This window comes from Pontibacter sp. CAU 1760, from assembly GCF_054482735.1.
On record NZ_JBTLRL010000019.1, the window covers coordinates 1 to 57,671 of the forward strand.

Consider the following 57,671-nt stretch of genomic DNA (forward strand, 5'->3'; position numbering starts at 1 on the left):
ACTTAGTTTGCAAATCTTTTTTCAATCTTTTTTTCTTGCCTTTCAGCGAAGGCTTCCTTGTGAAGCGGGTTGCAAAGGTAAGAACCTTTTCCCTTTCCGCAAGCAACAAAGGAAAGTTTTTTTTTCGAAGCGAGCAGGGCCTGAACCCTGTGTTACGAAGCGGCCCCCTTTCGGAACCGGGTTGCAAAGGTAAGCACCTTTCCGTCCCGAACAAGCAGACAGGCGAAGTTTTTTTTCTGCCCTGAACCTGCCCTCATCCTCTCTTTCCCGACGTTCCTGCTGAACCGGGATGCAAAAGTAGGCAAAAAGAACTGCGATGCAATACCTCCGCCAGAAAAAAACAGCCAGAATCCCCCCCTCTTAGCTAACGCACTCTAAGCGAGCGGGAATAGTTTTGAAGCCTTTTTAGAAATGCCTAGCCTATGTTATGTTGGGTGCGCCGCTATACCCTTTGTAGTGCCTAGAAATATATGATAGAATACTCTATCGTGGTCTATGGATACATTTGGAGTATCATTCTATATCTCCACATTATCAATTATTAGAATTATTAATCCGTTCTCGTGTTAGATTGCTTCCTTCCTGGTTTTTTGGGCGCTGGCACTGTCGGCATATTCCTGCAGGTAACTGAAGCGGGGCATCAGTTTGCCGGCTTTGGCAATAGTGCCGCGTTCCAGCACGCCTTCGGCATCGCCATTAAACAAATGCGGGAAAACATGATCAATCAAATGGCGGCCAAAATCACGGGAGGCATTGCGCGGCAACTCACAGGGGAGGTTGTCTACGGCCATCACCGTAATATTGCCGGGGTTACTATAGGCAGGTTCTAGTTCTTCTGTTTTGGGATTGTAATCATACACTGGTTGCGGAATGGTGCTCGAACGCTTGGTGGTTGGTATGGAGCCGTTCACATCGCAGGTAATATCAGCGATGGTATTAATTTTAAAGTCAGGCTGGCGCGTATCCTCTTCTGTGAACAGCTTCGGAGCCCGTGGATCCCAGAAGGCGCAGGCGAGCAACAGGTCCGTTACGCGGGTGAACTTCCGGAAGGTACTCTTATATAAGTGTGGGTTGGCATAGAAGTCCGGTGAGTCCCATACCTCCACGTCGGGGCGGTTATTATAATCAGCAGAGCGCAGTTGTGCGTACACCGGCTCTGTGAATTGTTTGTACAGGTAATCGAACACGCTCACTTTCCGGATGCCCATCTTGTCGAGCACCTCCATGGCGCCCCCTGCCACGCGCCCTCCCCCGGTAACGGCGATCTTGATCGGGGGCAGCTTTACTTTAAAGTACTCCTCCTGCATGTCCTCCATCTCATGGCACAGGTAAGCCGGCTTAAGCTTGAACAGCTTCCATTTCTCGCCATAGGCCAGAATCCCGTTATAAGCTCCAACAATGCCGGCATACCTGCCAAAGGCGACTAAGCGTTGTCCTTGGGTATCGGTCAGCGTTTCGTAATCTATCAGCGTGATGTCTTTGTCGAGGATGGCACGGAGCAGTTTGGCGTTGTGCGGCTGCTTCTTGATGGTATGGGAAAAAAAGAAGTAGGTCTTACGCGGAATAAGCTGCTCCACCGGTACCTCCTTCACTCCCAGCAATATGTCGCAATGGCTCATATCCTCCTCCAGCGGGATGCCCAGCTCGGCGTACTCAGCGTCGGAGAAACTGCGGATAGTGCTGGGCTGCACGCAAATCTCCATCTCCGGAAATGCCTGAAGCGCCTCCACACATTTTTTTGGGGTAAGGGGTGCCCGTTTATCTACCGGTATCTTTCCTTCTTTAATGATACCCACTTTGATTGTGCTCATAGCAGTGTCCGCTTGAATTGTTAGCCTAACATCCTTGTTAACCTTAAGAGGTGAAATATGCCTTTACCGGATTTAAATACACATTGATACGGTTAAAGGCCGATGCATGAAAAAACTGAGGCCGAAAGCCTTAAGTATTTAGTTTTGATGCTTCAATATAATAAACAAATCCTAGTACTTTTGTATTAAATATACTGACGGGCAACCCCCGCAGTAAACGCTGTATTCTTAAAACTACTCATTTTCCCAATCTATAAATTTCCGTTATGATTTTTAAAACCAAGCCTGCAGATGTATTCAAGGAGCGCCACAACGGTCCGGACAAAGCGCAGATGCAGGACATGCTGAAGACTATCGGGGCTGACTCTCTGGACAAGCTGATTGAGGAGACCGTGCCAGCGGCCATCCGACTTAAAAAGCCGCTGAACTTACCCGCCGCGCTTTCTGAGAAGGACTTCCTGAACAAGTTTGGCCAGATCGCGAAGCAAAACAAAGTATACAAGTCCTACATCGGCCTGGGCTACAACGACACCATCCTGCCGCCGGTGATTCTCCGCAACATCATGGAGAACCCGGGCTGGTATACCGCCTATACCCCATACCAGGCTGAGATTGCGCAGGGCCGACTGGAGGCGCTGATCAACTACCAGACCATGGTGATGGACCTGACTGGTATGGAGATCGCAAACGCATCCTTGCTGGATGAGGGCACTGCCGCCGCTGAGGCCATGGGTATGTTCTTCGCGCAGCGCAAGGGCGCCCGCAAAAACGGCCATCGCTTCTTTGTATCGAACCAGGTATTGCCGCAGACCATCGACATCCTGGCTTCCCGCGCCACCCCGATCGGCATTGAGCTGGTGATCGGCGACCACCGCGAAGCAGACCTTACTGACGAAACCCTCTTTGGCGCCCTGGTGCAGTACCCTGCTGCCGACGGTGCCATTTTTGATTATACTGACTTTATAGCAAAAGCACACGAGCAGGGTATGCTGGTAGCTGTGGCTGCCGACATCCTTTCGCTTACCTTGCTAACCCCTCCGGGGGAGATGGGTGCCGATGCCGTGGTGGGTACCACCCAGCGTTTTGGCGTGCCGATGGGCTTTGGCGGTCCACATGCGGCCTACTTTGCCACAAAGGATGCCTTTAAGCGCGTAATCCCGGGCCGTATCATTGGTATTTCTGTGGATGCCGCCGGCGACAGAGCTTACCGTATGGCCCTGCAGACGCGTGAGCAGCATATTCGCCGCGAGAAAGCGACGTCCAATATCTGTACCGCGCAGGTACTGTTGGCCGTGATTGCCGGTATGTATGCCGTATACCACGGCCCGCGCCGCCTGAAGTACATCGGCCTGAACACCTTTGCCCTGGCCCAACAACTGGAGAAAGGCCTGAAGGCACTTGGCTTTGCGCAGCAGAACGAAGCTTACTTCGACACCCTGAATGTAGTGGCAGAAAGCGCCGACATGCAGCAGGCGATCCGCACGGAGGCCGAGGCAGCCGGTATGAACTTCCGCTATTTCGGGGAAAACAACATCGGTATCTCCCTCAACCAAAACACCGACCTGCTGGATGTGAAAGCCATTCTGGCCGTGTTTGCGAAAGTAGCGGGCAAGGATGCAGATGTATTAGGCATTGATACTTTGCCAGAAGAAACAGATGTCACCTGGGCGGATAGCCTGATCCGTAAGAGCAGCTATATGGAGCAGGAAGTATTTAACAAGCACCACTCTGAGAGTGAGATCCTGCGTTACATGAAGCACCTCGAGAACAAAGACATCTCGCTGGTACACTCCATGATTCCGCTAGGCTCTTGCACCATGAAACTGAACGCCACGGCCGAGATGATCCCGGTAACCTGGCCAGAGATCGGGCAGTTACACCCGTTCGCCCCAGCTGACCAGACAAAAGGGTATGAGCAGATTTTTGCTGACCTGGAGGCTTGGCTGTGCGAGGTAACGCAGTTCGACGCGGTTTCTTTGCAGCCAAACTCTGGCGCGCAGGGCGAGTACGCCGGTCTGATGGTGATTCGCGCTTACCACGAGTCGAAAGGCGACACGCACCGCAACATCGCCCTCATCCCGTCTTCGGCGCACGGCACCAACCCTGCCTCTGCCGTGATGGCGGGTATGAAAGTGGTGATCGTGAAGTGCGACGAGAGAGGAAACATTGATGTGGCCGACCTTCGCGCGAAGGCCGAGCAGCACAAAGAAAACCTGTCGTGCCTGATGGTAACCTACCCATCTACCCACGGGGTGTATGAGGAGAGCATCATCGAGATCTGCCAGATCATCCACGAAAACGGTGGCCGTGTGTATATGGACGGTGCCAACATGAACGCGCAGGTAGGACTGACTTCGCCAGCAACCATCGGTGCCGACGTTTGCCACCTCAACCTGCACAAGACTTTCTGCATCCCGCACGGTGGCGGTGGTCCGGGTATGGGCCCAATCGGTGTGGTGAAAGATCTGGCTCCTTTCCTGCCGGGCCACGCAGTTAGAAAGATAAACGGCGAAGAAGCCATCAACGCGGTATCGGCTGCACCATGGGGCTCTGCCTCTATCCTTCCAATCTCTTATGCCTACATCGCGATGATGGGCGGCGAAGGTCTGACAGAGGCGACGAAAGTAGCCATCCTGAACGCCAACTATATCAAGGCACGCCTGGAGCAGCATTACCCGGTGCTGTATGTGGGTAAGAACGGCCGTTGCGCACACGAGATGATCCTGGATTGCCGCGAGTTTAAGAAGTTCGGTGTGGAGGTAGAGGATATCGCAAAGCGTTTGATGGACTATGGCTTCCATGCGCCAACCGTTTCGTTCCCGGTAGCGGGCACGCTGATGGTGGAGCCGACGGAGTCGGAGGCTCAGGAAGAACTGGACCGCTTCTGCGATGCGATGATCTCGATCCGTGCGGAAATACGTGAGGTGGAGGAAGGCAAAGCCGACCAGAAGTACAACGTGCTGAAACACGCGCCGCATACCCTGAAAGTGGTGATGGTGGAAAACTGGGAGCGTCCGTACTCACGCGAGAAAGCCGTGTTCCCGATGCCTTCGCTGCGCGAGAACAAGGTATGGCCTACCGTTAGCCGCATCGACAGTGCCTACGGCGACCGTAACCTGGTTTGCTCCTGCGCCCCGATTGAGTCTTACAACGAGAATGGAAATGAGATGGTAGCTATTGGTTAACCACTAATGCACCTGTTCATAGAAAGCCCGGCTGTTATGGTCGGGCTTTCTGCTTTTAGAGGCTGGCGGTTAGAAAGATCTTGTTTGCCTGTCGTCATAACAGCCAAACGCCATCCCCCGTTACAGCAGGTAAGCCATATGTTATACCTCTATCTGATTGATATGCTAAAAGCGAGATCCATCTATAGCGCCGCCATCTTGTTTGTACTTTTCCTGGCCCTCAGCGGCTGTGCCCGGTATCCGTTTCCGGAAGTGGAATACTCTTTCGATCCGGAAATCAACTATAGAAAGTTCAGGACCTTTGGTTGGTATAAGGTGGAGGCCCCGACGCTGGGTGGCGGCCAGGACAATTTGGTTGATGACCGCGTGAAGAGCGCTATCGCCAGTGAACTGGTGAAAGAGGGTTTGAACCTGAAAATTGAAGGCATTCCTGATCTATACGTGGCCTACGACATTGCAGTAGACTCCGCTACGTATGCAGCGCGTGATGTGAACTTGCCTCCGGGGTATGGTTTTGCCTATTGGTATGGCTATCGCTACCGTTACCTCCACGCGGGACTGCCTAATTACATGGACATCGGCCGGTATGACATCGGCACATTAGTCATAGACCTGATTGACCCGACAACCAACCAACTGATCTGGCGTGGCACTGTGGATGCCGACATCAGCCCGGAAGCATTGGACAATTCGCGCATCACGGTTGTTGTAGCCAGAATCCTATCCCGGTTCCCGCCTACACCGGACATTACCCGTTAAGTGCTCCTCTTTATTGTATATCGCTTAAAAACAAGCGCCTTAACAGTTTCTTTATCATACGCAGGGCTCTCCCATAGTGGAGACAGCAGGGAGAGGCTTACTCTTTTACAATTTATAGTTCAGCCGAACTCCGCCATAAAAAGTCCGGTCAGTGGCGGGCTGGAAGTAGCGGCCACCGAAGGCGTTGAGGTCGTTGCCCAGGCTGTACTTTTTGTCTGTCAGGTTTTCGGCCCCGGCAAATACTTCTAACCCAAGTCGCTTCCCGAGGTTTCGCTTATACCCTGCCCGCGCCCCTAGTATAAAATAGGCGTCGGCGTATACCGTGTTCTCGTCGTTGAGCGGAATCTCATCCGTATAGTTGGCGGTGGCATATAAGTAAAGACCCGGCGTCGTCACGACATCTAACCCCGCTGTGGCCGAATGCGGCGCTACACCTGTCAGGTCGTTGCCCGAAAGCACTGTTTCGTTGCGCTGGTACTCCCGGAAACGGAAGTGGTTGTAGGTATAACTTCCCCATACCCTGAGCTTGCTTAACGTGAGTTGTGGATCATTCAGGATATCGTAGCCCAGCATGGTTTCGAGGCCTTTTTGAGAAGTAGAACCTACGTTGCGGAAAATCGCCACGCTGGAGGCATCCTGGCGGCTCACAATGGTTTCGCTGAGCCGGAAATAGAATCCCACAACATCAAAAGAAAGTCGGTTGTTGAATGTCGTCCCCCGGATACCGGTTTCATAGTTTATACCCTTTTCCGCCTCCAACTCAGTATTCAAACTGCCTTCTGAGGTTAGGATCTCCTCTTCCGTGGGCGGCGAGAACCCCGAGCTAACACTGGCATGTACCGCGATATTGCTTGTGAGCTTCTTCAAAAGTGCTACTCGCGGCGAAAGCACGGCATCAAAGTCACGCACGATACGCGGCTGACTGGCGCCTCCGGCCTGTGCCAACCGGGTAATATCGTACTGGGTATCGTTCAAGCTGAGCGCCACGGTAGCAATAATTTCTGCGGGCAGCTCCACCTCCGCCTGCGCAAAGGCAAACCCTGTTTTGGAGATCACCTCATCATCTGTCCGAAGCTTATCGGGGGTACCACCCACATTGTCGTAGGTGCGGGCCACTTCCAGGCCCCGCTGGTATTCTGCGCCAAACGTGTAGCGAGTGGCCAGGCTACCAAAGCGGCCTTTATACACGAAACTGGTGCGTCCGCCTAACTCCTGATAAGCGTTACGCTCGTAGTCGGTGTTGAAGGGGTTGTCTTTAAACCGGTGTGTGCCATAAAAGGAGGTTGTGTTCTGCCAGTTGTCGCTGAACCGGTATTCCTGCTTCAGGCCTATGTTCAGGTTTTGCTGATCGATGGAGGCGTTTTGTACCACACTCCCGAACCTGCCACCGCGCGCCTGCCGCGGCTTTTCATTGTACTGCTCCTGCGTGAGCCCGCCGGGCAACTCATAGTATAGATCCGAATAGATGATGTTGGCAGCTATCGTTTGCTTGTCGGATAGGTAAAACTCCGGGGAAATGAGCAACACCTGGCGGTCCATGGCGCTCTGCTCCCGGTAACCGTCATACTGCTGCCGGCTGTACTGCACCAGCAGGTTATAAGTATCTGTGCCGGATGTGGCCGTGGCCGTGTAGCGCCTCAGCCCGTAAGACCCGGCCGTTGCGCCTACCTCCAACTGCGTAGTGCCTGCCTCAGCGCGCTTTGGCTCGAGCAGGATGGTGCCCCCCGTGCCGGCACCGTATACGCTGGCCGCAGGTCCCTTCAAAACCTCGATCCGACCAAAGTTACCGGCATCCAGTAAGTTAAACTGGGTTACGCCGTTCGCTTCGGTAAACGGGATTCCATTGAAATACAGCTTAACGTTCCGGATACCATAGGGCGAGCGCAAGGAACTCCCCCGAATCGAAATGCGGTAACTGGCAGGGGCACGTTCCTCCATCCGCACACCCGGCAACGTACTTACAGCCCGCACCACCGAGCTCTCATCAAACCGCTGTACCAGCTCTGTCTCCACAATCCCTATCGCTCCCGCAGTTTCCAGCAAGGGGCGGTTGGTTTCATAGCCTGTTATCTCCACCTCGCGCAGGCTTGCGGCTACTGGTTGCAGCCATACCTGTAGGTTATCCTCTCCCGGACGAAGCGCCACGGTTTTGAAACCATACCCCAGGTAGCTGAATGTGAGGCTTCGGGCAGCCTCCGACACCGAGAGGCTAAAAGCGCCTTGTTCGTTGCTGATAGCCTGCTCACCGCCCGGAGCTGTTACGGTGACGCCTTCTAAGGGCAACTCACTTCGGGCATCTAGCACCTGCCCACTTACCAGCCGCTGGGCTAACAACACCTGGGGCAGGAGGAGCATTAAAAAAAGGACAACAGAAAAGCTTCTAGCTAAGGTTAATCTCATGGGTAGGTTCTAAAACAATTTTGCAAACGCAAGGCAGCCGACAAAGTTAGGCTTTAAAAACTGCCTGTACCGCTTTACAACAGAGGGACAAAGCGAAGGTTCTGCTTCCTTTTACGCTAACTGAACTTTCCTGAAATACCGGTTTTAACGCTGCCCTCCTTTATTAACGGCTGTAAATAGAAAAGGCCCGGCAATATTGCCGGGCCTTTTCTGCTGTAAAAAGTAGTGTGCTAGTTTTTCTTGATGGTGAATTCCGTGCGACGGTTCAGTTGGTGTTCTGCCTCAGAGCATTTCGCACCATCCGTGCAACCGTTCACCAATCGTGTTTTACCGTAGCCTTTGCCTGTCAGCCTGCTTCTGCTGATGCCTTTCGACACCAGGTAATCCACTGCAGACTGTGCTCTACGCTCTGACAGGCGCTGGTTGTAGTTCTTGCTTTCGCGGCTATCCGTGTGCGAGCTCAGTTCGATCTCAATTTTCGGGTTGCTTTGCAACAAGCCTACCAGTTTATCAAGCTCTTTCTTAGCATCCTCCCGAATCTCCCACTTGTCCAGGTCATAGTAGATATTCTCGAGCACAATGGCTTTCTCCAGCACGTTCTTATCAAACAAAAGAGCGACAGACACTGTATCCGGGGCGTTAGCGGGCACCTGGGCGGTGGCTTGCACCGTCAGGTAACCGTCTTTGGTGCCTGAGAAGTTATAGCTATAGCCTTTTCTGGCATCCAGGTAAAACTTACCCTGCGCATCTGTCAGCACCGTAGTAGAGTCCGCTTTTTCCTGCGCTACTAGTACATGCGTGGCTCCAAGAGGCTCCTGCACAGTGCGTTTCTTGTCGTTTTGCTTGCGCTCCAGAGTCGTGATAGCCAAAACAACCGGCTTGTTCAGGATCTTAAAAGAGTAGATGTCGTCGGTTCCGTTCTTCGAGTCGCGGTTAGAGGACAGCAAGCCCTGTTCACCTGGCTTCGTAAACAGGATGCCGTAGTCGTTCTTAGGCGAATTGACTGGGTAACCAAGGTTTCGGATAGCCTGCCAGTTGCCTGGTGTGCCCTCTGCCGAGAAAACATCCAGCCCGCCCAAACCCGGGTGGCCTTCAGAGGCAAAGTATAGTTTCCCTTCCGCATCCACGTACGGGAAGCCTTCGCGGCCAGGTGTATTTACCACGCTCCCTGCGTTTACAGGGGTACCCCAGCTACCGTCGGCCTGGCGCACTGTATAGTAAATGTCAGTGTCTCCCATACCTCCCGGCATATCAGAGGCGAAGTACATGGTGTTGCCATCTGGCGTCAGGGCTGGGTGGCTTACCGAGTACGCTGCTACTTTATTGTAAGCAAAAGGCTGGAGATTGCCCCAGGCACCATCCTTTTTCTCGGCACTGTAAATCTCCAAACGCTTCACATCAGCACTTCCATTGACATCTGCAGCGATGGCCGGCTTTTCCCAGCTCGTAGGGTCAATATTGACGCGCTCTTTCTGCGGAACGCCTTGGGTGCGGGTGAAGTAAATGATGTTGCCGGATGCGTCAGCGGTGGCAGTGGCGTTGTGGTAGTCTGCATTAATCACGCCGGGCAAGGCTGCCGGAGAGCTCCAGTTGCCTTGTCCGTCCTGCTCGGCTGTGAACAGCTGCAGGAACGGGCGACCCGTCCATCCGAAAATGGCGGTCTTCTCTTTCCCTACCTGCACGCCCCTGTCAGAGCTGAACAGGATGCCCTTGTCACCGAAATGCATCGGGCTAAAGTCAGAGAAGCCGGAAGTGTTCAGCTTCGAAAGCGGCTCTACAGTGGCCACGGCAGGTTGCTTTACCCACTTGCCTGCCATTTCGGTAGCCAGCATCAGTTCCTGCGCCTGCTCTGCCTTCTCGGGCATTTCCTCTCCCCAGGCCATGTACTGCTCGCGGGCTTCGGCATACTTGCCGTTGCTGCGTAGCGCCTCGGCGTAATAGTATAAATTCATCGGCTCGCGCCCTTCCATGGCCACCACTTTGCCATACCAGTTCTCGGCAGGCTGTGTTTGGCGCGTCAGGCGGTAGGCGTCTGCAATGCGTTTTGCAGTTTCCAGGTCCGGGGTACGCTTCGCTGCTGCTTTCTGGTATTGCTCCAGTGCCAGCGCATACTGGTAATTAGCGAAATGGTCGTTTGCCTTGCGCAACGAAGACTGGGCGCTTGCCGCGGGGGCCAAGCCGATCATCGCCGCTACAACAAGGTATAAGGGGGTATATCTGTAGTTCATAGGTGTAAGCGCTAAAAATTAAAAGTACTGTGGTGTCAGCATTTTGGTGTCTTTCTGCTTCTTGATGAAGTAGTAGCCGACCGATACTTCGTGGGTGTTGTAGCCCCCCAGCCCGTTCAGCATCTTATCGTAAGAGTAGCCCAGGCGCATGGCCTTCAGCACCTGCAGCTCGGCAATAAATGCCACCGCTGTACGCTTTTTGATATCGTCGCCCTCGGTGTCTCCGAAAAGGTTCATGCTGGTGCGGTAAGAGCTACCCAACCATAAACGGTCGCTGAGGAGCACAAAGGCGTTCAGGTCCACGTTGGCTGGCGCGTTGAAATCCTCTTTCACCAAAACGCTTGGCTTTACTTTCACAAACGGGCTTACGTCAAACACATAACCGGTTGTAAAGTAAAAGTGGGTCTCTGGCTCCACCTGGTTCATGTCTTCGAACTGCAGTAGGTCAGAGGCAGAAAGGCCGGCGTAAAAGCGGGAGGTATGGAAATAGGCTCCGAGTTTAATATCCGGTTTGATGGTGGTTTCTTTTCCTGTCGGAATAGACGGGTCGCCCTCGATGCCGAATTTAGAACCGTCCAGGGTGTGCTGCACCAAACCCGGCGCAATACCCAGGCTCATCACAGCATTGTCGCTCAGCGGTAATTTTACGGCGGCGTTGCCATACACACTGAACGTGCTCTGGGCCCCGATCTCGTCGCGGGTCATGTTCACGCCAAGGCCAAGTCGGTCGTTAGCCACTACCCCATCAACCAAAAGCGACTGTGTGTTAGGGGCACCGTCCATACCTGACCACTGCGAGCGATGAAACAGGTTCAGGTTCAGCGCGTTCTTGCTGCCGGTATACGCCGGGTTGATGGACATGCTGTTAAAAATGTATTGCGAGTACTGCGGGTTTTGCTGTGCGCTGGCTGCTGTTGTAAGCAGCAGCGCCAGCAATGTATAGAATATTTTCATTTTCATTTAAGTTTCAGATTTCACGACTACGGTTTAGCGGATAAGGGTCACATATCCAGTAAACTCTTTCACAACGCCACCACACACTGTTACCCTTACTTTATAGAAGTAAGTACCTTGCTCCAGATTGCTTCCTCTCCAATCGTTCTCGTAGTTATTCTTCTTGAATACCTCAGAACCCCATCGGTTGAAAATCGTCACTTCGTTCTGATCATACTTCGTCAGGTTCGAGATCACCCAAGTGTCGTTGATGCCGTCGCCGTTCGGGCTAAAGGCTTTCGGGAAGTTCATATTGCCGTTGGCAAGCGATGCATCGATGTTCGAGCTCGTAGTGGCACTGCTGCACGACCCGTTGAAAGCCGTTACGGTGATCAGGCCTCCTACTGCGTTGGCGTTGTCAGCTTTTACAGTGATGCTGGTTGTTCCCTGGCCCGACGTAATGGTGAAGCCCGCAGGCACTGTCCATACATAAGAGGTGGCACCAGTAGTGGCGGCGATGCTATAAGTAAGCCCATCGCATACATTGCTGTTATCCTGGATAGCGGTTGGGGTAACCGGCTTAGGCGTTACGCTTACAGCTTTAGAAATTTGCGGTGCCGAGGCACATGCGTTAGAAGCAACCACCGTGATGTCTCCTCCGGCAGTTCCGGCCTCCACAGTGATAGTGCCTGTGCCCTCTCCGGATACAATTCTCCAGCCAGAACCGGTTGGTACAGCCCAGGTATAAGTAACCCCGTCCTCAATGGTGGCAAGGGTATATGTCTGTTGCATGGCCTCGCATATGGTAGCCTCCCCTACAATCTGGTTCGTGGTGAGTGGCCCTGCAGCAGGCGCTACATTAAGGGTTGCGGTCTCGCTGGTGCCGCATGCATTAGCGATGCTCAGGCTTACCTGCCCTATACCTGTCCCTACTTCCACTACAATGCTGTTGGTGTTGCGTCCGCTCAGCAGCGTCCAGGTTTCCGGCACAGCCCAGTTATAAGCTGTGGTTCCTGCTACAGCCGGAGTGCTAAACGTCATGCTCGCGCCTACACAGCCACTGGCATCACCAGCAATAATTGGCATGTCAGGCACTGTGTTCACCTCTACGCCTAAACTCACCGCACTTGTGCTGCCGCAGATGTTAGAGGCTATCACGCTGATATCGCCTGACTGGCTTCCCACCTTCACACGGATTGAGCGCGTTCCCTCTCCGGAAACAATCTCCCAATCATCTGAAGGCAATCTCCAGGTATAGTTGTCGGCGCCAATCACAGTGCTTGTGCTATAAGTTACTTCCGTTCCGGCGCATACCTCGCTGCTGCCTGTAATAGAGGTTGGTCCGGCTAGCAAAGCAGAGGTAGTCGCGATTACCTGTGTGGCCCTTCCCGTTGTGAAGCAGCTGTTATTCGCTACCAAGGTCAGGGTACCGCCCGCAGCGCCAACGCTCAGCTGCACGGCTGGGGTGTTGTTGCCCGCTGTGATGCGCAGGTCGCCGGTTGTTTCCCAGGTATATGTCACGCCATCGCCATAGGCTGCTACAGAGTAGATATAGTCGGTGCCGTTCTGGCAAACCGTCGGCAAGCCCACAATCACGGGGTCAGCCAGTCTGTTTACAACAGACACCTCCTGGGTAGCTGTATACGTTTTACCGCACTGGTCCTGGGCAGATACGCTGACGGTGCCAGGCGTAGCGCCGCCGCTCACCGTAATGGTGTTCCCAGACTGTGACACCTGGGTTAAGCCGCCTGACAGCGTGAAGGTATAAGTAGCCCCCGGAATAGCTGAGGCCGTGTACACTACGTTGTCGCCTTCGCAAACAGAGGTGTTGCCCGTAATCGCGAGTGAATTCACCTGCTGACAACCTACTTCTATTACTTCTTCATCGGTGTCCCTGTCATCCTCCGGGTCAGTTTCGTTTGAGTCCGCTGCGGCGGTATTAACCACAGTTCCGGTGCCGGTAATCTTGAATGTCAGTTGGATCGTGCGTGTCTCGCCGAACTGCAATTCGCCAAGGGTCCAGGTCAGGGTGCTCGCATCAAAGGTGCCTTCTGTAAACACCGCCGAGCCCGTTACGTACTCCAGGCTTGCTGAAGGGAAATCCTGCACCACAACACCCGTTGCGATACCAGAGCCAGCATTGCGCACGGTGATGGTATAGGTAATCTCGTCGCCGATGACATAATTGCCGGCAGGGGCTGTTTTAGTGATTGTCAGGTTAGGCTCTACCAGCGTAGGCATGTACAGGTTGTTCTGGTTTAGCACCACCTTCCCGTTCAGGGAGATGGCACGGCCGGATACGACCACGCCTTTGTGCAGCACCACGTCCTGCTTCGCGATAAAAGTACCCTGTATACCCGCCAACTCGCCAAACTCCACGCCACCGCTTACAACCCAGTACACGTTCTTGGCCTGTGCGCCGTTCACCAATCGCACGCCAGCCGTGAGTGAGTTGGAGCTCATACTGCCATCCACGATGATGATGAAAACGGAATTGAGGTTGTTGAGGCCGTTCAGGGTCAAAACCCCTTGCAGGCTCAGGTTTCCGCTGATCTTGTAGGTGCCGGGAATCAGCTCGATCCCGCGGCCGATAACTGGCAGAAGAGGGATAGCAGGGCTGCTTGCCGCCAGGGAGTTGTAGGCTGCCAGTGCATCTGCCTGTGCCCCTGCGGCAATTTCAGTGCCTTTTTCGGCACGGCCCTTCTCAATGGTGATCCCGGCTTCATTCACGATGGTATTACCGGGGTACACCCCAATATTACCTGTAACGCCGGTTTCGCCGTTGTTGATAATTTCTGTGGCTGCCAGCACCGTAAAGGTACTCGCTCGCCCCATTGTTGGATCTGTCTGCGCGTAGCTAAGGGTGATGCTCGCAGTCAAAAAAAGACAGACTAAGAGTAAAGTTCGCATCATAGGGGTTTAAAATAAAAAACGGAAATAATTCATTTGGAAGCGTTCAGGCAGGATAGCGGCGGACCTGTAAATATAGATTTTCATCAATATTATACAATGCTCGATTACCTGAACAAAGGTATAGGATGTGTTATGGTTCTGTTTCTGTCTCATACTCAAATCAATGAAGAGAGCCAAAGGTCTGCCGGGGTATACACCGGCAAGTAAAAATAAATGTCAAAACGCAAGCATTTCGCTGCTTACAAAAGTACTGATATTTTTATATATAAAAATATAATTATTTAAGTTGAGTGACATTTTTTCAAGCGGAGTTGGGGCTAAATCTGCTTTTTTATCGATCAATACTTAGTTTCTAACTACAGAAACAAATATTACCCATTTAATTAGTACAAAAAAAAAGCTTTGTTGCGGCTGCAACAAAGCTTTTCTGAGCTAAAAATATTATTTGCCTACACGTTCACGTGGCGCTCGGCGTGGTACGAAGAGCGTACCAACGGGCCTGACTCTACGTATTTCAGGCCTCGCTTCAATCCTTCTTCACGATAATGGTCAAACAGATCCGGGTGGATAAACTCGGCCACCTCAAGGTGCATTTTAGTTGGCTGCAAGTACTGGCCCAACGTCAGGATGTCGCAACCGTTGGCTGCCAGGTCATCCATGGCCTGGTATACCTGCTCGCGCGTTTCGCCCAACCCCAGCATAATGCCGGTCTTGGTGCGCTGCCCATACTCCTTGGTGCGGCGGATTTGCTCCAACGAGCGGTCGTATTTGGCTTGCGGGCGCACGCGGCGGTAAAGCTCCTTCACCGTCTCCATGTTGTGCGACACCACTTCCTGGCCCGGCGAGATCATCGTGATCAGCGCATCCCAGGTGCCTTTCACATCCGGGATCAGGGTTTCGATGGTGGTGGTTGGCGACATGATTTTCACCTGCTTTACAGTGTCGTGCCAAACAGCGGCACCACGGTCCTTCAGCTCATCGCGGTTCACGGAGGTAATCACGGCGTGTTTCACACCCATTAGTTTGATGGCCTCTGACACACGGCGCGGCTCGTCTTCGTCATATTCGTTTGGTCGGCCGGTAGCCACAGCACAGAAAGAGCAGCTGCGGGTACACACGTTGCCTAAGATCATGAAAGTAGCCGTTCCCGCGCCCCAGCACTCGCCCATGTTCGGGCAGTTGCCGCTCTCGCAGATGGTGTGCAGTTTATATTCGTCTACGATGCTTCTTACTTTGGCGTACTCCTTCCCGACCGGCAATTTTACCCGCAGCCAGTTTGGCTTGCGTGGCTGGCCCAGCGCGTTAAGCCCCTCGGGCCTGGCATTGGGCTGTATAACCGGAAGTGTCATTAATTCATCCATGGTGCAAAGATAGGAAGTTATGCGTTAAGAGGTTAACCGACGGCCAAAAATGTGGCGGCCCGGGTTTTGCCTTCTCAACAAAGCACCACGGTAGTTTGTTCGCTAGGGATTGTTATTTACGGCTGCCGTAATAGAGGTTCAGGTATACTGACGTGAAGGTCTGGTTGTTGCTGGCATTGGGGATGATAATGGGCTTGCTGGCAAATGCCTCCACCATAAAGCCTACCTCTATTCCGGCGATGCTCTCGCGGTAACGCCCATACTCAAAGCTGAGGCCCGCCTTCAGATGCACACCGGGGCGCACCTTCATTTCGCCAAGTCCCCTGAACAGGTTATCGCTCCCCAGAATGTAGTCGCGGTCCAGGTGGCGGCTAGGGTCATACTGCTCGGTGCGGATGTTGGTTCCCTGCCCGCCGTAGTTGTAGTCGATGTAGTACGGAACCAGCAAACCCAGCGAAGGGCCTGCTGCCGCCAGTGCGTTTACCTGCACCCCCGACTCCGGTGCTTTTTTGAACAGCACCAGTTCGCGGCCATAGTGCGGGCGCACCACAAACAGGTAGTTCTGCTTGCCGTATACAAAGGCTTCCCCGGATATCGGGCTGAACTCGCGGCTCTCCTTGGGGTGTTTGATCTCTACAACCTCTATACCCCCGAACTGGTACATGCGCTCATTCATGTAATAGGAGGAGCGGACAAAGGCACCGCCAATCAGGCCACCGTTCGAGTTGAAGTTCACGCCGTAGCTCAGCTCGTTCTGGAAGCTCTCGTCTTCCTCGGACTGCGCTTGGGCAGGCGCTACCATGATCAGTGTAAAAGCAAACAGAAGTAGAAGGGATCGGACCAAGAATCTGTATAGTTTAGATTATCTAAAAGTACTTAACTTTACATTGAATTCAAAAAAACAAACTCGCACGTATGGCAACTATCACAAGCACTTATAACGGAAGCCTGCGCACCTCAGCGCAGCATATCGCTTCTGGCAACAGCATCATCACCGACGCCCCTGTGGATAACAACGGCAAAGGCGAGGCCTTCTCTCCTACCGACCTAGTATGCGCCGCACTGGGCTCTTGCATGATGACCATCATGGGCATCCTGGCGAACCGCTCCGACATCGACATTGACGGCATTACGCTGGAGACAACCAAGGTTATGGCTGCAGAGCCGCGCCGTATTGCCGAGGTAATCCTGAACTTTACGCTGCCTGTCGATAAAACGTATACCGACAAACAACGTGCGATGCTGGAGAATGCCGCCCGCACCTGCCCGGTGGCTCTTAGCCTGCACCCGGACGTAAAGCAGACGGTTACCTTCCAGCAATAGAATATACTCTAAGGGTTGCGGCGTGGCCTTTGGATGGGCTACGCCGCAATTTTTTTCTTCAAAGCGTCTATGCCGATGCTCATATGCGAGGCATCGTAGGTGCAAACGCCATCCTGCACCAACAGCAATTGCGGCGACTGGTGCTCCACATGCAACACTTCCGCCACTTCGTTAGAAACCGGTCGGTAACGCAGCAAATCCAGATAGTATGCCTTCACGTGGTCCAGCCCAGCGCCCTGCCATTGTCTTTCGATACGGCTTTTGGCTGTGGAGCTGATCGAGCAGGTTGTGCTGTGCTTGTAAATCACCACCGGCGTCTCTTTCGACTCGGCCAATAGCTCGTCTAGCTGCTCTGTGCTTGTAAGGGGGTGCCAATTCATATATGCGTATTCTCTTTTTTAAGTAAACGTTTGATTTTAGGTGTTTTGTGTTTCTTCTTCCTGAAAAGCGGGAACCGCCTGACCGGCTTGCCCTGTTCGTTGAACTGGTACGAAGCCCGCTTCTGCTGCTTCAGTCGCTTGCGGGCCGCTGCGCCTTTCCGGAAGGTATAGGCACTTGTATTCAGGTGCGTGTCTTTGTATGCCGGGTCTGCCCGCTCCGCCTCTTTCAGCGATTTGCGCATCTGCTGGCCATGCTGCTCCTGAAAGCTGATCTGCCCATAGCCGGGCACTGCCAACAGCAGCCAGAATAAGGCAACAACTCCTGCGCGCTTAAAATGTTTCTCCCTCGCTGCCTCCATACGCCTGCCATTTTCTAAGGGAGTATACTGCTCCTGAAAAAAGTAGTTTCTTTTGCCTACCATATCCGCCATCCCTTGCTTTTTTTCACCCGGCCGTCTTTGTCTGTCGGCACTCGAATCGCCTCCAGCCCCTGGCCGCCCTGCGTCGTCATTTTCACGCGGTTGCGCTTGCCGGTAGGTTTAGGGCATGGGATGCCCTTGCGCTGGCAGCCAGTGCCCAGCACCAGTGACAGGCTAAAAGCTGCTAGTATAAAGAGACGAAACACGCGCATAAAAAAAAACAATGGTAAAGCATTCTATTTGAGTTAATTAAGTTAGTCAGAAATCTTTAAACCTGAAAGCCCGCTTAATACTGCAGCATGGCCTCCACTTTCTGGCGAAGGCGTTGCTTTGGCAAGAACTCCTGCTCGAGTGGCGGCGCAAACGGCACGGCGGTATCCAGGCTGGCTACGCGGACAACCGGGGCATCCAACAGTTCAAAGCAATGCTCTCCGATCCAGGCAGCAATCTCGCCGCCGATGCCTCCGGTCAGAGTATCTTCGTGCAGCAGCAGCACGCGGCCTGTTTTGGCCACCGCCTCATGCACTGCTTCTTGATCCCATGGCAACAGCGAGCGCAGGTCCAGGATGTGCAGGCTTGCCTGCGTCATTTCCTGCTGTAGCTGCTGAGCCCAGTGCACGCCCATGCCATAGGTGATAATAGTTAAGTCGGTGCCCTCTGCTACCACCCTGGCTTTCCCGATTTCTACGGTATAGTAATCATCCGGAATCTCCTGTGCGATGGCACGGTACAGCAGCTTGTGCTCGAAAAACAGCACAGGGTTCGGGTCTTCGAAAGCGGCGTTTAGCAGGCCTTTGGCATCGTAGGGCGACGAAGGGTATACCACCTTCAGGCCGGGGGTATGGAAAAACCACGCCTCGTTGCTCTGCGAGTGAAATGGCCCTGCAGCGGCACCGGCCCCTGTTGGCATCCGCACCACCACATCGGCATTCTGGCCCCAGCGGTAGTGGCTTTTGGCCAGGTTGTTTATGATCTGGCTAAAACCCGCGCTCACAAAATCGGCAAACTGCATCTCCACCATGCTCTTCTGGCCACGCACTGCCAAGCCTAAGCCTATACCCAGTATGGCCGACTCACACAGCGGCGTATTGCGCACGCGTGCCTTGCCGAACTTCTCGACAAAACCTTCGGTTACCTTAAACACACCGCCGTATTCAGCAATGTCCTGCCCCATCAGCACCAGCTCCGGGTAGCGCTCCATGCTCTGGCGCAAACCATCGGAAATGGCATCCACAAAGCGGCGTTCGGTCTTGCCCTCTGCCATGGGCTGTATCACCTCCTGAGCGAAAGGCTGGTACATGTCCGCCAGTTCCTGCGCCTGGTTCGCTTCCGGCATGGGAGTAGCGAAGGCTGTCTGCAACCCCTGCTCAATCTCTTCCCGCAGTTCTGCTTTGATGGCCTCCATCGTCTTCTGCGTCAGGACCAGGTCTTCCAGCAAAAACTTCTCGAAGTTCTCTACCGGGTCTTTCTTCGCCCACTTCTCAAACAACTCCTGCGGCACGTACTTAGTACCACTGGCTTCCTCATGGCCCCGCATCCGGAACGTGATGGCCTCGATGAGCATCGGGCGCGGGTTCTTGCGGATGCTGGCCGCCGCCTGCTGCACGGTATGGTATACCTCGATGATGTTGTTGCCGTCCACCTGTAACGCGTCGATGCCGTAGGCCGGGCCTTTGTCTATAAAGTTGCGGAACTTGAACTGCTCGTTGCTCGGCGTGGAGAGGCCATACCCGTTGTTCTCGATCATGAAGATGACCGGCAAGCCCCATACCGCCGCTACGTTCAGTGCCTCATGGAAATCTCCTTCCGAGGCGCCGCCGTCGCCGCTGAACACCAGCGTTACTTTCTCTTTCTTCTCCAGCAGGTCGGCCAGGGCAATGCCATCGGCTACGGCCAACTGTGGCCCCAAATGTGAGATCATACCCACAATGTGGTGCTCGTTCGAGCCGAAGTGGAAAGAACGGTCGCGGCCTTTGGTGAAGCCGGTGGTCTTGCCCTGGAACTGCGCAAACAGGCGGTCCAGCGGTACCTCACGGCTCGTGAAAACACCCAGGTTGCGGTGAAGTGGCAATATATACTCGTCTTTGTCGAGGGCAAGGGCCGCCCCCACCGAGATGGCTTCCTGCCCGATGCCGGAGAACCATTTGCTCACTTTGCCCTGCCGGAGCAGCACCAGCATGCGCTCCTCGATCATGCGTGGCTTCAGGATAGCACGGTACAGGCTGACAAGCTCGTCGTCGGTATAGTCTTTGCGGTTGTAGTTCATCTCTAAAAAGAAAACCTTAGTATAGATTGGCAAGTTACTATATCAGCGGTTGCGCTGAAATTTCTGCCGCTAATTTTTAATTTTGCTTTATTAGACATAAGTATCAAGACGCAGGACACAAGATTTTAATTGACTATGCAAAAGGTACAGGAATAGTGGTCCTGTTGCAACCACTGCATTGGCTACAAACAAGAGGAAATGCCGCTGTAGTAGCAAAGTCTTGTGTCTTGCTACTTGTGTCTTGTATCCCTAAAAAATATGATAGATTTTAAAGAATTTACCCTTGACAACGGCCTCCGCGTGATTGTACACGAAGACCAGACCAGCCCGATGGCTGTGCTAAACATTCTGTATGACGTTGGCTCGCGGGATGAAGAGGAGGCCCATACCGGGTTTGCGCATCTATTCGAGCACCTCATGTTCAGTGGCTCTAAAAACATTCCGGTGTATGATGAGCCCCTGCAGCGGGTAGGCGGAGAGAATAATGCCTTCACCAGCCCCGACATCACCAATTATTACCTCTCGTTACCCGCTCAGAACATCGAAACAGGCTTTTGGCTGGAGTCGGACCGTATGCTGGAGCTGGCTTTCAGCGAGAACGGCCTGGAGGTGCAGCGCAAAGTGGTCGTGGAGGAGTTCAAGCAAAATTACCTGAACCAGCCTTATGGCGACATATGGCTGAAACTGCGCCCCCTGGCGTACAAAGAGCACCCGTACAAGTGGGCCACCATCGGCAAGGAGATTTCCCATATCGAGGAGGCGACCATGGACATCGTGAAAGCCTTTTTCCGGAAGCACTACTCGCCGAGCAACGCCATATTGGTAGTGGCCGGAAACGTGACGCTTGAGCGGGCGAAGGAGTTGACGGAGAAATGGTTTGGCCCCATACCTGCCGGCGAGAAGTATGTCCGCAACATTGGCAAAGAACCCAAGCAAACGGAGCCGCGTGTGCTGGAAGTTTCTGCCGACGTGCCCCTGGACGCCATTTACAAAGCCTACCACATGCCGTCGCGCACCGACAAGGATTACCACGCCGTTGACCTGATCAGCGACATTCTGGGCCGGGGCAAGTCGAGCAGACTCTACGACAGGCTGGTAAAAAAGCAAAAGCTGTTTAACTCCATTTCGGCCTCTGTATCCGGCTCGCTGGAGCAGGGCCTGCTCATGATTCAAGGCAAACTGAACGAAGGGGTAGACCTGCAGGAAGCCAATGCGGCCATCGAAGCGATTAACCAGGAGCTGATGGAGCAGTTGGTTGATGAGGAGGAACTGAACAAGGTAAAGAACCAGGCCGAAACCTCTATTGTGTTCTCTGAGATCGAGTTGCTGAACCGCGCCATGAACCTGGCTTACAGTAAGCTGATGGGCGATGCCAACCTGATCAACCAGGAAGGCGAGAAAGTGCAGGCCGTGACGCCGCAGGATATCCTGCGCTGCGCCAAAGAAGTGCTTGACCCGAATAACTGCTCTACCCTGCTGTATAAAGCTGAGAAAAAAGCAGTAGAAGCACCTGTAGAAGCCAAGGCCTAAAACCTTATCCCATACCTATATAAACACACAAAAGGCTGCCAGATTATTGGCAGCCTTTTGTGTGTTTATGGGTTAGTCAATTCCCTACTCTTTCATCGAAATAGAGGGCCAGTTCTCCTTGCCCCAGCTTATCTCTTTAATTCTCAGTTTTGGCTTGCCCTCGTCTTTTTTGTCGTAAGCATGGAAGACGAGGTAGTCCTTTCCGCCGAAGGTATAGGTGGCAGAGTGCCCTACAGCGGCCCATTCGTCATTACCCTGGGCTATCAGTGTTCCGCCGCCGTGTGCCAGGCTCTTGCCATCCTTATCGAGGTATGGCCCGGTGATGTCTTTGGAGCGGCCTACCAGTATTTTATAGGTGCTGTTGAGTCCCTGGCAGCAACGGTCCCAGGACACGAAGAGGTAGTAGTAGCCATTCTTCTTGAACAGGAAAGGTGCCTCTATCGACCCGTTCACCACGCTTTTGCTTTCCGCTAACAGCTCCGGGGTATAAATGGAGGCATAATCAAGTTCCGGGTTGGCTGCGTCGCCGGCATCGCGCTCATCCAGCAGCCAGTTGCGCTTTCGGGCGGCGATGGTATGCCACTCTTGCTCCGGGCCAATGGCCACTGAGGTCAGGTTGGGATTCAGCTTTACAAGTTTTATACCCTGCCAAAACGAACCGAATGTCATCCAGGGCGTTCCTTTGTCATCAAAAATTATATTGGCATCTATTGCGTTCCACATGTCGCGCCCTGGCACCGATCTCACCACAATGCCTTTGTCTTCCCACTTGAAGTTAGGGTCCTGCGGGTCCAGGGTTTTGTTGGTAGCCACCGCGATGGCCGAGTTGTTGCGGCCAAACGATGAGACAGAGTAATAAAGGTAATAGGTGCCGTTATGTTGGATGATGTCGGGTGCCCAGATGTTCCCGTCAAACTTGGGGATCATCTTTGTGACCCACTCCGGCGTGCTGGCGAAGACGGGCTTCTCTTCCTTCCAGTTCTTCATGTCTTTCGACGACTTGACGTGGATGCCATTTCCGGTATGGAAAACATAGTAGGTGTTTCCTTCTTTGATCATCACAGGGTCGTGCGCCACCACATCGCGGGACTGCGCTTGCAGGGAACTCATGCCCAAAATCAGGGCGGATAATAGGGAAAACAGGAGTTTCACATTCAAGTGCATGTTCATCAGCATTATTTTTAAGTACAGGTAGTCAGGTTCGGGAATACGTGCTTGTCGAGCGGTTGTCGATACTTTTATAAATGTAAAATATACATTTATAAAACACAAGCCCTTGCAGCAGTATTATCTACCTGACTTATACCCCCTCTGGGTTCCCTGTTTCCCGGCGGGTTACTTAACCGATTACCTGGCGGCCCTAAACCTGCTTGCAACCTTACACTGGCAATGTTTGTATATACAACTATTATAGGTAACTTTGCACGGAGCTTTCACGATGCGGATAGAAGACGAAATACACCAGAAGGAATTCAAAGACGATTACCGTCGTTTGCTGACAAACCTTTTGTTTACCAACAACTGGATCAACCAGCAGCTGATGCCCTTTTTTAAGGAGTTTGGTCTGACCTTACAACAGCACAACGTATTGGCGATCCTGCGGGGGCAGCACCCTACCCCAGTTTGTTTCGGCGATATCCAGACCCGCATGGTGGACCGCAACTCTAACGTAACGCGCCTGATAGACAAGCTGATCGACAAGGGCTACGTGACCCGCGACGTCTGCCAGGCGAACCGCCGCATGATTGAGGTGCGCCTGACGGAGCCAGGCATGCGGAAACTGGAGCAGGTGGATGAGCACTTCCCGCGCCTGTTCAGCAAGCTGCATAACCTCTCGAAAGAAGAAGCTGTTGTGGTGAGCGACATGTTAGACAAATTGCGCGGGTAAAAAAAAAAATTGGAATAATATTTGTACATACAACTAATGTACAGGCATTTAATCACCACTATGAAAAACATAAACGTCAAAAACGCAACGATACCGGCTTTGGGGTTGGGTACTTACCAATTGCAAGGCAACACTGCCCTGTCACTTGTGCAGGCAGCGTTGGGAGTAGGTTATCGACACATCGATACGGCCCAGATGTATAACAACGAAGAGGCTGTGGGCAAAGCTATCCAGCAAAGTGATGTGGCCCGCTCAGATATGTTCCTCACCACAAAAGTGCTTCCCTCTAACCTGGGAAAGAAAGACTTTATGCCATCCGTAGAAGAAAGCCTGCGGAAACTGAAAGTGGATGCAGTGGATCTGCTACTGGTTCATTGGCCAAACCCCGAAGTGCCCGTGGCGGAATACATGGGTGAACTGATGCGAGCGCAGGAAAAAGGCTACACCAAATATATTGGCGTTAGTAACCACATCACCGCCCTCCTGGACGAGGTGCTGGCCACAGGGGCTGACATCATTACCAACCAGGTGGAGTACCACCCCTTTCTGAACCAAAGCAAACTTTATAGTTACCTCCGTGATAAAGGGCTTACGCTGACGGCCTACAGCCCGATCGCCCATGGCAAAGTAGTCGGCGACAGCACCTTAAAGCAGCTGGGTGAGAAATATGGCAAGAATGAAGTGCAGATTACGCTGCGGTGGCTGATGCAGCAAGAAGGCGTACTGGCGATACCGAGAACCTCAAAGACACAGCGCCTGGAAGAGAACATCGCTGTTTTTGACTTTGAGCTGACACCAGCGGAAATGCAGCAGATAGACAAATTGACTCAGGAGAATAACCGTCTCATCGACCCATCGTTTGCCCCTGACTGGGACTGATGAATTTGGAGTACATGACTTCTGAATAACTAAATTCCGAATAATTAACCAATGGAATGGGTATGCCCGCCTATTTCAGCAATCAACCATAAACAATTAGCATTTAATAACATGGCGCAAGCACTTTTAAAACCGATAAAACTAAACGATTTAGAATTAAAGAACCGCGTGATCATGGCTCCCATGACGCGTAGCCGCGCTGCCAACGAGGGCAACGTGCCAAACGACCTGATGGTGACCTACTATACCCAGCGTGCCGGGGCCGGACTGATCATTTCAGAAGGTTCTCAGATTTCCTCACAGGCGGTCGGCTATGTAAACACGCCGGGAATTTATACTGCTGAGCAGGTAGAAGGCTGGAAGCGAGTAACAAAGGCCGTGCACGATGAAGGCGGAAAGATATTCCTGCAGTTATGGCACGTGGGCCGCATCTCGCACCCCGATTTCCATAATGGCGAACTGCCGGTGGCTCCTTCTCCTCTCAACCCGAACGACAAGGCCTATACCCCACAGGGCTTCAAGGAAACGGTAACCCCGCGCGAACTGACGGTAGAAGAAATCAAGCAGATTGTGCAGGACTTCAAGAACGCTGCCAAAAATGCTTGGGAGGCTGGCTTTGATGGCGTAGAGGTGCACGCCTCTAATGGCTACCTGTTGCACCAGTTCTTTGCCTCTACCTCTAACGTGCGCACCGATGCGTATGGCGGCACGATAGAGAACCGTGCCCGTATCCTGTTCGAGATTCTGGACGCGATCAAAGAAGTTGTGCCTGTGGAGCGGGTGGGAGTCCGCCTGAACCCAAGCTTGCACGGCATTTTCGGGATGACGCTGAACGAAGACACCATTCCGACATTTGATTACATTGTTGAGAACCTGAACAAGTATAACTTGGCGTACCTGCACCTTTCTGAGCCTTTCACGGATGTTAGTGACCTGGAACATGCCGAGCCGAACATTGCCGCGCGCTACCGCCCGATCTACAAAGGCAACCTGATCATTAACGCGGGCTTTACACAGGAGAAAGGCAACAAGGTGATCGCGGAAGGCGAAGCGGACATGGTAGCCTTTGGGGTACCGTTTATCGCCAACCCTGACCTGCCCGAGCGCTTTGCCCAGAATGCGGCGTTGCAGCAACCAGACAAAGATAAATTTTACACTCCTGGTGCCGACGGCTACATCGATTACCCTTCTCTAAAAGAAGTGGAGGCCTAAGCCGGAGCGCCTATCTATATATAACCCACAGTTTACAGCCCGTTGCCTTTTGGTAGCGGGCTGTTCTGTTTGCAGCCCTAGCCCGACCCGGCTGCCGGTGCAAAAATCAGTTGCACATGACCCAAATCAGCACAAATTGAATTACTTTTACTTTTGAAGCTCTTACCAAATCATGGCCTTGAGGGCACAAACGAACGATAGCACACATGAAACTGAAAATAAGAACCGGCTTTGGTTACGACGTGCACCAGTTGCAGGAGGGATTAGACTTTTGGCTGGGGGGTATAAAAGTGCCCCACACGCATGGAGCCTTAGGCCATTCTGACGCTGATGTGCTGATACATGTAATCTGCGACGCCCTGCTCGGGGCAGCCAACATGCGCGACATCGGCTTCCATTTCTCGGACAAGGACCCGCAGTACAAGGGCATTGATAGCAAGATCCTGCTGAAGGAAGTGGTGCACCTGCTAGCCATGGAAGGGTATGAGATCGGTAACATTGACTCAACTGTATGCCTCCAGGAGCCAAAGGTAAACCCGCACATCCCAGCCATGAAGACCTGTTTGGCCGAGGTGATGAATATACCCGAAAGCGACATTTCGATCAAAGCCACCACTACTGAGCACCTGGGCTTTGTAGGCAAAAAAGAGGGTGTGGCTGCTTTTGCTACCGTATTGATCGTCAAACAATAACACGTAAGCCGGAAGCCTTATCTCAAAACGCCATGGCCGGCATCCCTTTAAATAAAACAACCTACTACTTATACCCTAACACCGAAAAACTTATGCGACACCATGTTTATGGTTATTTGCTGCTAGCCGCCCTTGGGTTTGGCTGTGCCAAAACGCCAAGCGCCTCCTCCGCGGCCGACACCATCACTACACCGCTAACGGATGCAGCCAAGCTGAGCGAGGTTGCCCCGAAATATGCCAACACTATCACGGCAGCAGATTTATCCAAGCACCTGCACATCATCGCTTCTGATGAATACGAGGGACGCGACACAGGCACAAAGGGCCAGAAGATGGCAGCAGCGTACATCTCCCGCGAATTCCGTGAGGATGGCCTGACAGGTCCTGTGAAAGGCGGCAGCAACCCCTACTACCAAACCTTCGACCTGGAGAAGAGCCAGTGGGGCGACGGTCACATTTTGGTTGGCAAAGAGAAGTACCTGATGATGCAGGACTTCTTTGTGCTGGGCAGCTCGCCGTTCCAGACAGAGCAGGCAGCAGATGTGGTGTTTGCCGGCTACGGCATTGACACAGACGCCTACTCTGACTATGCGAACCTGGACGTGAAAGGCAAAACCGTTGTAGTATTGGCCGGAGAGCCGAAGAACAGCAGCGGCAACTTTCTGGTAAGCGGCACTTCTAAGGCCTCTGACTGGGGCAACGATTACCGCACCAAGCGCAAAGCCGCCACAGACCACGGCGCCAAAGCCGTGCTGATCGTGACTGGCACCAACGCCGGCGAATTCAACAGCCTGACGCAGCGTTACAAGTCCTATGCTACCCGTCCTTCTATCGGCATCAAGAGCAAGGCCGGCCAATCTACTGCCGCCACGATGTTTATCTCGCCGATAGCCGGCGCCACGCTTTTGGGCACCACGCCTGAGAAGTTGATTGGCTATAACAACGAGGTAACCAAAGCTGGAAAGCCGGTGGCTTCTACTTTTAAGATTGCCAAGGATGTGAAGATCCTGACGCAGCGCAACGCCTCGCCTTTGGCTACCGAAAACGTGTTGGGCTTTATTGAAGGCACAGACAAGAAAGACGAGGTAGTGGTGGTAACGGCGCATTATGACCACGTAGGCGTAGACTCCACCCGCCAGGGCGATCAGATTTACAACGGTGCCAACGACGATGGCTCGGGTACAGTGGCCGTTATTGAGTTGGCAGAGGCCTTTGCCCAAGCCAAAAAAGATGGTTTCGGACCGCGCCGCAGTGTGCTGTTCATGACCGTAACCGCCGAGGAGAAAGGCCTTTTGGGTTCAGAGTACTATTCTGAGAACCCGATATTCCCGCTTGAAAACACGGTAGCTGACGTGAACATTGACATGATCGGGCGTATGGACACGGAGCATGAGAAGTTAAACGACAGCAACTACATCTACTCCATCGGCGCTGACAAGCTGTCTTCGGAGCTGCACCAGATAAACGAGGCGATGAACGAGAAGTACGTGAACCTGAAGCTAGACTATACCTTCAACGATGAGAACGACCCGAACCGCTTCTACTACCGTTCTGACCACTACAACTTCGCCAAGCACGGCATTCCGATCGTGTTCTACTTCAATGGGGTGCACGCAGACTATCACCAGCCATCAGACGAGGTGGAGAAAATCAACTTCGAGAGTGCTGAGAAAGTAGCCCGCCTTGCCTTCTATGTAACCTGGGAACTGGCTAACCGCGACAAGCGCATCGTAGTAGACAGCAATAAAAAATAGTTCTGAGTTCCGGGTTACGAGTTCCGAGTTGTTAAAGGGGTATGATGCAGCACATAGTTTGAGACTCGAGTTTTGAGCATACTCCCTTTTCCCCTAACTCATAATCCGTAATTTTTACTTCTTTGTAGAACTCGAAACCCGTAACCCGGAACTCAGAACTCATTAGTTGCTTTCAGAAAAACACCCTAACTTTAAGGGTGTTTTTTCTTTTTAGCGCAAAACTTGTAGCTATCTAACAGAAAAGACCGTAGGGGGAGATTAGCATGAGTAAACTGAAACAGTTTCTGCTAGACGCAGAATCAAAAGCATTTGACCAGGGCCACCGCGCAACCATCAAGTTCAACATCGGGAAGTACAACTCCGCGGTGCAGCGTGGCCTTACCCAATATTCCGACCATGAGCTGGCCCGCGAGCGGGGTTCTTATATAAAGACAAACACCATCAATAACCTTGATAAGTACCTGATGGAGTTTGAGTCCAACTTCACGGCCCGTGGCGGTAAGGTGATCTGGGCCCGTGATGCGCAGGAGGCTTTAAAGGAGATCGGTGAGATCATGAAGCGCAAACGCGCCCGCTCCGTTGTGAAGTCCAAGTCGATGATCACGGAGGAGATTCACCTGAATGAGTTCCTGGAGAAGAACGGCATCGAGACGGTGGAAACCGACCTGGGCGAGTACATTGTGCAGCTTGCCGAGCAACGGCCCTACCATATCGTAACACCAGCCATGCACATGTCCAAAAAGGACATTGCAGACCTTTTTGTGCATAAACTGGGCATCGCACCGACCGAAAATGCCGAGGAACTTGTTGCTGTAGCCCGCAAACTGCTGCGCGATAAGTATACCTCCGCCGAGGTGGGTATAACCGGGGGAAATTTCCTGATAGCTGACGTGGGTGGCGTGGCCGTGACCGAGAACGAGGGCAATGCCCGCCTGTCTACCACCTTCCCTAAAACCCATATTGCCATAGTGGGCATCGAGAAGATGATTCCTTCTATCATGGACCTGGATTTGTTCTGGCCCCTGCTGAGCACCAGCGGAACAGGGCAGAATGTGACGATCTACAATACTGTGATGACGGGTCCGCGCCAGCCGAAAGAGAAAGATGGTCCGGAAGAAATGTATGTGATTTTGCTGGATAATGGCCGCACCGACTTGCTGGCCTTGCCCGAGAAGCGCGAGGCCCTGAACTGCATCCGTTGTGGGGCCTGCCTGAACGTGTGCCCGGTATATAAGAACATTGGTGGCCATACCTATGAGACTACTTACAGCGGCCCGATCGGCTCTGTTATCTCTCCGCACTATAACGGCATGGCTGAGCACAAGCACCTGAGCTTTGCCAGTTCGCTGTGCGGGGCCTGTACCTCTGTTTGCCCGGTTAAGATCAATATCCATAACCTGCTGCTGCTAAACCGTAAGCAAAGCGTGGAGCACGGGCTGGCCGACAAGCAGGAAACCACAGCGTTCAAGTTCTGGCTAAAAGCCATGAAGAGCCGTACCCTTCTGAACCTGGCCCCAGCCTTCGCCAAGAACTTTGTGCTGAAGCAGGTACTGAAAGACACTTGGAGCAAACGCCGCGAGCCGCTGCATGTGCCGCCCAAATCGTTTAACCAGCTTTGGAAAGAGCGTGCTAAATAAACCTAATCAAAATGCCCCTGCAACGAATGCTGCAGGGGCATTTTGATTAGCAGTGCCAGGCACGGTCCACGGTTGTACTGCAATGCCAAAAATCAGATTGATGCGCTTTGCAAATCAACTACCCCTCATGGAATTACGCTGGAAGGTGTAAAAGCCCCCCAAAAAAAATCGCCCCAAGTATATGTATAGCTGAGGGCGATTTATATATGCTAAAATATTTTAGCTATTAGATCAAAATTTGGCGGCTGATGCTTTCATCCAACGAAATGAGGGTCTCGGTGCGCTGCACACCTTCTACGGCCTGCAGTTTCTCGTTTAGCACTTCGCGCAGGTGTTTGGTGTCGCGGCAAATCAGTTTAGCAAACATGCTGTAGGTACCGGTGGTGTAGTGTAGTTCCACCACTTCCGGAATTGCACGAATCTGCTCTACTGCGTCTTTGTACTCAGAGCCTTTTTCCAAGAACACGCCAATGAAGGCACATACGTCAAAACCAACAGCCGATGGGTTCACCAACAGCTGAGCGCCTTTTACAACGCCCATCTCGTTCAGCTTTTTCATACGCACGTGTATGGTTCCCCCAGACACGTTGAGTTCTTTAGCGATATCTGTATAAGCTCGCGTTACATCCTGCATAAGTAGCCTTAATATCTGCTTATCCAGATTATCAATCTCATAATTCATATGCTTCTATGCTTTCTATCTTTAACAAAGTTTTAAATATACTCTTAATACCTTAAAAATATTTAAATTCAGTAAAATAAATTTATTGTATCCCCAAAAAATAACGATACACATTGTATTTATCTCGCGGGGCACCTCAACATATTACAAAAAAAGCAAAAAAAGCGCCTGTGAGCTCTTTATCTATTTATTAACCTCCGTAGCGTTTAAATGCCTTAATCCTCGTTTTTAAGCTGTTTGCCGTGTTACAACAGGTAGTAGCACTACTTAATTCCATTGCACAAATTTACAAACCGGAAGTAAATATAGTACTAATACAATATATTATCATGCTATTGTGTACCTTACTTTTAGAATGTAGATGCTCGTTAAATACATCCCAACCACTTGCTTAATTAAGCTCGTAAGTTATAGAAGTTATACATACCCAAACCTTTGCCTATGCTTACCGGACGCGTAAATGCCCCTGAGTTACACACTGAGCACGACTGGCTAAACACTACCCGCAAGTGGTCTATTAAAGACTTCCGGGGGAAGATCGTGCTGCTTGATTTTTGGACTTTTGGCTGTATCAACTGCCAGCATATTGTACCGGATTTAAAACAATTGGAAGAAGAGTATGCCGACGTGTTAGTGGTGATCGGGGTACATTCGGCTAAGTTTGACGCTGAGAAGCAGAACGCCACCATCTTGCAGGCTATCCGGAAGTTTGGCATAGCACACCCCGTTATAAACGACGCGAACTACCGCCTTTGGAACGAGTATGGCATCCGGGCGTGGCCCACTGTGGTGCTCATCGACCCGAACGGCAAGGTAGTGGGCCAGCATGCCGGCGAGAGCGTGTACAAAACCGTGCAGCCCTACATCCAGAAGATGACGGAGGAGTTTGCGCAGCGACTGAACCGCGAACCGATTGATTTTTATACCGCTGCAGCACCTGAGCAAAACGCCCTCTCCTTCCCCTCTAAGATGGCTGCCGACGACGAAGGCCATTTATACCTGGCTGACAGTAGCCACAACCGTATCCTGAAGCTGAACCAACAAGGCGTAGTGCTGGAGATGATTGGCAGCGGTACGCAGGGCTTTACAGACGGCAGCTATACCGAGGCTGCTTTCTACGAGCCGCACGGCATGGCCCTCCATCACGACAGTTTATACATCGCAGACACCAAGAACAACGCTATCCGGAAAGTGGACCTTGTGCAGCGGCACGTCAGCACGGTAACGGGCACCGGCGAACTGGCCTACTACTTCCTCGACCAGCAACTGGATGTGCCTGTGCTGCCCAACAGCCCTTGGGATTTACTAATTCTGGAAGGGTATTTATACATCGCCAACGCCGGCAACCACCAGATTCTGCGCTTAGATATTAACACCGGAGACGCTTATCGTTTTGCCGGCACTGGCCGCGAGGCGCTAACCGACGGCCCGCGGCAGGAGGCAGCCTTTAACCAACCCAGCGGCCTTTCGCACAACGGCCACGTGCTTTACATTGCCGATGCCGAGGCCAGCGCCATCCGCACGCTCAACCTGGAAACCAGCATGGTGCTCACGCCACTGGGCAGGGGCCTGTTTGATTTCGGGGATGAGGACGGGCACGTGGATGATGCGCTGCTACAGCACTGTGTGGGCCTGGAGGTGATTGGAAGCCAGGTATACATTGCCGATACCTACAACGGCAAAATCAAGGTGCTGAACATAGCGCAGCATCGTGTGCATACCTTAACGGATGGCTTGAGCGAGCCCAACGACGTGCTGTTTTTGGATGGCAAGTTGTGGGTAACCAGCACCAACAGCCACCAGCTTTTTAAAGTGGATTTGCATACCGGGGCGAAGGAAGAGGTGGTGGTGCGGTTCGTGGAAAGAGGTTAAGGCTGGCTTTTAAATGCGTTTACAAGCCGGGTCACCCCCCTGCCCCCTCAGAGCTACGTTCGTTAGTTTCGAACTCGCGTTCTCACTAATCCAAGGAGGGGAGTTTTAATTGCTATGTCTGGCGCAATTCTTTTGAATTGGGACTTGGGTATAAGGTCGAGTCTGTGACTCGACTGGGCTGGAGGGCCAACAAGAGCGGCTGCTTCAGGCATTCTCCTTTTCTTCCCTGCTTACCTTCTCGTATTTTACGGCGATGGGTTTAGGTACTACGTCGCGGCCGCGGCTATTGGCATAGGCTTTGGTTATTTCGGCGCCCAGCACAAACACAATAGAGGAATAGAACACCCAAAGCAACAGGGCTACCAATGAACCTGCCGTGGCATAGAGGCCCACAATCCGGATGCTGGCCAGGAAATAGTTGATGATTTCTTTGCCTATCAGGAAAAGCGCCGATGTGATAATACCGCCGGCAATGGCGTCTTTCCATTGTACTTTCGCGTCGGGCAGCACCTTATGGATGGTGGTAAAGAAGCCTAACACCACCCCTAAGTAGAAAGCGGTATTGATGGTGCGGATGGCTGGCGAGAAATGCTCCTCGAAAAGGCTGCGCAGCTGTGCATCGAACACCGTGATCAGCGTGTCGAGCATCAGGCTTAGGGAGAGCAGGAAGCCCAGGCCTACCACAATGGCCAGCGCTACCAGGCGGTACTTTATCACCCGAAGCACTTTTACGCCTGGCCGCAGCTTCACTTTCCAGACCGCATTCAGGGCCTTTTGCATCACAAATAGCATGATGGAGGAACTCTGCAGCACGACTATCACACCAAGCAGGACCTCCCAAAAGCCCAGTTCCAAAGCTGCAATGTTCTCTAGCAGCGAGCGCACTTCCGCCCCGGCCTTCCAACTGATCAGTTCGCTTACTTTGCGCACAATTTCAGCACGCACGGCATCCTCCGAAAAGAACAACGAGCCGATAAAGGTAATCACGACCAGCATGGCCGGCATCGAGAAGATCGTGAAAAATGCAATGGCAGCGCTAAACACAATCGGCTCATCTTCCCGGATATTGGCTTTGGTATGCTTTACTATCGCCCAGGTTTTCTTCAGGAAACGCTTGGTATAGCTCATCGGATGGCGGTGCGGGGAAGGCTAACTAAATTTGGCATGCTGTACTAACGTGCAATTGCGGCGGAGGTTGATGCCACCACCACTATGCCGGCCTGCTTTATACCCGCTACCCTGTGTTGGACGGCATCAGGCCTGCACCCGCTCCGGCTCCTTTTCTGAAAGCGTGATGCGTAGCTTCTGGAAAAACCGGAGCGTAACCTGGAATATGGGGCTAATAAGGAAGGTATAGAAGAACGTGACAATAAAAACCGGGCCGCCCAGCAGGTAGCCAATGCCCAGCACCATGCACTCTACTATAATGCGGGCGCGGCTCACCGACAGTTTGGTGCGCTCCGAGATCGACAGCATAAATCCGTCGCGCGGGCCGGCACCTACGCCGCCAGCCACATACAAACCACCACCAATCGCCACAATCACGATGGAGGTGGCCAGTTGCAGGTAATCCCAGGAGGTATGGGAGGCCTCTGGCAGAATGTTCAGCCACAGGAAAAAGTCCATGATGGGGCCGATGAGCAGGGCATTAAGGAAAGTGCCGATGTTGATGTATTTCTTGTTCATGAACCACGACACGGCCACCACAACCAAGCCCACCAGCACACTCCATACCCCTATCGTGAAACCGAATTTCTGGTACAGCGCCACGTTCAGCACCTCCCAGGGGTGCAGGCCGAGGTACTTCACCTTAATGGCGATGGCATTGCCAAACCCAAACAGGATCAGGCCCATAAAGAAGAATGTGTATTGTATTACCCGGTCGCGCATCGCAAGTGTGTGATTCTGTTTTCGCGACGCAAGAAAGCGATTTTTTGTGGAAGGATTTTGGAGCAGGCCAGGAGAGTTGCAGGCAGCGAGCCACACATGCCAATAGTAAGTGTTAAAAACAACCCACCCCTACCCCTCCAGGGAGGGGAATTTTAACTCGTGCTGAGATTCTCCTCCTCGGAGGGGCAGGGGTGGGTTAATTAATTAAAAAAACACCAGACTACACCGCTTCAGCAGATTCGGCATATGCCTCTAAAATATTATCAGACATAAATTTCAGTCTTTTATCTAATGCTAATTCCTCAATTGAGGTATAAGATAAAAACGTACAGGTATGTGCTAAAACATATCTAAAGACAGGCCTGGAAAGCTCCTGCATTACCTTTCCTTTTCTCTCCATAGGAGCAACAATGTGGGCTTTGATTCTGAGGTTCGGTTGCAGAGACATCAGGTCTGCCATTCTTAATATCCCTGAATAAATAGATGTAGTATGCTCAACCTCAAAAGCTCGGATAATAGAATGCCCTTTAATCCAGAGCACATCGATATTCTCAATAGTGCTTAGTGTGTCATAATCGTAATTCAGAGGCAAGTCTTTTAGAATTGGGAATTGATCTTCGCCCCAAATTTCCAAAATACGGCTCCTATCACTTTTGGGCAGCCAGATTTGATAATTCATACGTGCGCCAATCTCGGCAAGTATGGCTTGTATTCTGAAAGAATCACGGATTAAGGGTATGTCATCAACCACAGACTCATATACATCAATGGGTTCATTGGCAGTTGACACTATAGTTTTGTCCGCTATATCCGATGGAGGTGCAATATTATAAGGTATGAATTGGTCTACTTTATTACTCTCAAAACTTTGATTCAGCAATTCACGTGCAGCCTCATCTTTAATAGGCTTTGATCGTTGTACATAATTCATGCTCCAGTTTTTCCCACCAACTTCTGATAAAATATTTAGAGCAAAGGGGGTACAAAATTCTACATTTTTGATGCTCAAAGCGTGGACATACTTCTCGGCATCCGGCCATGGCTTTAAATCGGTTACTGCATCCAGAGTAAACCGTACCCCGCAAAATGTTTGCTTACCAACTTTTACTGCTAAATAAATTAAGTCACCAGGCTGAGGCCCTCGATGAGAGAACCCTGCAACATTTTGATCTGTACAGATATTATAATTCTCAACAGAAGTTGAGCAGTGCAGGATTCTTGTATTCATTAGCTTGGGTAGAAAATTTCAGTTGTATAGGATGAAGTTAATATATAGTTGCATATCATCCTAACACAATCTTATCCCCCTACCGCTTTACCTTAAACTCCTTAAACCCTTTCAGCTCGTCTAGCTCCTTTACCTCTACCTTCTCTACTTTGGCTTTGCGGGGGCCTACGTGTGCCCATTTCTCTAGCTGTTTTAGGGCGGCGGCGGGGCCTTCGGCTTCCATGTACACAGTGCCGTCCTTCACGTTTTCTACAAAGCCGGTCAGACCGAGTTCCTGTGCTTTCTCCTGCGTGCTGGCCCTAAAAAACACGCCGTGCACTTTGCCATATACCCGGATAGCGATATGCTTTGTGGTAGTACTCATCTTGCTCAGTTTAAATGCTTCTTTACAAAAACGAGCCAAGCCGCCGCGGGTTTCCAACGCAGCATACTCTCCCCTTCCCATTAAATTCATTATCCCCCACAAGTGCTTTAAAGCGGGTACGAGCCGGAATAAAGCGCGCTTGTGCCTTTGCGGTTTTCGCGGAACAGGCTAAAAGTTTATATTTGATGAATTAGTGCTTTAAAACCATCCCATTATGATCCTGAAACGACTCACCCTTTACCTGTCTTTCCTGTGCCTCGCTTTGGCTGCCGTGCCTGCCGCTTACGGGCAAAAGGCAAAAAAACCCGTAAAGCCCACCACGGTGCAACCGCCGTTTTTAAAGCAGGAAAACAGCAAAAAGTGGGTCGATTCTGTGTTTGCCACTCTCACACCGGACCAGCGCATCGGGCAGCTGATCATGCTGGCCGCCTACTCCAACCGCGACCGCGCCTTCGAGGACACGCTGGCGCAGCAGATACTTCGGTATAACATCGGCGGACTGGTGTTTTTTCAGGGAGGGCCGGCACGGCAGGCGCACCTCACCAACCGCTATCAGAAACTTGCTAAAGTGCCTTTGCTGCTGGCCATGGACGCCGAGTGGGGCATCGGCATGCGCCTCGACAGCGTGCTGAAGTTCCCGTTCCAGATGACGCTGGGGGCGGTGCAAAGCGACACGCTGATTTATGACATGGGTGTGGAAGTGGCACGCCAGTTCAAGCGCCTCGGCATGCACGTGAATTTTGCGCCGGTGGTAGACGTGAACAACAATGCCAACAACCCCGTGATCGGCTTCCGCTCGTTTGGCGAGAACAAGTATAACGTGGCCCGCAAAGCCGCCTCCTATATGCGCGGCATGCAGGACAACGACATCATGGCGGTGGCCAAGCACTTCCCCGGCCACGGCGACACCGATGTAGATTCGCACCTCGACCTGCCTAGCATTTACCAGAGCGCCAAGCGCATCGACACGCTGGAGCTATACCCCTTCCGGTACCTGATGAAGCAGGGATTGGGCGGCGTGATGATTGCGCACCTCAGCATCCCCGCCCTCGACACGACCACAAACCTGCCGTCTTCATTATCCAAGCCGGTCATCACTTCTTTGCTGAAAGACCAATTGGGCTTTAAAGGACTGGTGTTTTCGGATGCCATGAACATGAAGGGCGTAACCAAATATTACCCCGGCGGCTCCGCCGATGCCATATCCCTGGTTGCAGGTATGGACATCCTGGAGTTCCCCGAGAACATCGACTCCAGCTTTGCCGCCATCAAAAAAGCCGTGGCGCAAGGCCTTATCAAGCAACAGGATGTGGATGCGCGTGTGAAGCGTGTGTTGGAAGCCAAATACTGGGCTGGCCTGCACAAGTATACCCCTGTGAAATTGGCTAACCTATACCAGGACCTGAACAACACACAGGCCCAGTTCCTGAACCGCACCCTGACAGAGCAGTCGGTCACAGTGCTGCAGAACAAGCACAACCAGATCCCGCTGCAACGCATCGACACGCTGCGTGTGGCGGCGCTGGCCATAGGCACTGCCACGACCACGCCTTTCCAGCAGAAACTGGCCGAGTACATGCCAGTGCAGAACTTCTTCCTGCCCGCCAACAGCCCTATCGACAGTTTATACCGCCTGAAAGAGCGCATGAAGGGGTATAACACCATTATCGTGGGGGTGCACAATGTGAGCACAAGGCCTGGCGCCAACTACGGCATCACCCCCGAAATGATGGTGTTCGTGAAGGAGCTCGGTAAGCGCAGCAACGTGATGATGAGCATTTTCGGCAACGCCTACTCCGTATCCAAGTTCCAGGAGCTGGATAAGATCAACACGCTGATCATGGCCTACCAGGAAACCAACAACACCCAGGAGATAGCGGCTCAGATGATCTTAGGAGGCTCGGGCGCAAGAGGGCGCATGCCGGTAACGGCCACGCCTGCCTATGCCCAGAACAAAGGCTTGGTAACCAGAGGTGACCTGCGCTTCCGCTATACCTACCCCGAGGCAGTTGGCCTGAGCTCGCAGGTGCTGAGCGGCATCGACACCTTGGTGAACCAGGCGATAAAGGCCGGTGCCTTGCCAGGTGCGCAGGTGCTGGTGGCAAAGGGCGGAAACGTCATCTACCAGAAATCTTTCGGCTACCATACCTACGAGAAGACACAGGCCGTGCAGAACACCGACATCTACGACCTGGCCTCTATCACCAAAATTAGCTCCTCTTTGGCCGCGCTGATGAAGTTGCAGAGTGAGGGCAAGTTTGATTTCAACAAGAAACTGGCCGATTACCTGCCGGAGTTTGAAGGCTCGAACAAAGAGAACATGGTTTTCCAGGAGATGCTGACGCACCAGGCAAGGCTAAAGTCGTGGATTCCGTTCTGGAAAGAGACCGTGAAGAAAAACGGCAAGTTTAAGTGGGCGACCTTCAAAGCAGACTCTTCGGCCCGCTTCCCGATCAAGGTGGCGCAGGACCTGTACATCCACCGCAAGTATGCTAAAAAGCTGTATAAGGAAATCCGCAAGTCGCCGCTGAACCCGGAGCCGGGCTATGTCTACAGCGACCTGTCATTCTACCTCTATCCGCTTATCGTGGAGCGCATCACGGGCCAGAAGTTTGAAGACTACGTGCGCGAGGAGATTTACAAGCCGATCGGGGCCACCACCCTCACCTTCACGCCGGAGCGCTACTTCCCGAAATCGCGCATCGTACCCACTGAGATCGACTCGCTGTTTAGGAAGCAGTTGTTGCACGGCACCGTGCACGACGAGGGCGCTGCCATGCTGGGCGGTGTGTCGGGCCACGCCGGTTTGTTCGGCACCGCCAACGACCTGGCCAAGCTGATGCAGTTATACCTCCAGAAGGGCCAGTACGGCGGCACGCGCCTCATCAGCGAAGACGTGATAGAAGCTTATACCCGCTGCCAGTTCTGCCCCGACAACCGCCGCGCCCTGGGCTTCGACCGCATCAACGCACCTTACGTGGAGAACGGCAACGCAGCCAAAGGCGCCAGCCCCGAGAGTTTCGGCCACTCCGGTTTCACGGGCACCTTCACCTGGATCGACCCGAAGCATGACCTCGTGTATGTGTTCCTCTCGAACCGGGTATACCCGACGCGCGAGAACAATAAAATCAGCCAGATGAACGTGCGCACCAACGTGCAGCAGGTGATTTACGACGCAATAGAGGCGGCGAATAAGAAGAAGTCCGCTGCGCAGCAGTAATTTAGCTTCATAAAACGGAAACCGGCCTTTGTTATCTACCAGATAGCAAGGGCCGGTTTTTTTTTTATGCCCATAACCGCGGAAGTCCCTTTTTTGAAGGGGGGCTTTCTGGTATTACCCTTCCTCCTGCTCATCTGCTTCGCAGGCGCGCTTGACTTGTTCCAACTGGCTTTCGTTGATCCATCCCATCTCCAGAGCGTGTCTAGCTGCAGAAAAAGTTTCCTCAACCAGCTTCATCTCCACGCCTTTTTGTTGCAGCGCAACAGCTATCTTGTTTACCTCTTTGTCGCGCTTATTCGGTGTCACATCCCGGATATATACCCCGAGGATGCGGCCGGGATATTCCTGCACTATTTTCTGGTATGTTTCAGGGTCCTGTTGGCCGCTGTCGCCGATGCAGATGAACTGCAGGTCGGGGTAGGTGTCGAGGATGTGTCGGATCTTCTCCTGCTTATACTCCTCCTCGCTGGTCTCAAACTTGCCCCGGTCTAACTTGGTGCCTTTGTCGCGGAGCAGCAGCGGCCCTGCCGGGATGTCGTGTGCCTCAAAAAAGTTGATCAGCAAATCGTATAGATTCCACTCACTGCCCGACACGTAAAAGAGCGGGTTATGGCCTTCGCCATCGCTGCCTTTGCACAGCGCTCGCAGAAAACCCGCGATTCCCGGAAAGGGGCTGCGCTCCAGAGCGTTTTTCATCAGCATGATCCGCAGCTTGCCCAGGAAGTCTGAGATACGGGAAACCAGCACCGTGTCGTCGATATCGGAGATAATGCCGAACTCCGCATCTTTCCCCGGCGTGAAGATATACGCCTCGGCCTCCAGGTCATCGTGGGGTGTAATACGTTCCTGCAGCTGAAGCTTCACTTTTTGGCCGGCAACACTGTAGTTGATGGGCACATCGGACCTGAACTCCAAGTCAAAATACCCTTCCGCGTCGGTTATTACCTCTTGTTCATATCCCGCAAAAGAAGCTTTTACTTTGGCGCCCGGTATCTCATCGGATTCATAGCGCTTGTAGGTGTTTTTGATGTGTGATAGTGTGTTGTCATCTGCTTTAGGTGCTGGCACGTTTTCATCTTCCAGCACTCGCCCTTTCACAAACACATAGTGCGCGCTGCCGAACCCATAGTAGGGCATGATGTTGATCGCCTCGAGCAGATTCAAATTGTCCTTTATTTTGAATTTTGCCTGGGTAAGGCCATGCTCGACCTTACTTAAGGTTTTCAACAGTTTTTCTTTTATCTCTTGCGTTAAGTCTGCCATAAAAAATGCTTTCTCTTTTTGTACGGGCCGCAACGAAACGCGTGATAAAATATGGAATTGGAAGCGTGCGAACAATTCGGGTCCCAGCGCATGTTATGGGTATAGCTGCGCTTAAAAATTGTGGCTATATTGCCCCTATAGGCATGTTTGCCTAACGCTATAGAGAACTACCACTTATGTCATTATTATTCACTGATTTCAAGAGTTGGGAGGCGCATTGCGCTGAAACGGGCGAGCCGCTGTACCAACCTGTGCTGGAGTATGAAAAAGAGCAGAAAGGCCGCTCCGATGAGTTTATCTGGGAGAACCTGGCCCATGCCTATGATGTGATGAAGGACGCCGTGCAAACGGGCCTGACGGAGAACATGCAGTCGCGCTCGGGCATGGTGAACAACAGCGCCAAGAAAGTAGCCAAGTCGCCTATCACAGTTTTGTCGCCGGAGTTTCAGATGCTGATCTCGCGTGCCCTCGGCGCCAAAGAGGTCAACTCATGCATGGGCCGCGTGGTGGCCGCCCCTACGGCAGGCGCATCCGGTATACTACCCGGCACCCTCACCACGCTGCAGGAACTGCACGGTCTGGACGACAGAACCATACATGAAAGCTTGCTGGTCGCTGCAGGCATCGCCCTGATTATTGAGCAAAACGCTTCGTTGGCGGGTGCAGTCGGTGGCTGCCAGGCCGAGACGGGAAGTGCCGGTGCTATGGCTGCCGGTGCCATTGTGTATTGCCTGGGCGGCAACGTAGACCAGGTATTCACAGCGGTGGCCATTACCATCCAGTGCATGCTGGGCCTGGTATGCGACCCGGTCGCTGGCTTGGTGGAAGTCCCGTGTATTGTGCGTAACGCCAGTGCTGCCGCCATTGCCTTTTCATCTGCCCAGATGGCTATTGCCGGTGTAAATGCCGTGATTCCGGTAGACCAGTGCGTGGCTGCCCTCGGCGAGGTAGGCGAAAGCATGGAACGTAAGTACAAGGAAACCGCAGAAGGCGGCCTGGCCAATACCCCCAGAGCCCGCGAAATAGAGAAGCTGGTTTTGGTGCAGGATGTGGATATTTTGCCGGACGAAGACGAGGTATAAAATCTGATGACGAGAATATGCAAAAGGCAGGAAGCGGGTTCGTTTCCTGCCTTTTCTATTGCTGCTGTTTTTGGTCAGAACAGAGCCATTTCATATTAACCAAGTTGTCATTTCGACCACCGGGAGACATCTGCTTTTTCTATCACTAGTATTATCATTCAGATTTCTCCCGGTGGTCGAAATGACAGGATCAGCTAAAGTTTCTCAACTTTTTAAGCGCTGAAGCAACCTTTCTCCTGTTAACAGCATCTTTCTCAGTACCGCCCTACTCCAACGCCCGCACCCCGGTATAGCAGTAACCTTAACCGCATCTCACGATGAAACACACGCTACTTTTAGCCTCGCTGGCCGGTGCGCTGGCGCTCGCACAATGCACGGTTCCTCAGGTGGCCGTGGCCCCGCAACTGCAGCAAAGTGCAGAGGAACTCCCGGTCACAGGCCGTAAATTCCTCAAGCCAAACGGCAACTTCCAGATTGGGGAGTATACCGTGGCCAACGTACACCGCGGCTGGCGGAACATGGGCGGCTTCTCTATTTTTAGCTACCAAAACATCAAGGCTAAGCAGCAGTATGAATTTAGCCTGCAAGACGGAAAGGGGCGCGAGTGGTACGTATTCGGGGCCAGCAAGCTCAAAGAGAAATCGCTGAAGTCCAACACCGGCGTCACCATTACTGTCGGGCCGAACATGGAGTATTACGCCAGTCACTTTACCTCCCCCGAGAGCGGCCAGTGGCACCTGCTTACTGTAGACCCCGGCCAGTACCTCGAGCGAAGGAAGTTTAAGGGCGAACTGTCGAACCGCAACACGACCTATACCATTGCCCCGCTTTATAAACTGGAAGGGGCACGGTTACCGATGTCGGATGTGATTGGGTATGAGTTTAAGGACGGCGAGAAGGTGGTGGGCACGGTGCAGGTCATCAACAACGGCAAGGTATGGCTGAGCCCAAACCTGGCGCCGGATACGCGCATGGTGCTGGTGAGCGGCATGGCATCTTTGTTGCTATATGAAAAGCTGCATGAGGCGGTGGAGAGTTTTGAATTTAATTGAAATGAAAGCTGTTCAAATCTCAGAATTAGCAGCCTGATTTTTAGACAATTAAACCAAACACACTGTACAAGCCGTACACTTTTATACGTTTACTAATTGATAGCCCTTTGGCTGCTTTTCTCTTACCCCGCTGACCGTTTTATACATGAAAAGATTTTTTTGGTGGTGCGCTGGCGCCGATGATACCATCCTCGACAAATGCTCTAAGTCAGAGCACATCAAATACGCCGGTATCGGTGCGACCGTGCTCTTTACCGGCCTGCTCGCCAGTATTTCCGGCGGCTATGCACTCTATACTGTCTTCGACTCTGCCCTGATGGCCATTGGTTTCGGTCTGCTGTGGGGTGCTGTTATTTTCAACCTCGACCGTTTTATCGTGTCCACGCTCCGCAAGGAGGGCAAGATCTGGAAAGAGCTGCTGCAGGTTACCCCGCGTATTTTCCTGGCATTGGTACTGGCCGTGGTGATTTCGAAGCCGCTGGAGCTGAAGATATTCGACAAGGAGATACAGGCCGTGCTGAAGGAAAAGCAAGCCGAACTGGCGATTGCCCATAAGCAATTGGTGGGGAAGCAGTTTGTGGAGGTCGATTCGATAAAGGCGGATATCGCCGGTATACGGCAGGAGGTGGAGGCCAAAGCGCAGAAACGTAACCTGCTTTACGATGCACTGGCGGCTGAGGCCGATGGCACAGGCGGTACGGGCAAGATTGGTAAGGGGCCTATTTTTGAAGAGAAAAAGCGGCAGTATGACAAGGTGGATGAGGAACTGAAACTGTTGCAGGCCAACGCCAACGAGCGCATCCTGCAGCGCGAGAAGCGCATCAACGAGCTCATGCAAAACTACGACAAGACAGTGGCCGAGGGGCAGGAAAGCTTCTCCAGGTATGATGGCCTGATGGCGCGTATCAACGCACTGGATGAACTGCCGTGGCTGCCGGTGTTCTTCATCACGCTGCTGTTCATCTGCCTCGAAACAGCGCCTATCTTTACGAAATTAATTTCCAGCAAAGGCCCTTACGACGATATCCTGAAAGGAATTGAGCACGAGCGCACTACCCAGGAGATGCAGCGTGTGGCCGAGCGCCAGAAGCAATACGACACCCGCACCACGGTAGCCAACGCCAAGTTCGCGTCCCGCACCGATTACGAAGTAGACGCCAAACGGGAAGAAGAGCGCATCAAGTCCGATGCCCACTTGGAGGTAGTCCGCGAGTCGGCGGCCATCTGGAAAGAGCGCAAACTCAAAGACATCCACCGCAGCCCCGACACCGCCGCCGACATCCTGAACGACGGCGAAGAGAACGGGTATTATAAGTGGTAGCTTAAATTCAGTAGGTATCTATAAAGCGGGCCTGTGTCTCCAGCAGACACAGGCCCGCTTTTTTCTTCTTCGTAGGGGCAGATTGTGAACCAATGCTGTCAACTCAAGACGAAGCTATATCCAATCTGTCATCTCGACGAAAGGAGAGATCTGGAATTTTTTATGGTCATGTGATTTTTCAGATTCCTCGCAAAGGCTCGGAATGACAGCTTCGCCTTAAGTTTACAGCATTGGGTCGCGACCTGTCCCTACGAGAGCTGTATCCAGGCAAACAATCCCGGGTTTTTGTTGTAAATTCGCGTAAACAGCTGCAGCTATGGCAGAAACCTATACATCTGACTTCGGAACAATCCTGCTTTTCCTGATCGGCGGTGCCATCTTTGTGATGATGGGCCTGCTGACCAGTAAACTCATACGCCCCGACAGGCCCAACGCGGAGAAACTGACTACCTACGAGAGTGGCGAGGAGCCGATTGGCAATGCCTGGGTGCAATTTAACCCGCGCTTTTACGTGGTGGCGCTTATCTTCATCATTTTTGATGTCGAACTGGCTTTCCTCTTTCCGTGGGCAACCGTATTTGGCCGCCGCGACTTGATTGAGGCCACCGATGGCGCCTGGGGTTGGTTTGCCCTGATCGAAATGTTTATTTTCATCGGCATCCTGGTGCTGGGCCTCGCCTACGCCTGGGCCAAAGGCCACCTCGACTGGATCAAGCCACAGCCTATACTCCCCAAAAGCCGCTCTAAAATTCCGATGGACATGTACCAGCGCGTAAACGAACGGCAATACGGACCGGGGAAAACAACTGCAGGCAGTGCCTCAGAAATAGCAAGCTCATAGCTGTCATCTCGAACATTCTTGAGACGAGAGCTAAAGAGAACCAGCGCAGCTGTGAGAGATTTGAAACAACACATTTTCAGGCTTCAGATTTCTCGCCAAGGCTCGAAATGACAGGCAGTAATGAAGGTGAACCTGTTCATTCGTAATTTGAAATTCGTAATTCGTAATTAACTCACACATGGACGCAAAGACTGGAGAAGGCGGCATTGTTATCACCAAGCTGGACGACCTGCTGAACTGGGCGCGACTTACCTCGCTGTTCCCGATGGGATTCGGCCTGGCCTGTTGCGCCATCGAGATGATGGGTGCCTACGCCTCGGGCTACGACCTCGACCGCTTCGGTATCATACCTCGTGCCTCACCGCGCCAGTCGGATGTGATGATTGTGGCTGGTACCGTCACGTTTAAAATGGCCGACCGCGTACGCCGCCTTTACGAGCAGATGCCCGAGCCGCGCTATGTGATCTCGATGGGAAGCTGCTCCAACTGCGGCGGCCCTTACTGGGAGCACGGCTACCATGTGGTGAAGGGTGTGGACCGTATCATACCGGTGGATGTGTACGTGCCGGGCTGCCCTCCAAGGCCTGAAGCGCTGATTGGTGGCTTTTTGCAGCTGCAGGAGATCATCCGAAAAGAAACCATACGTGCCCCCCGTGCGGTGCAGCAAATCATGGCCAAACGTGCCGCCGAGCGAGGCCAGCCGTTGGCTAATGCTGAGACGCAACTATCCTAATTCAGTCAATCAAGATTCACTCATTCAAAATCATAAAGCGGTGTCGTTCGAGGAGCTAAAAGATTTTATAAGCAGTCAGTTTGGGGAAGAGGTGGTAGTAGAGACTAAAACCGATCCCCTGCAGTCCTACCTTGTGGTGCAGACAGAGCGCCTCGCGGAGGTATGCCTCACGCTGCACGACCACGAGCAAACCTACTTCGACTTCCTCTCCTGCCTTACCGGCATCGACAATGGACCGGAGGCAGGCACGCTGGTAGTGGCCTATAACCTCTACTCTATCCCTTACGACCACCACCTAATGCTGAAAGTGCAAGTGCCGCGCAACAACACGCCGGAGCAGCCCATTCCGCACGTGCCCACCGTCAGCCACATCTGGCGCACCGCAGACTGGCACGAGCGCGAGGCCTTTGACATGGTGGGCATTTACTTTACAGACCACCCCGACATGCGCCGCATCCTCTGCGCCGCCGACTGGGAGGGCCACCCCCTCCGCAAAGACTACGAACTGCAGGACTATTACCACGGCATTAAAGTACCTTTCGATCAGCACAACGAGCTAAACGGCTTCAAAGGCGAGCCACACCTCATTATCAAAAAGGAAAACGAGCAGTTCCCGGATATGCGCGAGAAGCCGGAGTAAAGCGTATTCTCACAAGCCCGGTTCCAACCACCCCCTGCCCCCTCAGAGCTACGCTCGTTAGTTTCGAACTCGCGTTCTCACTAATCCAAGGAGGGAAGTTATTTTTGCTATTTTGGCGGTAAGTGAGGTATAGCTACTAGGGTTTAATTTTTGAAATGGTTGATAATTTCCTCGAGGACTGTATCTAGGTGCTGGAACACCTCTTTGTTTTCGAAGCGGAGGACTTTTTACCTAATTGTCTCAAGGTTCCATCTCGCTCCATATCCATTTGTTCTGCTACTACATACGTCAAGTTCGATGGCCATCTTTTCAGAGGAGCAATAGAAATCAAGTATAAAGTTGCCAATGCTATGCTGTCGCCTGAATTTGCGGCCTGCCAACTGGCTTCCTTGCAGATGTTTCCATAACTCCGCCTCAGCAGGTGTAAGATTATGCCTTAGTTCACGCCGATTCTCTTTCAAGTACTTCCTGTTGTGTAGCATCCTTTTCAGCCTATTGCACTAGAAGCCAGCTACAAGCAAGAAAGTTTCAGCTTGTGAGTAAAACTCCCCTCCTTAGATTAGTGAGAACGCGAGTTCGAAACTAACGAGCGTAGCTCTGAGGGGGCAGGGGGTGGTTGGACCCAGCAAACAAAAAGAGGCCACCATCATCTGGCAGCCTCTCTCCTTTCAAATTCTATACTAGTCCTACTTGTCCACATTCTTAAAAAACACTGGCGAGTTACCGTATAGCGGCGTGCGTCCATCCCACTTCTCAATAAACTGCTGCTGGATGAGCATGGGCGTGAGGGTGCGCTGGCGAAGGTCATTGGCTTTTGCTTCGGCTTCGGCTTCCACAATCTTCTTTCGGGCCTGTGCTTCGGCTACTTTCAGCTCGTTCTCTACCTGCATGGCCTGCTGCACAGCCTTGTTCTTTAGGTTTACGGCCTGCACAATCACTTCAGGGTACTGCAAACCGCTGGTCATCTGCTCCAGTTCAAAGCCCTCTTTCCGCAAGGCATTATCCAACGCTATCTGCACCTTGTCCTCAAAGCTTTGCCGGTTCGAGATAATGCTGTCGGTGCTGTACTGGTTAAACTGAATCCGGAATGCGTCGCGGGTATAGTTGTAGAGCGTCGTTTCAGTGATCTGGTCGATGTCTTTGCGGTACTTGCCAAAAATGCGCGGACTCTCGCCGGGAATCACCCGAAACGAAATGGTAGGGTCTACAGTGAAAACAGAACCGTCTTTGGCGTTTACCGTGAACTCGGTGTAATCTATCGTCTGCACGAAGGTCGGGAACTGAAATACCTCTTCGGTGAAGGGGTTATACCACACGCGGCCGGTTACCAAGCTTACGTCCTGCACGCCTTTGTCGGTGCCGTAGAGTTTTACCAGTACGCCCTCGTGGCCTGCATCAATGCGGGTGCAGGACTGCGACATGATAATGATCAGCGTAAGGATGAGGATGAAGGAGAGGCTCCCTGTCAGGATCTGTTTGTTCATTTAGGCGTTTAGTTTAGAATAAGCGTATCGAATCACAAAGTAATTAGCCACCACCAGCACCAACAATAGCCCCAGGCCGGTCGCCACGGCTACATCAGAGGGCTGCCGCACCAGCGAGGCAATTTCCGTAAAGGTCAGAATGTCGATCAGGAGCAGCAGGGCAACCAGGAGGATGTATGGAAGTTTCATGAGAAGCAGCATATAACTTTTACACCTAAATATAGGCAAATCCTTATGTAAAAGCTATACAAACCTTTCCCCTCCTTTCAGACGGATAGTTCGTTCAGGTTGCTGGTTGAAGTGGAATGCTACTTTAGGGGAATCCAAACGTCTTCTTCCGCATCCGGGTCGTCTGGCCCTGGGTAGTCTTCGCTCATGATCTCGAAATGCGGACGCCCGTCCAAGCTATACCCGGATTGTGGCAGCCATTCGTCGAAAATATATTCTGCTGTTTCCGGAAAAGCTGCTGCTGGCCCCTTGTGCCTGAACACGGCATATAGCCCGCCCGGCAGCGTAAACGCCTCCATACCCTCCGGTATAGCAGTGGTATCAGCAACTTCCACCGCTGCCCATTTATCAAACTGCGTCAGCGGCGTGAACTGGCTGATGTCTATTCCCTCGCCAAAGTCCTGCACCGAGTATAGCTCTGAACTCACAATATTCTTGATCTCGCTCCGCCGGGGCATAAACTGCCGCCACAGCGCACGCGCAGAATCGTCGGCCAGCGACGTGATGACCCGTATACCGATCAGCTTCTTTTCTTCTATGGTAAGGATTTGAGGTTCTTGCATGAGGAGGATGTTGGTATGGGGATTGTTGTTCATGTGCTGGCGCGAGCTTGTAGCTCGTGCTATATTTCAATTCGTATAGAGAGTACGAGCTACAAGCTCGCACTAGCGGAGGCTATGCTTTTGTGCTTTGTTATATGCTTGCTATTTCTTCTGTAACAGGCATCCTTAAGATTCTATTTATCTTTGGCTGGATTGTCCAAATTCCAATTGGGAAGAAGAACAATCCTAACAAAAGAGCTGTGTATTCAGTGGACTTACCATATAGCCTTTTCTCAATTGTATGGATAGAATAAGCTGTAAAATGTATTGAGTAAGCATATGAGTAGAGAATATAAAAAGTAAAGGGAATATATACCCACATCTTCCATCCATATATGGCATAATTATCCTGTTCCGAAGAAATATGGTAACCGTCTGTGAACAAGTGTATTGCAGCTATGTATAAAAAAGAAATAACGAGATTAATCTGAAGAAGGGTTAAATTCAGATTGACACCTTTGGGCAATCTTTTATGTAATTCTTCATTTATTTTCAATAACCATGCAATGAATAAAAAGCCATAGATTACAAAAATATATTCACCTGTTTCATTATCAGGAATAAAGGCAGGAACAATTATTAAATAGATAAATACTTGCCAATGCTTGAGTTTTATAAACTTGTCCATTCAAATATTCTTAAAACCTTCATTTTTATAATAGCATGTAACTTGTTGCTGAACGAAATAAGCATAAAGCTATTTGCCACAATCGGCAGACAGCCGTAACTGGACTAACGAATATACTATATATCTTAAGGCATATAACGCATCCTGCTAAAACTTTCCTACACCACGCATACATCCCGCTCTTTGCCCCTGTTCACCTTAGAAACTCTCAGCCATTTTCGCGAACTTTGCTAGCAGTCGTGTTTCCTAACCGAAATCTAAATACTTGAGCCAGTCAACTATATATAAAGATTACCTGCTGCAGTCGGAGCCAAACAAGTTCAGCCTCGACAGTCTGCAGGCGGGCGAGATGATCGTGAACATGGGCCCGCAGCACCCGAGCACGCACGGCGTGTTGCGCCTCGAAGTGGTGACGGATGGAGAGATTATCACGGATGTGGCCCCGCACGTGGGTTACCTGCACCGCTGTTTCGAGAAGCACGCCGAGCACATGGCCTACAACCAGACCATTCCCTACGTGGACCGCATGGACTACCTGGCTGCTATGAACTCGGAGCACGTCTGGTGTATGGGCGTGGAGAAAATGCTAGGCATCACCGACCAGATTCCAAAGCGGGTTGAGTATATCCGGGTGCTGGTAGCCGAACTGAACCGCATCGCCTCGCACTTTGTGGCCATCGGCACGTATGGCATCGACATCGGGGCTTTCACGCCTTTCCTGTGGATGCTGCGCGACCGCGAGCACATTCAGCGGTTGCTCGAGTGGACCTCGGGTGCCCGCATGCTCTACAATTATATATGGGTGGGCGGTTTATACTATGACCTGCCCATCGGATTTGAGCAGCGCTGCCAGGAGTTTATCGACTACCTGAAACCGAAGCTCGACGAGATAGACACCGTGCTGTTGGAGAACAAGATCTTCATCGACCGCACCGCCAACGTGGGCGTTTTGCCCCTGGACGTGGCCATTAACTACGGCTGCTCCGGCCCCATGCTGCGCGGCTCCGGCCTGAAGTATGACCTGCGCCGCGTGGATGGCTACAGCGTATATCCCGAACTGGAGTTTGACGTACCCACTGGCACCGGCATTGTAGGCACCGTGGGCGATTGCTGGGACCGCAACTATGTGCGTGCGCTGGAATGCCGCGAGTCTGTAAAGATCATACAGCAGTGCCTCGACCAACTACAGGGCGACCACAAACGCACCCCCGACTTCGACCCCCAAGCTGCCTGCCCGAAGAAACTCCGCATGACGGGCAGCAAAGAGCTCTATTTCCGGGCCGAGACACCGCGCGGCGAACTGGGCTTCTTCTTCCGCACCACCGAACGCAGCGACGTGCCTTTCCGTTGTAAGGGCCGCTCTCCGTGCTTCTCCAACCTGTCGGTGCTGCACGAGATCGCCAAAGGCTGCATGGTCGCCGACCTCATCGCCATCGTCGGCTCCGTGGACATCGTGCTAGGCGAACTGGACCGATAAATCGGCTCCTACTGTCATTTCGACCACCGGGAGAAATCTGAGTTTAATGTAGCAGATTTCTCCCGGTGGTCGAAATGACAGTGTATAAATCCCGCTGTGTGGAAATTTCCCTCCTCGGAGAGGCAGGGGTGGGTTTATTCTCTATTTTTTTAGACACAAGTTTTCAAACTTGTGTCTAAAAATCATGTCGCGTTGGTAACTCGACTGGGCCAGAGGCCCACTTATACCTTACGCTCGCGAGACTCGAGCGAAGGCACACTTTGCAAGTTAGGCTCCTCTCCCATAGCCCGCAAAATGCTATAAGTACCCAAGCGCGTGTATAACCTGTAGCAACTGCGTGCGTTATTCTTACAGAAAATAGCTTTCACTCTGTTTTGATATAACCTATGCGTTTAAATAGATTCCTGACGGTGCACCTGCTTTGGCTAAATCTCTTGGCCATGCCATTTATAGCCGAGGCCCAGGTACAGCCCAAGCCCCAAAAACCGGTAGCCTCCGATACCACCAAGGTCAAATCCGCTGACAAGGATATTTTTATCCCGCCAGACAGTGTGCTTCCGGGCCAGAAAAAACCCTTCACAGCGTCTCAACGCTTGGAGGGCGATAATAGCCGTTTTTTTAAACGGGCTGTGCTTCCGGCGGCTGTATTGATCGGAGCAGGAATTTATACCATTGGCGGAGACGGTATCATTAACAGCAGCGACATCTTTGACTACCGCGCAAAGGTTTTCCCTGACTTTGCCACGAACGCCGATGACTTTGCCATGCTCGCGCCGCTGGTGGGCTTGTATGGCTTTAACCTGATCTCGTCGCAGAACCGCCACGAGCTGAGCCGGCAGACTTTGCTACTGGTTTCCGCAGGCGCACTTACCTCGGCCCTTGTATGGCCAACGAAAAAACTGACAAACATCGAAAGGCCCAATGGAAAGCCGCACGCTTTCCCCTCGGGCCATACCGCCTATGCCTTTACCATCGCCACCTTCATGGACAAAGAATTCCGGCACAAAAGCCCTTGGGTGAGCGTGGTGAGCTATGGCATTGCGGGTGGTACGGGTGTGCTGCGGGTGCTCAACAACGCCCATTGGATGTCGGATGTGTTGGCAGGTGCCGGAGTGGGGATTCTTTCTGTGAATACGGTTTACTGGATACATGCGAAGCTAACGGAAGGCGGCGGCCTGAACACAGCCGTAGTACCCGTGGTGTTACCGGACGGCAGTCTGGGGATGGGCTTTAACATGCAATTTTAGGCATAATTGCTGATCCGGCCTCTCTCGCCGAAAAGGCAGGTATACAGAAATGCGGACTTCGCGCTGTTTGTTTGCATTATGATTACCAACTGTCAGAACATCAGGAAGCCTGTGCTGTTGCAGCAGTAAAAATCACGATTGCTTATCTTTGTAAGATGCCCCTACGACCTCGCTTTATTCTGCTGCTCCTTATTTTTGCTGTCTCTACCCTACATACCACTGCGCAAGTGCGGGAGTTGCGCGGGGTAGTGCGCGACGCTCAGACGCGGGAGGCCCTTCCATTTGTTAGCATTACGGCCAATAACGGCGAGACAGGCACTACTACTAATCTGGACGGTGCGTACAAACTACGCCATACCCGCCCAATCAACAGTCTCCGGTTTAGCTATGTGGGGTATGCTCCGCAGCAAATCGCGGTCGATTCGGTCAGCACGCATACCGTCTACTTGCGGCCTTCAGCAGCCCAACTGCAGGAAGTGGTGGTTTTTGGCACAGGCGAGAATCCGGCGCACCGCATCATCCGACTAGCTAACCAGCACCGTGACCAAAACCGCCTGGAGAACCTGGAGGCCTATACCTACCGCACTTACAATAAGTTTATCCTCACGGCCACCGACCCCAACGAGCAGGACATGCGCGATACCCTGCAACTGCAGCCGCAGGACTCTTCTTACCTGCGGATGCGCCAGTTACTGAGCAAGCAGCATTTATTCCTGCTAGAGAGCATAACGGACTATGCCTTTCTGCAACCCAACCTCACCAAAGAAACCATACTGGCCACGCGCGTATCAGGCTTGCAGCAGCCCAGTTTCGGCATTGTGGCCGCCGAGGCCCGCGACTTTTCGGTGTACGACGACATGCCGCTGTTCTTTGGCAAACGCTACCTCAGCCCCATCAGCACGGGCAGCACCCGCAAGTATGATTTTGTGCTGCAGGAAACCAACGTGCTGGGTCAGGATACGGTCTATGTCATCTCGTTTAAGCCGATGGAAGGCAAGAACTTTGACGGATTGGAAGGCCTGCTATACATTAACAGCGATGGCTGGGCAGTGCAGAACGTGCTTGCCTCGTCCGCTGCCGACGACAAACGCGGGGTGCAGTTGCAGCAGCAGTACCAGCAGGTAAACGGCCGATGGTTTCCCTCAGAGTCGGATGTGGAGATCACGGTGCCGCAGATCGAGTGGAAAGGCCACCAGCCTTACGGGCACCTGCGCACTTACATTACCAATGTCAACCTAAGCCCCAGCCTCCGGAAATCGGATTTTGGGGTAGTGGCCTTGCAGCAAAAAGCAGATGCCCACCTGCAGCCCGACAGCTATTTCCAGCGATTCCGCCCCGACTCGCTCACTGCCTTTGAGCAGCGCACTTACCAGCAACTCGACAGCGTGGGTAAAGCGCAAAAGATGGACCGCACCATTCGCCTTGTGGAGTACCTCACAGCCAAACAGGTTCCGCTTGGCCCCATCAGCCTCGACCTGAACCGCCTGCTGCGCCTGAGCACTTTTGAAAGCGTGCGCCTGGGTGTGGGGGCTCATACCAATAATTTGCTTTCCGAGCGATTTAAAATAGGCGGGTATTGGGGGTATGGCTTTAAAGACGAAGCCGCAAAGTATGGCGCTGATGCTGCGTTCATCTTCCATCAACCATCTGAATTGACTCTGCAGGCCACTTTTTTCGAGGATATACTGGAACCCGGTGGCAGGCGCCTCCCTTTTCAGCAGCGCAGCCCACTTGGCAATGTGCATGTGGCTTTATTACCTGAGATGGATTATACCACCCATTACAGTATGGGGTTATCGGGCAGGCTACTGCGTTACGGGCAGGTCCGGGCGATGCTGCAGAAAGAAGAACGTCGCCCTACCCTTCGCTTATCCGGTACTGAAGCTACTCAGCCTGTCTATCACCTGACGGAGGCTGTGGTCGGATTCAGGTATGCCTATGGCGAGAAGTTCATGCAGCAATTCAACCAACTTATGCCCATGCCCAATGAATACCCGGTGCTGTGGCTGCAGTATACTCGCGGCATCGATGGGCTATTGGAAGGGGAGTATGGATACAACAAGTATGATGCACGTGCGGAAGCCTCTGTTCGCCACCGCACCTTCGGCGAAAGCAGCGTTATCGTGATGGGCGGCATGGTTCAAGGCAACGCTCCCTTGGTCAGTCTTTACAATGGCTACGGCAGCTTCAATCCCGATTATTATGTGTATGCCGGGGATGGCTTCGAAACGATGGCACCTTATGAGTTCTTCTCCGACCGCTATGCGGCGCTGTTCTTCTCCCAAAATTTTGGGAAGCGCTTGTTCCGCACCGGCTTCTTCAAACCCGATGTGGTAGTAATTACCAATGTGGGATGGGGAGACTTAAACCGATCGCAGCAAGACGAACTTCCACGAGACGCTAATTTTCAATCCATGCAGAAGGGATTTTTTGAATCCGGGCTGCTGCTGAACAACATCCTTAACTCACCTTTTAGCGGCATAGGCGTTGGAGCCATTTACCGCTATGGCCCTTATGCCCTGGATAATGTAAAAGACAACCTGAAAATCAAGCTCACGCTTTCGCTGGCGTTTTAGGTAATCAATCAATACCCTATAAGCATATATATAAAAAAGCCCCTGCTTCTGAACTGAAGCAGGGGCTTTTAAAGCTGGTAATTAACTAGTTGCTATATTACTCGTGGTAGTTCAGGATGCGGTGTCCGCCTTCTGCCAGGTAAGTGTCGCGCTTGAAGAGCTCCACATCGGCCTGCATCATATCCTGTACCAACGCCTTCAGGTCGTACTCCGGTACCCAGCCCAGTTTTTCTTTTGACTTGGTCGCATCACCGATCAACAGGTCAACTTCCGTCGGACGGAAATAACGTGGGTCTACGCTTACTACTTCGCTACCAATCTCCAGTTGATACTCTGGGTTATTGCAAGCTTTCACATAGCCTTTCTCATCAACGCCTTCGCCCTTGAACTCTAGCTCAACGCCAACCTCACCGAAGGCCATCGATACGAAGTCACGTACAGTGGTCGTTACGCCTGTCGCAATTACGAAGTCCTCTGGCGTATCCTGCTGAAGGATTCTCCACATGGCTTCTACGTAATCCTTCGCATGGCCCCAGTCACGCTTAGAGTCCAGGTTACCCAGGTATAACTTGTCCTGCAGGCCCATCGCGATACGCGCGGCGGCTCTGGTGATTTTACGCGTTACGAACGTCTCACCTCTCAGCGGCGACTCGTGATTGAAAAGGATACCGTTGCAGGCAAACATGCCGTATGCCTCGCGGTAGTTCACTGTGATCCAGTAACCGTAAAGCTTAGCGACCGCATAAGGAGAACGTGGGTAGAAAGGAGTGGTTTCTGACTGTGGAACAGCCTGCACCAAACCGTATAGTTCGGAAGTAGATGCCTGGTATACGCGTGTTTTCTCTACAAGACCCAGGATGCGGATTGCCTCCAGGATACGGAGCGTACCGATACCATCGGCATTCGCGGTGTACTCCGGGGTATCGAAGCTCACTTTCACGTGGCTCATGGCCGCCAGGTTATAAATCTCGTCTGGCTGCGTTTCCTGGATGATACGGATCAGGTTAGTAGAATCCGTCAGGTCACCGTAGTGCATTTTGAAGTTTACGTTCTTCTCGTGCGGGTCCTGGTAAAGGTGGTCAACACGCTCGGTGTTGAATAATGAGCTGCGGCGCTTCAGGCCGTGTACCATGTATCCTTTTTTTAACAGGAGCTCGGCCAAATAGGCGCCGTCCTGCCCCGTTACACCTGTGATAAGGGCTACTTTCATATCTTTTGAATTACGAATTATGAATTACAAATTGATGGCTCCGGATATTGGAGCAGTTTTATATAAATCTCTTGAATTATCTTTCAGCTACAGCCTCCTGCGAAAGGAAATCAGCATAAGCCAAAGTTATACCTTCCTTTAGCGCTGTAGTATGGCGCCAGCCCAGGCCATGCAGTTTGCTCACGTCCATTAGCTTGCGCGGGGTGCCGTCAGGCTTGCTTGTATCGAACGCCAGGCTCCCCTCATAGCCCACCACTTCTTTTACCAGTTCAGCCAGTTCTTTTATCGAAAGGTCCTCGCCTGTTCCCACATTCACCAGTTCTCTTCCGGAATAGGTTTCCATCAGGAACAAACATGCCGCCGCCAGGTCATCGGCAAACAAGAACTCACGCTTAGGGCTGCCTGTTCCCCAGATTGTCACCGAAGCCGCCTTGCTTTCCTTCGCCTCGTGAAAGCGGCGGATGAGGGCTGGCAACACGTGCGAGTTCTGCGGATGGTAATTATCGTTGTAACCGTAGAGGTTAGTTGGCATCACACTGATAAAGTCAGCGCCGTGCTGGTCGCGGTAAGCTTCGCAAAGTTTTATACCGGCAATCTTGGCAATGGCATAAGGCTCATTCGTCGGCTCCAGTTCTCCTGTCAGCAGGTACTCTTCCTTCAGCGGTTGCGGTGCCATTTTGGGATAGATGCAAGAAGACCCCAGGAACATCAACTTCTTTACGTTTGTCTCGTGGGCAGCCTGTATGATGTTAGCCTCAATCATGAGGTTGTCATACAGGAAATCTGCACGATACGTATTGTTCGCTACAATGCCGCCTACTTTTGCCGCCGCCAGAAACACATACTCCGGCTTTTCCGCTGCAAAGAAATCACGCACTGCGCTTTGTTCACGCAAGTCCAGCTCTGCCGAGCGACGCGTTATAATATTGTTATATCCCGCTGATTCAAGCGCCCGCACAATGGCAGACCCCACCATGCCACGGTGACCCGCTACATATATCTTGGCTTCTTTTTGCATTTTTTGTTTATAGATTTTTAATCTGTTTGAGAGATTAACAAGGCATTTTACTTCAATACGCGAATATAGTTACATATAACTAAACGTATTTATGTAAAATAGTTAAACGAAACCATAGAATGTCTCTATGTAATTGTTGCTATCATGGTCCATCAACCTTGCCTCTCTCTTCTCGTTGTTCATTTAAAATTTGACCGGTACTCAGGTAGGTAAGCGCAGATGGCTTGGCCAAAGGCGCTGTTCGAATAGATAACTTACTTGCTTAATGTATAATCGCCTTATAAATAAGTATAGTCGATGGAAGCTGTACAAATGGTAACAAAGACATCAAAACCAATATAACTTGCTCAGTTCAACAAACTTCCAAAACCCAAAGATAGTATACGGGAGCTAATAAGTCACCAACTATATGAAGATTCTTACAGCCGCACAGACGCGCGAAGCGGATGCCTATACTTTACAGGAAGAGCAAATACCGTCTATAGAGCTTATGGAACGGGCTGCAAAAGCCTTTACGGGATGGTTTGAGAATAAGTTTATACCCACGGAAGAGGTATTTATTTTCTGTGGCCCTGGCAACAATGGGGGCGATGGTTTAGCTATTGCACGCTTGCTTCATCAACGGAAATATTGTGTACAGGTGTTTTTGGTGGGCAACCTGGCCAAAGCCTCCTCTGACTTCTCCACTAACCTCGGCCGAATGCCAAAGGAGGTAACTGTGAAGCAGATTGAGCAGGAACAGGACATTCTGGAACTACCGCTTTGTGCCTGTGTGATAGATGCCCTGTTCGGCACGGGCCTAACCCGCCCCCTGACCGGCCTATACGAAGAACTGGTGGAGCAGCTCAACAACAGCGGTGCCTGCATCACCTCGGTTGATATTCCCTCCGGCCTCTATACTGATACCCAGAACCCGGATGGCAGCTTGATCGTGAATGCAGAGTATACCATCAGCTTCCAGCTGCCTAAGCTAGCCTTTTTCCTGCCCCAGCACGAGGAATACGTTGGAGAGTGGCATGTGGTGCCGATCGGCCTGAGCGAGCGCTTTATGCAAGAGGCCTCTACGGACAAATGCTATACCACCCTGCAGGACGTTCGGCATCTATTAAAACCTCGGAAAAAATTCTCGCACAAGGGCATATACGGGCACGCGCTTTTGCTTGGAGGGGGGTATGGGAAAATGGGGGCCGCTGTGCTGGCTGCCAGAGCCTGCCTGCGGAGTGGTGTGGGGCTGCTTACAATACAGGCTCCCTCAGCGGGGTATACGGTGCTGCAAACCGCTGTGCCAGAGGCTATGACTTTATCTGATCCTAACCGGAAGCACCTGACGGAGTTACCTGAGGAGATCGAAAAGTTCTCAGTCATTGGCGTGGGTCCCGGTATCGGCACAGCCCACCCAACAAAATCAATGATAGGCCAACTGTTGGCTACGGCAACCCGCCC

At 52.2% G+C, this 57,671-nt stretch carries 47 protein-coding genes (1 of these 47 running past the window's edge); 22 read left to right on the forward strand and 25 right to left on the reverse strand.

What is annotated here, in order from left to right; genetic code table 11:
- Nucleotides 1–566 precede the first annotated feature (566 nt).
- Nucleotides 567–1,811 (reverse strand): NAD(P)-dependent oxidoreductase, encoded by a 1,245-nt coding sequence (locus tag ACXYMU_RS19320; protein WP_458988064.1) that lies wholly within the window; start codon nucleotides 1,809–1,811, stop codon nucleotides 567–569.
- A gap of 266 nt (nucleotides 1,812–2,077) precedes the next feature.
- Between ACXYMU_RS19320 and gcvP the strand changes: the two genes are divergently transcribed.
- Both gcvP and ACXYMU_RS19330 read left to right on the forward strand, forming a co-directional pair.
- Nucleotides 2,078–4,996 carry an aminomethyl-transferring glycine dehydrogenase gene (gene gcvP / locus ACXYMU_RS19325; RefSeq protein ID WP_458988065.1) on the forward strand — a complete coding sequence of 973 codons (2,919 nt, stop codon included), beginning with the start codon at nucleotides 2,078–2,080 and terminating at the stop codon, nucleotides 4,994–4,996.
- 162 nt (nucleotides 4,997–5,158) lie between these two features.
- Complete coding sequence (locus ACXYMU_RS19330) at nucleotides 5,159–5,755, forward strand: DUF4136 domain-containing protein (RefSeq protein WP_458988066.1); 597 nt, start codon at nucleotides 5,159–5,161, stop codon at nucleotides 5,753–5,755.
- 105 nt (nucleotides 5,756–5,860) lie between these two features.
- Here the strand turns inward: ACXYMU_RS19330 and ACXYMU_RS19335 are convergent, their stop codons facing one another.
- The 6 genes from ACXYMU_RS19335 to ACXYMU_RS19360 form a co-directional block, all read right to left on the reverse strand.
- The gene (locus ACXYMU_RS19335; protein WP_458988067.1) at nucleotides 5,861–8,155 is read right to left on the reverse strand and encodes a TonB-dependent receptor; all 2,295 of its coding nucleotides are present in this window, start codon (nucleotides 8,153–8,155) and stop codon (nucleotides 5,861–5,863) included.
- A gap of 230 nt (nucleotides 8,156–8,385) precedes the next feature.
- Nucleotides 8,386–10,383 (reverse strand): OmpA family protein, encoded by a 1,998-nt coding sequence (locus ACXYMU_RS19340; protein WP_458988068.1) that lies wholly within the window; start codon nucleotides 10,381–10,383, stop codon nucleotides 8,386–8,388.
- Between the two features lie 18 nt (nucleotides 10,384–10,401).
- A complete protein-coding gene (locus tag ACXYMU_RS19345; protein WP_458988069.1) occupies nucleotides 10,402–11,337 on the reverse strand; it encodes a PorP/SprF family type IX secretion system membrane protein in 936 nt (311 codons plus the stop codon).
- Between the two features lie 33 nt (nucleotides 11,338–11,370).
- Entirely contained in the window at nucleotides 11,371–14,151 is a 2,781-nt protein-coding gene (locus ACXYMU_RS19350) for an ice-binding family protein (RefSeq protein WP_458988070.1), read from the reverse strand.
- A 527-nt stretch (nucleotides 14,152–14,678) separates the two neighbouring features.
- Nucleotides 14,679–15,590 carry a lipoyl synthase gene (lipA, locus tag ACXYMU_RS19355; RefSeq protein WP_458988071.1) on the reverse strand — a complete coding sequence of 304 codons (912 nt, stop codon included), beginning with the start codon at nucleotides 15,588–15,590 and terminating at the stop codon, nucleotides 14,679–14,681.
- A 112-nt stretch (nucleotides 15,591–15,702) separates the two neighbouring features.
- Complete coding sequence (locus ACXYMU_RS19360; protein ID WP_458988072.1) at nucleotides 15,703–16,434, reverse strand: hypothetical protein; 732 nt, start codon at nucleotides 16,432–16,434, stop codon at nucleotides 15,703–15,705.
- A gap of 71 nt (nucleotides 16,435–16,505) precedes the next feature.
- Here ACXYMU_RS19360 and ACXYMU_RS19365 point away from each other — a divergent pair, with 71 nt between their 5' ends.
- Nucleotides 16,506–16,913, forward strand: a complete 408-nt coding sequence (locus tag ACXYMU_RS19365; RefSeq protein WP_458988073.1) for an OsmC family protein — start codon at nucleotides 16,506–16,508, stop codon at nucleotides 16,911–16,913.
- 38 nt (nucleotides 16,914–16,951) lie between these two features.
- Here ACXYMU_RS19365 and ytxJ read toward each other — a convergent pair whose 3' ends face one another.
- The 4 genes from ytxJ to ACXYMU_RS19385 all read right to left on the reverse strand — a co-directional run bounded on the left by ytxJ (nucleotide 16,952) and on the right by ACXYMU_RS19385 (nucleotide 19,978).
- Nucleotides 16,952–17,293 carry a bacillithiol system redox-active protein YtxJ gene (gene ytxJ / locus ACXYMU_RS19370; RefSeq protein WP_458988074.1) on the reverse strand — a complete coding sequence of 114 codons (342 nt, stop codon included), beginning with the start codon at nucleotides 17,291–17,293 and terminating at the stop codon, nucleotides 16,952–16,954.
- Nucleotides 17,290–17,715 carry a hypothetical protein gene (locus ACXYMU_RS19375; RefSeq protein ID WP_458988075.1) on the reverse strand — a complete coding sequence of 142 codons (426 nt, stop codon included), beginning with the start codon at nucleotides 17,713–17,715 and terminating at the stop codon, nucleotides 17,290–17,292. The genes ytxJ and ACXYMU_RS19375 overlap by 4 nt, the downstream gene beginning before the upstream one ends.
- Nucleotides 17,709–17,924: a hypothetical protein gene (locus tag ACXYMU_RS19380; RefSeq protein WP_458988076.1), complete on the reverse strand. Its 216-nt coding sequence runs from the start codon at nucleotides 17,922–17,924 to the stop codon at nucleotides 17,709–17,711. The genes ACXYMU_RS19375 and ACXYMU_RS19380 overlap by 7 nt, the downstream gene beginning before the upstream one ends.
- A 74-nt stretch (nucleotides 17,925–17,998) precedes the next feature.
- On the reverse strand, nucleotides 17,999–19,978 hold the full coding sequence (locus ACXYMU_RS19385; RefSeq protein WP_458988077.1) for an alpha-ketoacid dehydrogenase subunit alpha/beta: 1,980 nt from the start codon (nucleotides 19,976–19,978) through the stop codon (nucleotides 17,999–18,001).
- 258 nt (nucleotides 19,979–20,236) lie between these two features.
- On the opposite strand from ACXYMU_RS19385, the gene ACXYMU_RS19390 reads away from it, so the two are divergent.
- Nucleotides 20,237–21,508, forward strand: a complete 1,272-nt coding sequence (locus ACXYMU_RS19390; RefSeq protein ID WP_458988078.1) for a M16 family metallopeptidase — start codon at nucleotides 20,237–20,239, stop codon at nucleotides 21,506–21,508.
- Between the two features lie 84 nt (nucleotides 21,509–21,592).
- Here ACXYMU_RS19390 and ACXYMU_RS19395 read toward each other — a convergent pair whose 3' ends face one another.
- Nucleotides 21,593–22,678 (reverse strand): family 43 glycosylhydrolase, encoded by a 1,086-nt coding sequence (locus tag ACXYMU_RS19395; RefSeq protein WP_458988079.1) that lies wholly within the window; start codon nucleotides 22,676–22,678, stop codon nucleotides 21,593–21,595.
- Between the two features lie 250 nt (nucleotides 22,679–22,928).
- Here ACXYMU_RS19395 and ACXYMU_RS19400 point away from each other — a divergent pair, with 250 nt between their 5' ends.
- The 6 genes from ACXYMU_RS19400 (at nucleotide 22,929) to ACXYMU_RS19425 (ending at nucleotide 29,570) form a co-directional block, all read left to right on the forward strand.
- Nucleotides 22,929–23,396 (forward strand): MarR family winged helix-turn-helix transcriptional regulator, encoded by a 468-nt coding sequence (locus tag ACXYMU_RS19400; protein WP_458988080.1) that lies wholly within the window; start codon nucleotides 22,929–22,931, stop codon nucleotides 23,394–23,396.
- Between the two features lie 60 nt (nucleotides 23,397–23,456).
- Complete coding sequence (locus ACXYMU_RS19405; RefSeq protein WP_458988081.1) at nucleotides 23,457–24,275, forward strand: aldo/keto reductase; 819 nt, start codon at nucleotides 23,457–23,459, stop codon at nucleotides 24,273–24,275.
- 111 nt (nucleotides 24,276–24,386) lie between these two features.
- Nucleotides 24,387–25,487, forward strand: a complete 1,101-nt coding sequence (locus ACXYMU_RS19410; protein WP_458988082.1) for an alkene reductase — start codon at nucleotides 24,387–24,389, stop codon at nucleotides 25,485–25,487.
- A gap of 206 nt (nucleotides 25,488–25,693) precedes the next feature.
- On the forward strand, nucleotides 25,694–26,179 hold the full coding sequence (gene ispF / locus ACXYMU_RS19415) for a 2-C-methyl-D-erythritol 2,4-cyclodiphosphate synthase (protein ID WP_458988083.1): 486 nt from the start codon (nucleotides 25,694–25,696) through the stop codon (nucleotides 26,177–26,179).
- A 92-nt stretch (nucleotides 26,180–26,271) separates the two neighbouring features.
- Entirely contained in the window at nucleotides 26,272–27,933 is a 1,662-nt protein-coding gene (locus ACXYMU_RS19420; protein WP_458988084.1) for a M28 family peptidase, read from the forward strand.
- A 263-nt stretch (nucleotides 27,934–28,196) separates the two neighbouring features.
- Complete coding sequence (locus tag ACXYMU_RS19425) at nucleotides 28,197–29,570, forward strand: LutB/LldF family L-lactate oxidation iron-sulfur protein (protein ID WP_458988085.1); 1,374 nt, start codon at nucleotides 28,197–28,199, stop codon at nucleotides 29,568–29,570.
- Between the two features lie 226 nt (nucleotides 29,571–29,796).
- Here ACXYMU_RS19425 and ACXYMU_RS19430 read toward each other — a convergent pair whose 3' ends face one another.
- On the reverse strand, nucleotides 29,797–30,252 hold the full coding sequence (locus tag ACXYMU_RS19430; protein WP_458988086.1) for an Lrp/AsnC ligand binding domain-containing protein: 456 nt from the start codon (nucleotides 30,250–30,252) through the stop codon (nucleotides 29,797–29,799).
- A 441-nt stretch (nucleotides 30,253–30,693) separates the two neighbouring features.
- On the opposite strand from ACXYMU_RS19430, the gene ACXYMU_RS19435 reads away from it, so the two are divergent.
- On the forward strand, nucleotides 30,694–32,124 hold the full coding sequence (locus tag ACXYMU_RS19435; protein WP_458988087.1) for a thioredoxin-like domain-containing protein: 1,431 nt from the start codon (nucleotides 30,694–30,696) through the stop codon (nucleotides 32,122–32,124).
- A 204-nt stretch (nucleotides 32,125–32,328) separates the two neighbouring features.
- Here ACXYMU_RS19435 and ACXYMU_RS19440 read toward each other — a convergent pair whose 3' ends face one another.
- From ACXYMU_RS19440 to ACXYMU_RS19455, 4 genes are all read right to left on the reverse strand, one after another.
- Nucleotides 32,329–33,252 carry a YihY/virulence factor BrkB family protein gene (locus ACXYMU_RS19440; RefSeq protein WP_458988088.1) on the reverse strand — a complete coding sequence of 308 codons (924 nt, stop codon included), beginning with the start codon at nucleotides 33,250–33,252 and terminating at the stop codon, nucleotides 32,329–32,331.
- A 126-nt stretch (nucleotides 33,253–33,378) separates the two neighbouring features.
- On the reverse strand, nucleotides 33,379–34,014 hold the full coding sequence (locus ACXYMU_RS19445) for a YczE/YyaS/YitT family protein (RefSeq protein ID WP_458988089.1): 636 nt from the start codon (nucleotides 34,012–34,014) through the stop codon (nucleotides 33,379–33,381).
- A gap of 220 nt (nucleotides 34,015–34,234) precedes the next feature.
- Nucleotides 34,235–35,242 (reverse strand): hypothetical protein, encoded by a 1,008-nt coding sequence (locus ACXYMU_RS19450; protein ID WP_458988090.1) that lies wholly within the window; start codon nucleotides 35,240–35,242, stop codon nucleotides 34,235–34,237.
- A 79-nt stretch (nucleotides 35,243–35,321) separates the two neighbouring features.
- A complete protein-coding gene (locus ACXYMU_RS19455; protein WP_458988091.1) occupies nucleotides 35,322–35,606 on the reverse strand; it encodes an acylphosphatase in 285 nt (94 codons plus the stop codon).
- A 214-nt stretch (nucleotides 35,607–35,820) separates the two neighbouring features.
- Between ACXYMU_RS19455 and ACXYMU_RS19460 the strand changes: the two genes are divergently transcribed.
- Complete coding sequence (locus ACXYMU_RS19460; RefSeq protein WP_458988092.1) at nucleotides 35,821–38,826, forward strand: glycoside hydrolase family 3 N-terminal domain-containing protein; 3,006 nt, start codon at nucleotides 35,821–35,823, stop codon at nucleotides 38,824–38,826.
- Nucleotides 38,827–38,940: 114 nt separating this feature from the next.
- On the opposite strand, the gene ACXYMU_RS19465 is transcribed toward ACXYMU_RS19460, so the two are convergent.
- The gene (locus ACXYMU_RS19465; RefSeq protein ID WP_458988093.1) at nucleotides 38,941–40,053 is read right to left on the reverse strand and encodes an App1 family protein; all 1,113 of its coding nucleotides are present in this window, start codon (nucleotides 40,051–40,053) and stop codon (nucleotides 38,941–38,943) included.
- Nucleotides 40,054–40,265: 212 nt separating this feature from the next.
- Here ACXYMU_RS19465 and sdaAA point away from each other — a divergent pair, with 212 nt between their 5' ends.
- The 6 genes from sdaAA (at nucleotide 40,266) to ACXYMU_RS19495 (ending at nucleotide 45,758) form a co-directional block, all read left to right on the forward strand.
- A complete protein-coding gene (gene sdaAA, locus ACXYMU_RS19470; protein ID WP_458988094.1) occupies nucleotides 40,266–41,171 on the forward strand; it encodes an L-serine ammonia-lyase, iron-sulfur-dependent, subunit alpha in 906 nt (301 codons plus the stop codon).
- Between the two features lie 317 nt (nucleotides 41,172–41,488).
- Complete coding sequence (locus ACXYMU_RS19475) at nucleotides 41,489–42,223, forward strand: hypothetical protein (protein ID WP_458988095.1); 735 nt, start codon at nucleotides 41,489–41,491, stop codon at nucleotides 42,221–42,223.
- A 145-nt stretch (nucleotides 42,224–42,368) separates the two neighbouring features.
- Nucleotides 42,369–43,544, forward strand: a complete 1,176-nt coding sequence (locus ACXYMU_RS19480; RefSeq protein WP_458988096.1) for a DUF4407 domain-containing protein — start codon at nucleotides 42,369–42,371, stop codon at nucleotides 43,542–43,544.
- A gap of 316 nt (nucleotides 43,545–43,860) precedes the next feature.
- On the forward strand, nucleotides 43,861–44,385 hold the full coding sequence (locus tag ACXYMU_RS19485; RefSeq protein ID WP_458988097.1) for an NADH-quinone oxidoreductase subunit A: 525 nt from the start codon (nucleotides 43,861–43,863) through the stop codon (nucleotides 44,383–44,385).
- A gap of 178 nt (nucleotides 44,386–44,563) precedes the next feature.
- Nucleotides 44,564–45,118 (forward strand): NADH-quinone oxidoreductase subunit NuoB, encoded by a 555-nt coding sequence (gene nuoB / locus ACXYMU_RS19490; RefSeq protein ID WP_458988098.1) that lies wholly within the window; start codon nucleotides 44,564–44,566, stop codon nucleotides 45,116–45,118.
- Nucleotides 45,119–45,158: 40 nt separating this feature from the next.
- On the forward strand, nucleotides 45,159–45,758 hold the full coding sequence (locus tag ACXYMU_RS19495) for an NADH-quinone oxidoreductase subunit C (protein ID WP_458988099.1): 600 nt from the start codon (nucleotides 45,159–45,161) through the stop codon (nucleotides 45,756–45,758).
- Between the two features lie 227 nt (nucleotides 45,759–45,985).
- Here ACXYMU_RS19495 and ACXYMU_RS19500 read toward each other — a convergent pair whose 3' ends face one another.
- The 5 genes from ACXYMU_RS19500 to ACXYMU_RS19520 all read right to left on the reverse strand — a co-directional run bounded on the left by ACXYMU_RS19500 (nucleotide 45,986) and on the right by ACXYMU_RS19520 (nucleotide 48,700).
- Nucleotides 45,986–46,240 carry an endonuclease domain-containing protein gene (locus tag ACXYMU_RS19500; protein ID WP_458988100.1) on the reverse strand — a complete coding sequence of 85 codons (255 nt, stop codon included), beginning with the start codon at nucleotides 46,238–46,240 and terminating at the stop codon, nucleotides 45,986–45,988.
- A 204-nt stretch (nucleotides 46,241–46,444) separates the two neighbouring features.
- On the reverse strand, nucleotides 46,445–47,242 hold the full coding sequence (locus ACXYMU_RS19505; protein ID WP_458988101.1) for a prohibitin family protein: 798 nt from the start codon (nucleotides 47,240–47,242) through the stop codon (nucleotides 46,445–46,447).
- Nucleotides 47,243–47,431 carry a hypothetical protein gene (locus tag ACXYMU_RS19510; RefSeq protein ID WP_458988102.1) on the reverse strand — a complete coding sequence of 63 codons (189 nt, stop codon included), beginning with the start codon at nucleotides 47,429–47,431 and terminating at the stop codon, nucleotides 47,243–47,245. It lies immediately after the preceding gene.
- A 119-nt stretch (nucleotides 47,432–47,550) separates the two neighbouring features.
- Complete coding sequence (locus ACXYMU_RS19515; RefSeq protein ID WP_458988103.1) at nucleotides 47,551–48,033, reverse strand: GyrI-like domain-containing protein; 483 nt, start codon at nucleotides 48,031–48,033, stop codon at nucleotides 47,551–47,553.
- Nucleotides 48,034–48,163: 130 nt separating this feature from the next.
- On the reverse strand, nucleotides 48,164–48,700 hold the full coding sequence (locus ACXYMU_RS19520; protein WP_458988104.1) for a hypothetical protein: 537 nt from the start codon (nucleotides 48,698–48,700) through the stop codon (nucleotides 48,164–48,166).
- Nucleotides 48,701–48,965: 265 nt separating this feature from the next.
- Between ACXYMU_RS19520 and ACXYMU_RS19525 the strand changes: the two genes are divergently transcribed.
- The 3 genes from ACXYMU_RS19525 to ACXYMU_RS19535 all read left to right on the forward strand — a co-directional run bounded on the left by ACXYMU_RS19525 (nucleotide 48,966) and on the right by ACXYMU_RS19535 (nucleotide 54,000).
- Nucleotides 48,966–50,177 (forward strand): NADH-quinone oxidoreductase subunit D, encoded by a 1,212-nt coding sequence (locus ACXYMU_RS19525; protein WP_458988105.1) that lies wholly within the window; start codon nucleotides 48,966–48,968, stop codon nucleotides 50,175–50,177.
- A 386-nt stretch (nucleotides 50,178–50,563) separates the two neighbouring features.
- Nucleotides 50,564–51,424, forward strand: coding sequence for a phosphatase PAP2 family protein (locus tag ACXYMU_RS19530; RefSeq protein ID WP_458988106.1), 861 nt, complete (start codon nucleotides 50,564–50,566; stop codon nucleotides 51,422–51,424).
- A 155-nt stretch (nucleotides 51,425–51,579) separates the two neighbouring features.
- A complete protein-coding gene (locus tag ACXYMU_RS19535; protein ID WP_458988107.1) occupies nucleotides 51,580–54,000 on the forward strand; it encodes a DUF5686 and carboxypeptidase-like regulatory domain-containing protein in 2,421 nt (806 codons plus the stop codon).
- 97 nt (nucleotides 54,001–54,097) lie between these two features.
- Here ACXYMU_RS19535 and gmd read toward each other — a convergent pair whose 3' ends face one another.
- A complete protein-coding gene (gene gmd, locus ACXYMU_RS19540) occupies nucleotides 54,098–55,210 on the reverse strand; it encodes a GDP-mannose 4,6-dehydratase (protein ID WP_458988108.1) in 1,113 nt (370 codons plus the stop codon).
- Between the two features lie 76 nt (nucleotides 55,211–55,286).
- On the reverse strand, nucleotides 55,287–56,228 hold the full coding sequence (gene fcl, locus ACXYMU_RS19545) for a GDP-L-fucose synthase (RefSeq protein WP_458988109.1): 942 nt from the start codon (nucleotides 56,226–56,228) through the stop codon (nucleotides 55,287–55,289).
- Between the two features lie 409 nt (nucleotides 56,229–56,637).
- Here fcl and ACXYMU_RS19550 point away from each other — a divergent pair, with 409 nt between their 5' ends.
- Nucleotides 56,638–57,671, forward strand: the 5' portion of a protein-coding gene (locus ACXYMU_RS19550) for an NAD(P)H-hydrate dehydratase (protein WP_458988110.1). 487 nt of this gene lie beyond the right edge of the window; 1,034 of the gene's 1,521 nt are visible here — the first part of the coding sequence; it begins with the start codon at nucleotides 56,638–56,640; its stop codon lies beyond the right edge, outside the window.

What these genes read in the sequence shown, in the direction of transcription:
- ytxJ (WP_458988074.1), bottom strand. Translation starts at nt 17,293, where the DNA reads ATGAATTGGCACCCCCTTACAAGCACAGAGCAGCTAGACGAGCTATTG.
- ACXYMU_RS19460 (WP_458988092.1), top strand. Translation starts at nt 35,821, where the DNA reads ATGATCCTGAAACGACTCACCCTTTACCTGTCTTTCCTGTGCCTCGCT.
- ACXYMU_RS19385 (WP_458988077.1), bottom strand. Translation starts at nt 19,978, where the DNA reads ATGAACTACAACCGCAAAGACTATACCGACGACGAGCTTGTCAGCCTG.
- gmd (WP_458988108.1), bottom strand. Translation starts at nt 55,210, where the DNA reads ATGAAAGTAGCCCTTATCACAGGTGTAACGGGGCAGGACGGCGCCTAT.
- gcvP (WP_458988065.1), top strand. Translation starts at nt 2,078, where the DNA reads ATGATTTTTAAAACCAAGCCTGCAGATGTATTCAAGGAGCGCCACAAC.
- ACXYMU_RS19475 (WP_458988095.1), top strand. Translation starts at nt 41,489, where the DNA reads ATGAAACACACGCTACTTTTAGCCTCGCTGGCCGGTGCGCTGGCGCTC.
- ACXYMU_RS19440 (WP_458988088.1), bottom strand. Translation starts at nt 33,252, where the DNA reads ATGAGCTATACCAAGCGTTTCCTGAAGAAAACCTGGGCGATAGTAAAG.
- ACXYMU_RS19445 (WP_458988089.1), bottom strand. Translation starts at nt 34,014, where the DNA reads ATGCGCGACCGGGTAATACAATACACATTCTTCTTTATGGGCCTGATC.
- ACXYMU_RS19530 (WP_458988106.1), top strand. Translation starts at nt 50,564, where the DNA reads ATGCGTTTAAATAGATTCCTGACGGTGCACCTGCTTTGGCTAAATCTC.
- ACXYMU_RS19500 (WP_458988100.1), bottom strand. Translation starts at nt 46,240, where the DNA reads ATGCTACACAACAGGAAGTACTTGAAAGAGAATCGGCGTGAACTAAGG.
- ACXYMU_RS19350 (WP_458988070.1), bottom strand. Translation starts at nt 14,151, where the DNA reads ATGGGGCGAGCGAGTACCTTTACGGTGCTGGCAGCCACAGAAATTATC.
- fcl (WP_458988109.1), bottom strand. Translation starts at nt 56,228, where the DNA reads ATGCAAAAAGAAGCCAAGATATATGTAGCGGGTCACCGTGGCATGGTG.
- ACXYMU_RS19365 (WP_458988073.1), top strand. Translation starts at nt 16,506, where the DNA reads ATGGCAACTATCACAAGCACTTATAACGGAAGCCTGCGCACCTCAGCG.
- ACXYMU_RS19390 (WP_458988078.1), top strand. Translation starts at nt 20,237, where the DNA reads ATGATAGATTTTAAAGAATTTACCCTTGACAACGGCCTCCGCGTGATT.
- nuoB (WP_458988098.1), top strand. Translation starts at nt 44,564, where the DNA reads ATGGACGCAAAGACTGGAGAAGGCGGCATTGTTATCACCAAGCTGGAC.
- ACXYMU_RS19505 (WP_458988101.1), bottom strand. Translation starts at nt 47,242, where the DNA reads ATGAACAAACAGATCCTGACAGGGAGCCTCTCCTTCATCCTCATCCTT.
- ACXYMU_RS19520 (WP_458988104.1), bottom strand. Translation starts at nt 48,700, where the DNA reads ATGGACAAGTTTATAAAACTCAAGCATTGGCAAGTATTTATCTATTTA.
- lipA (WP_458988071.1), bottom strand. Translation starts at nt 15,590, where the DNA reads ATGGATGAATTAATGACACTTCCGGTTATACAGCCCAATGCCAGGCCC.
- ACXYMU_RS19405 (WP_458988081.1), top strand. Translation starts at nt 23,457, where the DNA reads ATGAAAAACATAAACGTCAAAAACGCAACGATACCGGCTTTGGGGTTG.
- ACXYMU_RS19380 (WP_458988076.1), bottom strand. Translation starts at nt 17,924, where the DNA reads ATGCGCGTGTTTCGTCTCTTTATACTAGCAGCTTTTAGCCTGTCACTG.
- ACXYMU_RS19345 (WP_458988069.1), bottom strand. Translation starts at nt 11,337, where the DNA reads ATGAAAATATTCTATACATTGCTGGCGCTGCTGCTTACAACAGCAGCC.
- ispF (WP_458988083.1), top strand. Translation starts at nt 25,694, where the DNA reads ATGAAACTGAAAATAAGAACCGGCTTTGGTTACGACGTGCACCAGTTG.
- ACXYMU_RS19485 (WP_458988097.1), top strand. Translation starts at nt 43,861, where the DNA reads ATGGCAGAAACCTATACATCTGACTTCGGAACAATCCTGCTTTTCCTG.
- ACXYMU_RS19515 (WP_458988103.1), bottom strand. Translation starts at nt 48,033, where the DNA reads ATGCAAGAACCTCAAATCCTTACCATAGAAGAAAAGAAGCTGATCGGT.
- ACXYMU_RS19375 (WP_458988075.1), bottom strand. Translation starts at nt 17,715, where the DNA reads ATGGTAGGCAAAAGAAACTACTTTTTTCAGGAGCAGTATACTCCCTTA.
- ACXYMU_RS19330 (WP_458988066.1), top strand. Translation starts at nt 5,159, where the DNA reads ATGCTAAAAGCGAGATCCATCTATAGCGCCGCCATCTTGTTTGTACTT.
- ACXYMU_RS19320 (WP_458988064.1), bottom strand. Translation starts at nt 1,811, where the DNA reads ATGAGCACAATCAAAGTGGGTATCATTAAAGAAGGAAAGATACCGGTA.
- ACXYMU_RS19420 (WP_458988084.1), top strand. Translation starts at nt 26,272, where the DNA reads ATGCGACACCATGTTTATGGTTATTTGCTGCTAGCCGCCCTTGGGTTT.
- ACXYMU_RS19335 (WP_458988067.1), bottom strand. Translation starts at nt 8,155, where the DNA reads ATGAGATTAACCTTAGCTAGAAGCTTTTCTGTTGTCCTTTTTTTAATG.
- ACXYMU_RS19450 (WP_458988090.1), bottom strand. Translation starts at nt 35,242, where the DNA reads ATGAATACAAGAATCCTGCACTGCTCAACTTCTGTTGAGAATTATAAT.
- ACXYMU_RS19535 (WP_458988107.1), top strand. Translation starts at nt 51,580, where the DNA reads ATGCCCCTACGACCTCGCTTTATTCTGCTGCTCCTTATTTTTGCTGTC.
- ACXYMU_RS19480 (WP_458988096.1), top strand. Translation starts at nt 42,369, where the DNA reads ATGAAAAGATTTTTTTGGTGGTGCGCTGGCGCCGATGATACCATCCTC.
- ACXYMU_RS19435 (WP_458988087.1), top strand. Translation starts at nt 30,694, where the DNA reads ATGCTTACCGGACGCGTAAATGCCCCTGAGTTACACACTGAGCACGAC.
- ACXYMU_RS19410 (WP_458988082.1), top strand. Translation starts at nt 24,387, where the DNA reads ATGGCGCAAGCACTTTTAAAACCGATAAAACTAAACGATTTAGAATTA.
- ACXYMU_RS19430 (WP_458988086.1), bottom strand. Translation starts at nt 30,252, where the DNA reads ATGAATTATGAGATTGATAATCTGGATAAGCAGATATTAAGGCTACTT.
- ACXYMU_RS19455 (WP_458988091.1), bottom strand. Translation starts at nt 35,606, where the DNA reads ATGAGTACTACCACAAAGCATATCGCTATCCGGGTATATGGCAAAGTG.
- ACXYMU_RS19425 (WP_458988085.1), top strand. Translation starts at nt 28,197, where the DNA reads ATGAGTAAACTGAAACAGTTTCTGCTAGACGCAGAATCAAAAGCATTT.
- ACXYMU_RS19395 (WP_458988079.1), bottom strand. Translation starts at nt 22,678, where the DNA reads ATGAACATGCACTTGAATGTGAAACTCCTGTTTTCCCTATTATCCGCC.
- ACXYMU_RS19510 (WP_458988102.1), bottom strand. Translation starts at nt 47,431, where the DNA reads ATGAAACTTCCATACATCCTCCTGGTTGCCCTGCTGCTCCTGATCGAC.
- sdaAA (WP_458988094.1), top strand. Translation starts at nt 40,266, where the DNA reads ATGTCATTATTATTCACTGATTTCAAGAGTTGGGAGGCGCATTGCGCT.
- ACXYMU_RS19340 (WP_458988068.1), bottom strand. Translation starts at nt 10,383, where the DNA reads ATGAACTACAGATATACCCCCTTATACCTTGTTGTAGCGGCGATGATC.